This is a genomic window from Mucilaginibacter sp. OK098 (assembly GCF_900142915.1).
Taxonomy (GTDB): domain Bacteria; phylum Bacteroidota; class Bacteroidia; order Sphingobacteriales; family Sphingobacteriaceae; genus Mucilaginibacter.
Genome location: NZ_FRCM01000002.1, coordinates 461,372 through 519,042 on the forward strand (window position 1 = coordinate 461,372; position 57,671 = coordinate 519,042).

Below are 57,671 nucleotides of genomic sequence, written 5' to 3' on the forward strand. Positions count from 1 at the left end.
GCAAAAGTTGGTATTGATAATTTAAACGGTTCCGGATTTTTCTCAGGGAATTATGGAGGGTTCAGCACATCAAATTTTAGCGGAATTGGCGGGTTCAGTTTTGGCAACACCGGCTTAAGGAAATCAACAAACGGAAACCTTGACTTTACAAAAGACATCAGTAAAAAACTGAAGCTGCATATTGAGTACCGGTTTGATAACAGCATTATGGATAACAACTCCAATTCAAAAGTGCAGCAAAACATCAACGATACCATTATTAATTCATTAACGCAGGCTATTAACCATCAAAAAACAAATAACCAAAACCTGCACGCTGAAATGGAATGGAAGCCCGACTCGCTTACAATAATCAAATACAATCCTGATGCTGAATATAGCTATAATAATAGCCGGGATAAAAGCAGCAGCGTACGGTCAAACACTTATGTGCCATTGCTTAATACAACCATCAGCAGCAACCAGGGCAACAGCAACTATTTTCAATATCAGCATAATTTTAGTTACTATCGTAAATTAAGTAAAAAGGGATCATCCTTAACTTTAAGCAACTCTATAAGCATCCACCCGGAACACAGCCTTAATTTTAACGCCAATGATTTAACCTCATATGTTGCAGGGTTTCCGTCTGACACGTTAAGACGATCATCAAAAAATACGAACAGCGCTACCTCTCAAGGTTTAAATGCGGCCTATCATTACCCAATCACAAAAAAGTTAGCAGCAGATATATTATTGGTTACGTTAAATGACCGCAATAGTGGTGAATTACTTACTTACGACGAAGATTTTAAGACCGGTTTATACACCATCTTTTTGCAGGATCAAAGCAGTAACCTTATCCGCAACCTATGGGGCGAAGGTATTAATCCGCAATTAACCTATAATTTTACCGACAATATTTCAATAAAAGCAGGTGTAACGGCCCTTGGGCAGCAAATAGGCAATCATTTTAACAGTTATACCAATGACCTGAACCAGGATTTCTTTTACATACTACCATCTGCCGAGGTGCATGTAAAAGATTTTACTTTAAGTTATGGCGAAAACGTACAACAGCCTTCTATTAACAGTTTGCAACCTATTACAATTGTTTATAGTCCGCTTTATACCTTTACAGGTAACCCTTTGCTAAAACCAACCTATTTTCACAATATTAATTTTAGCTACCGGAAATACAACCGCGCCGCTGATTTAAACCTGAGCGCAAACACGCACATCGTTATTGAAAAAAACACGATAGTAAATGAGCAAACAATAACTGCAGAGGGCGCCAACGTTACCACCCCGATAAATCGTAATGGCCGTTTTACAGCTTATTTAAGCAGCAGCATTAGTAAGCATTTTAAAAAACAGGGTAAGTGGGATTTTACAGCAATAGCCAATGCCAGCGCGAGCGCCGGGCATAATTTCTTTATTGTTAACAGCCAAAACGGCTATCAAAACACGCAAACTGTTTACTTTGAACCGTTTTTTGTTGCCGAGTGGAACGATGTTATTTCACTTGAGCCTAATTACCGAATTGATTATGCCACCACCCAATACCAGCTTGTTAACTACCCAAAAACAAATTATACCACTCAAAGTGCTGGAATGAGGATTGATTTAAGCCTACCTCAAAATTTTAGGTGGAGGGCTGATTACACATACAAATACAACCCCATTGTAGAACCAGGCTTTCAGCGCAGTGCTAATCTGCTGAATTTTTCAGTTACCCGCAGGATCCAGAAGGATGGCAAAGGTGAAATAGGCCTGCTATGTTATGATATTTTAAACCAAAATGTAAGCTCGCGCCATTATGTAGTTGCCAATACTATTAATGACATTCAAAGCCAGGTAGTAAAACGATACTTGTTATTAACCTATACCTATCATTTTAAAAAGTTTAAATAATAACACGATTAAAAATATGTGGATTGGAAAATAGCTGAAAGCTAAAAGACTAAAGCGGAAAGCTAAGAAGAACTTATTTATACTATCTTCTTGTGTTTCTTGCTTTGCGCTTTCTGCTTTAAGCTTACCTAAACAAACCTGTATTGCAAAATAGCGGTAACAAAAGGGGTTACCAGTTTAATATCGTGCTTAATGTGAAGGGGAATCTCAATAAAGTCGCCGGCGCCCAGGGCAAAAAGCTCATTGCCTATGGTACATTCACAACGGCCCTTTAAAACAAAGAGGCTTTCGAAAAAGTCGCCATGCTCTTCTTCCGGAACGTTATTGCAGCTGGTAACAAGCATTTGCTGTACTATTTTATCCTGCCTTATAACGTTCATTGTAAAATCTTCAGTTGGCTCATCAGGTATTAAATGTGCAAAAGCCTTTAACCATGGTTCCGGATTTGCTGAATGGCTGATAACCGGTAGCTCATGAATATTCAATTCTCCAGCAAAACCAAGTGAAGCAAGTATCTTATGTTTAATATGGCTGGCAGGTTCGGCAGCAGCCAATGCTGCAAGGTTCTCAAATGCTAGCTCAACGGCAGTAAGCTCCGCCTTAATTTCAGGATAAAGCATGGTCATTTGAATTAAATACGCCTGGTCTGCCTCATTCAGATGGCCCAGGCAGTATTCTTCCAAAACACCGCTTTCTATATATTGCCGGATATCCATTAATTAAGATCTGTTTTTTGTTTCATCGCTTTACGGATATTAATTTTCACTTCGTCAACAGGCATATTCAATATTTCGGCCACTTCATAAATTTTATATCCCTGGTGGATCATATCAAATATGGCAATTTCATTTATTGCCCCTGTATCGTTTTTTGTATTATTAAACGAATTATTTCCCGGTACGGTTTTTAATTTATTAACATTAAGGTAATTAATACTTTCAGAACGGGCAAGCTGCAGGGCCCAGGTTAAGAATGTGAGCTGACTGAACTTATACTGATCAATATTTTTACAAATCCTTTTAAAAGTTTTTTCGAGCAATTGCTCAGCCGCTTTTGCATCCTTAACTATGCGGATAATATAGCCGTAAAGCATAGCCGAGTAACTTTCACATAAATGCTCACAACCCTTTGGATCGCGGCGCAAAAGCAATTCAACTAAGGCAGGTTGTGTACTATAATTATTATCCAAAATATTGGGTGGTACTACGTTTGCTGTCAATATACGGAAACAAACCTTAACCTATTAAACTTAAATAATTATAAAGTACTCCTTTAAGGAATGTGATAAGAAGAGACAAGAATCAAGATATCAAGAATCAAGAATTGAAGCCGGAGATTTTGTAGCCATAGAAAAAACAATATGTATAGAATCCTTTTTATCTTGATTCCTGACTCTTGAAATCCTGATTCTTTTAACCTGATTCTTTTTCTAATAAGATATGTTTAGCTTTGATAATTAATATCTATGAAGTTCAGAACTGCCAGGCATACCAAAGATTTAAACCGTATTATTGATTTTTACGGTAGGGTTTTAGGGTTAAAAGTTTTAGGTGAATTTAAGGACCATCATAGCTATAACGGTGTATTTTTGGGGATCCCGGGAGCCGACTGGCACCTGGAGTTTACCACATCGGGCATTACCCCTGCTCACTACCCTGATAACGACGACCTGCTGGTATTTTATGCCGAATCTGTTGAGGAATTTAACATCATCAAACAAAAGTTTATTGCCAACCGGGTAAGACCTGTACATCCTAAAAATCCTTATTGGAAAAACAACGGGATAACGTTTGCAGATCCCGATGGCTTCAGGATTGTGATCTCGGTATTGAGGATAGTACCTAAAAATTTGCTGGGTAAATGAAGTTGGTCAGTGGTCAGTAGTCATTGGTTTTGTCTTCAGTTCAAATAGCTATTTAATATAATCCGGGGTTCAAACAATTTCGGGTATTTCATATTGTGTTATAAACAACTATAACTATGAACAGAACTATTGGGATTGTGCTGATTATTGCAGGAGCTGCTATGCTGATATGGACAAGCTTTACCTATACCAAAAAAGAAAAGGTTGTTGATGCCGGTCCGCTTCAAATTTCTGTTGATAAGCAAAAAACAGTTAACTGGCCACCATACCTGGGTGGGTTATTGATAATTGGCGGGATTGTGATTGTGGCAACAGCAAAGAAATCATCGTAGAGACGCGATGCTTCGCGTCTTTAACCACCCTGCTGAACAAATATAATTGAAACGCATAAATCCGGATGTTGCAGAAGACGCGAAGCATCGCGTCTCTACGGATCAGGCTATAATTTCTTATCTTAGCGGAGGCGCCCTAATACACCGGACGCTTCGTCAATAATGATCTTCGATTTTCGGCTAAAAGTATTTTATACGGTTGCACAAAGGCTAAGCTTTACCAAAGCCGCGGCCGAGTTGTTTATTACCCAGCCTGCCGTTACCAAACATATTAAGGAACTTGAACATCAGTTAAATGTGCAGCTGTTCAGGCGCAATGGTAACAGCATTGTTTTAACCACCGCCGGGAAGATAATGCTGCAATATGCCGAAAAGATCTTTCAAACCTATACCGAGCTTGAAACTGAGCTGGCCCAGCTGAATAATATGGAAGCCGGTACCGTTCATATTGGCGCCAGTACTACGGTTGCGCAAACTATTTTGCCCAAGATCCTGGCACTGTTTAAGAAAACTTACCCTGCCGTAAACTTCACCTTTATACAGGGCAATACCGATGTTATAACCCAATTGGTTTTGGCTGAGAAGATAGACATTGCCATAGTTGAAGGCGCAGCTCATTATCCGCAGATCGCCTATTCGCCATTTGCCAAGGATGAGATAGTTTTGGTAACCCGCGCCAATAATCAGTTATCGAAAAAGGCCGAGATCTCGCCCAAACAGTTATTAAATATCCCGCTGATCTTACGCGAGGCCGGCTCAGGAACATTAGATGTTATTTTTAATGCACTGAGCAGTGCCGGGATTAACCCGAAAGACCTGCACATTGAAATTCAGCTGGAGAGCAGTATCGCCATAAAACAATACCTGTTGTATTCGGAAACTGCCACATTCCTGTCTATTCAATCTGTTGTAAGCGAATTAAAATATAACGAGCTAAGCATCATCGAAATTAAAGGACTTGAGATCTTCCGTACATTTCAGTTCATCCAGCTGCATGGTAAAAATTCAAAACTGATAGAACTTTTTAAAAGATTCTGCCTTGCCAGCTATAACTTAAAGTAATTAGCAATTACTATTTATCATTGGTATTAGGTTATAATAACCACGACCTTTAGTTATTATTTCAATGGTACTTTTATGGAACTAATAACTACTGATATTTGCATTATAGGCGCTGGCCCCGTTGGTTTATTTGCCGTTTTTGAAGCGGGTCTGTTAAAAATGCGCTGCCATTTAATTGATGTTTTGCCGCAGGTTGGCGGCCAGCTTTCCGAGATCTATCCGCAAAAACCAATCTACGATATTCCCGGCTTCCCTACTGTTAATGCCCAGCAATTGGTTGATGGCTTAATGGAACAGATAGAGCCTTTTAAACCCACTTTCTCCCTTGGAGAACGCGTTAATGAATTACAGCAACTGGAAGACGGCTCATTCATCACCACCACAAGCGATGGCACCGAAGTGCACAGTAAGGTTGTAGTGATAGCAGGTGGCCTTGGTTGCTTTGAACCGCGTAAACCAGCTATTGATCACCTTGAAGAATTTGAAGGTAAAGGCGTTGCCTACATGATAAAAAATCCGGAAGCTTTCCGCGGGCGCAAAGTGGTGCTGGCTGGAGGTGGTGACTCTGCCCTGGACTGGACCATATTTTTGGCTGATATTGCCGAAGAAGTAACCCTGATCCATCGCGGTGATACTTTCCGTGGCGCACCTGATAGTGCTGAAAAGGTTTTTGAGCTGGCTAAAGAGGGGCGCATCAACCTGGTATTACAGGCACACATAAAAGCTATAAACGGAAACGGGCATTTGCAGGAAGTGGAGATTGTTGACAGGGAGAATCAAACGTCTGTTATTGCAGCTGACAATTTGATCCCGCTGTTTGGCCTTACCCCAAAGCTTGGCCCAATTGCCGAATGGGGGCTAAATGTAGACAAGTCAGCTATTATGGTTGATACGCTTGACTACAGTACTAATGTAAAAGGAGTTTATGCCATAGGCGATATTAACATATATCCCGGTAAACTAAAGCTGATCCTTTGCGGTTTCCACGAAGCTGCACTGATGGCTCAAAGCGCCTTTAAACAGGTTTATCCCGATCAGAAATTAAGCTTTAAGTATACTACGGTGTATGGAGTGAGTGCGTTTTGAAGAAGGTGAAGGTTGAAGGGCGCAAGGTAAAAGGTTTTTGAATGCTGTCATTTTAATGGCGGTGATTACTTTAAATATAACATGATCAATTTAACTATTGAAGACAGGAATGGCAGTCGCCGGCCTGTTGAAATACCTGAAGATATAAGTTTGAGTTTGATGGAGGTTTTAAAGGCCACCGATCATCACATACTGGCCACCTGTGGCGGCATGGCACTTTGCGCCACCTGCCATGTGCAGGTTGTTGAAGGCCCCGAAAAATACTTCCACCCATCAGACCAGGAACTTGACCTGCTGGATACCCTGCCCGATGCTGCACATGATAGCCGCCTGGCCTGCCAGTTAAGGATCAGTGAAGATATGGATGGGATGGTGTTTAGGATTTTGGGGGAAGAGTAACCCCGTCAGACTTACGAAGTTTTTAAAACTTCGTAAGTCTTTGTTTGATCCCCCTACTCCCAATTAGTTGGGAACGGAATATCCTTTATACTTAATGGTTTAAAGTTTTCAATTTTGTAATCCCTGCCGGAATCGTTATACATAAAAAACGGATCGGCTTTAAAATGGGTGTAATCAATTATTAATTGCTCTTGTAACTTTAGCAGCCTGTTTTGGTAAGCGGCATCATACGCTGCCGGATTTTTCAAAAGCTTCGTAATATATTCAAGCAGATTATAGCAGGTGGTAAATTGCCCACAGGCAATAATACAGGCCTGGTCATGTTGCTGCAGACTGTCGGTTTTATCAAACCATAAAGTTGTGCCCATGTTAAAGGCCACCTGGGCCACTATCTGTATATTGCGGCTGGGCGGATAAGGTCCGGGCTCAGGGTTACGGTTCCGGTTTATATCGTTTGAAAATGAAAGATCATAAATGTGATTGCCTTTACCACGGTTCTTCCATTCAGACGAGTTGTAAAAGGTGTTATAAAGCAATTGCCTTATCCGCTTTAAAAAAACGCTCAAATTCAGCATTAGTACAGAATCGGCCCTGGCCAACAGCATTTGTTTAAGCACAGGGAGCGGTGTTTTTGTTAAATATTTTAACAGCAATAAAACAATCCGCTCGGTAAAGCTTTTCAATAAACCCGAAGGGGTGCCAGATTCGGTAACGTTAAAGATCTTTTTCCGGATCCATAAAACACCTATCATAAAAAGTAAAGGCAGGGGTATAAGTATACTACCTATAATAGTTAAAGGGATGCAATGGATCCAAACACCTGCTACGGTCATCGCAATAGCAGCTATAAAGCAGGCTATAATAATTAAATTTAATCCGCTCAGGCTTAGCCCTCCCTTATTTGGTGCTGCAGGCATAACGTAAGGCTTTATAAAATGGCTGCCGACATCGTTAACCAGCATCAGGTTAAATGGCTTAAAGTTTGTTTCGCACTTTATCCTTCTTTTGTCGGCATACATCATACTTTGCAGTCCCTGGTTATCAGTTATGCCGCCATCCATAAAGCCAACCCGTTTTTGGTCAATAAATTTGGTCTCCTGCTTATCGCCGGTTTGCGGCCGCATGGTGAGCGCTTTTTTAAGGGTCAGCTCAGTTAGCCCCTGGTGTGTAAAATCATTTGGGAAAATAATGGGTTCAAATCCTGCCGGAAAACAGGACGATGCTGCCAGCAGGTCGCTAAGCTTCAGCTCATCCGCAACAGAAGGTTCAAGGAATATCGCCTCGTTTCCGAACCTGAAGTACTTGTCGGGCATGCCATCATAAGTCATTTTCCTTTCCTGCCTGAACGACTGGCCGGTATAAAATTCAGTAGTATTAAAACAAACTTCCTGCAGGTGCTTGTTTGGGCCGCTTTTGCCCAGTGCTTTTAGGGTATTCCCCTCAAAAATATATTCGTCATAAGCCATAGCAAAGGCATTAATAACATTGCGGCTTTTATCAGGCCGGTTCCTCCACCTGCGTTTATCTGATAGTATTTCGAGCGCGTTTTTCAGGATCTGTTCACCAAGCAGGGTTTCATACAATTTAACATAAAACTGCCCGAATGTTTTACCTTCGGCATCATACAACGCATACAGTGCTGTAGCTATGGTGCCACCTGATGCTGACGACATATAAGTTACCTGCTGCAATAATGAGGCGCCGCTAAGCGGATCATCAGCGCCATCAAACTTTATATTGTTTAAATACGACAGTACACCCAGCGCAAACGAAGCTGCCCGGAAACCGCCGCCCGAAAAAGCAAGCGCGATGTTTTCAAATGGTTTTATGCAGATTACCTGCAAAGAAAGAGCGTCAGGTTGAGCCGGCAAGGCTTTATTGTCCATATTGTAATGTGTTAAGGTTTTGTACCTATAAATTTATGGAATTAATAATGATAAATAAAAATGAATTGTTAATTGGAATATATATTTATTTGATATACATTTAATACCAAATATCAAAACACATTAAAATGAAGCAGGATATTAGTAAAATTGCAGACAAGATCAGTTATATTCAAAATACCTTATCAGTGGTTAATGGCAAATGGAAACTGCCAATTTTATTGTCCATGTATTCAGGCATTTCACGCTTTAGGGACCTGCAGCGTAATATTCCCAATATAACCACCAGGGTATTATCAAAAGAGTTGAAGGATTTGGAAGGGAACAAGCTGATAGTACGTATAGTGCATGATACCTATCCTGTATCAATAGAATATAAGCTTACCCCGCACAGCCATAGCCTTACCCCCCTTGTTGATGAAATGATAAAATGGGGGAAACAGTATAAGGAAAAGTAGTTGGCAGTTTTGAGTTGGCAGTACTACATTTGTATCAGCAAAAAAGATCAATAATATGCGAATAATACCCAAACCGCTTGAAGGCGAATACCCACCTTATACCATAATGTACATAAAGCTAATACCTGGTGACGGAATGGTTTTACAGCATTTGTGGGATAACTTCATTACAGCAAAAGAGCTCGTTTACAGTATGCCGGAAAAGATGCTGTATCACCGTTATGCCGAAGGTAAATGGAGCATTAAGGAAACACTGGTACATATTATTGATGATGAACGCATATTTGCTTACCGCGCACTTCGCTTTGCCCGTAATGAGCAAATGAACCTGATTGGCTTTGACCAGGATGCATATACCCTCTATTCAAAAGCAGATGAGCGCAACCTGGATAATATTTTTGATGAGTATGAAGCTGTACGCAAATCGACAATTGCCTTGTTTAACGGTTTGCCCGAAGATGCTTTTATGCGAATTGGAAAAGGCACAGGCACCTTTAATAACGCAAGTGTAAGGGCGCTTGCCTATCACATAGCCGGGCATGAGCAGCATCATATCAATTTGATAAAGGAATTGTATATACCCTCATTTAATAAATAAGGTCCCGACAGTTAGTTGCATGGACCAATGCAGTTGTGGCAGATAGACGAATTTACCAAATGGTAAGTGTACTCCATCTTAAACACAGCAACTTTGTCTTATCAAAATAAATAAGACAATGGAAACTTCAATAAAATTCAATCAAACATTACAAGGAAAAAGGGTAATAATATTAGGTGGCAGCTCAGGCCTGGGCCTGGCTACTGCTAAGGCAGCAAGTGCTGAAGGCGCCAATGTGGTAATTGTATCGGGCAATCAACAGCGGATTGATAATGCTTTAAAAGAATTGCCTCATGGCAGCACTGGTTTTGCCGTTGACCTGAGCAAAGAGGAAAAGATAAAAGCATTTTTTGAGCGGGTAGGCAGCTTTGATCATTTGGTTTATACCGCAGGCGAAAACTTAACTTTAAATTTGATTGGCGAAACTAATATTGATGAGGCCCGTACCTTTTTCAACGTGCGTTACTGGGGTGCCTTTACAGCAGTTAAGTATGGCGCACCCCATATTAATGCAGGCGGGGCAATTTCATTAATCAGCGGCACCGCCAGTGCAAGGCCGGGGGCTGGCTGGTCAATAGCGTCAAGTATTTGCGGGGCTATGGAAGGTTTTGTAAGGGCCATGGCAGTTGAGCTGGCGCCTATTCGTGTAAACGCTGTTGTACCGGGCGTTATTAAAACTAATTTGTGGGGGGCTTTGAGTGATGCGGACCGTGAAGGCTTGTACAAATCACAAGCTGATGCCTTATTATTAAAACGCGTTGGCGAAGCCGAGGATGTTGCGCTGGCCTTCCTATACCTGATGAAGCAGCAGTTTGGCACCGGACAAAACATCACTATTGATGGCGGGGCAGTGCTGGTATAGAATTAGATGAGTGGGCAGTGAGCAGTTTGCAGTGGGCAATAGATAGCAGGCAGTTAACAGTTGGCGGTGAGCAGTAAAAAAATGTAAACAATCAGCTTTCCACCTATTTATACAGCCTTACCTATGCTTATTAATTCATTAACTAATTCAGCTAAGCTTACACTGGCGCAGGCTATTAGCTCATCAGCTGCACCATAATAAATGTACAGCTTATCGCCAAACAAAGCGGTTCCTGTAGGGAAACAAACATCATCCACATCGCCCGCCAGCTCATAGTCCAGTTCAGGTTTGAATAATGGGTATGAAAGGCGGGCGATCTCTTTCTTCGGATCGTCCAGGTCAAGCAATGCCGCACAGCAGGAATACTCATACCCTTTAACCATATCTTTAACGCCATGATAGATCAGCAGCCAGCCATGTTCTGTTTCTATCGGCGGGCAACCGGCACCAACATAACTTACCTCGTGCGGGTATTTGGGAGCCAGCATAATATGCTGATCGAAATGACTAAAATAATCTTCCCAAAATATGTTATTAAGCTCCGTTAAGCTTTCAATGGATACAATTTGGATATCGGGCTTAATGCGGTGCAAAAAGGTTAGTTTCCCATTTATCCTGCGCGGAAAGAAAACAAGATCCTTATCAGCCAAAATATTTGCATCACGATTATAGCGCAGGTACTTTTCATTTAATGCGGGCTTATGTTTAGTAAGCCTGTCAAAATCGTTATAACTTATTTGGGGGACAACTATTCCCTGCCTTTCAAAATGCTGTAAATTTGTTGAGGTAGCCAATGCCCCTAATGCATTATCCCCGTCGAAAGCAATATATGTAAGATAATAGGTGTCATCTATTTTTACTATCCGCGGGTCTTCCATCCCGTGCTTTTCGTAATCAAATTTTGGCGATAAAAATGGAGCAGTATCCCGTTCAGTAACATTTAAAGGCCCGTCAAGCCGGCAATAGCCTATGGTGGAGTAATTGCCTTTATGAACCGCCCGGTAAAAAAGATGAACTATATCACCCTCTTTGATTACAGCGGGATTAAGAACCCCTTCATTTTCAAAATCCAGCTCAGATTGTCTTATTATTACACCCTCTTTTTTTACCTCTGCCATAAGTTTTGCAGGATGTTAAAATCCTTTTTTAAAGCGCCCATCATCCAGGCAGCCTATAATACCCTCAACCACACGTTTTGTTTCGTTTGGGTCGCTAACGCGGATGGAAAAAGCGCCCGCTTGTTTAGCAGGATAATCATTACCACCCGGAAATATAGCATCGCCAATAAATATCATATCTTTTATTTCAATGTTCAACACATCGCGCAGCTTATGAATACCATATTTTTTGTCGATCCCTTTTTTGGTAACATCCACGGAAGTTGCACCACCAAGGTTTACGGCAAACTCCGGGATCAGCTTATCAAGGTGTTTCTTTATTGTATCACGCTTTTTAAAATCGGGATCATACTTTTTCTTTTCATCAAGTGGCGCCGCCTGGCCCAAAGCCGAATAGGTTACCTGGCTGCCCCTGTCTTCAATGGTTTCGCCCCAGGTTTTTGTTGCTTTATAGCCTGATGCTTCAACTGCCTTATTCAACGAATCAATGATCTTCTTTTTTTGCGTATCGGTAAAATTTTCGGCGTAAAGCAGTTTCCAGCCCGATTTATACTGATAAAACTTAGTGCCGCAGGTTGGCAGTATAGATAGGTTTTGCAACCTTTTCCCTTTGGGCAAATGAGCCAGCACCTGTTTCTGAAACTGGGGCCAATCACCACCGGATATAATGGCCATTTTTGCAACTGTTAGCAGTGCGGCAAGGCGCTCAGCCATATCCTTATCAATAGCGGCTTTGCTCTCTGCAAGCGTACCATCAAGGTCAAAAACAATTAGTTTTTTCATTTCTTTTGGTCATTGGTCATTGGGCATTAGTCATTTGTCATTGGTACTTATCGCATTGATCAAATAAATATAAAATAGGAAGATAAAAGGTGAATGATTGTTTGCAACAGGGTAAATTATCCTTGATTTTTTACAATAGAACTACTGATTGAAATTTCATTAATGACAAATGACCACTGACTAATGACCAACAGCCTCTTCCGGCAAAGCCAGTTCAAGTAATATCACCTCTCCTTTTGGTACAAAGGGGCAGGCTCCACTGATGGCAGGTAACAACATTACTTCGCCTTTGGTTAGGTGATAAAACTCGTTGCCGTATTCCACTTCTCCCTCGCCTTCAATGCATACCAATACCCGCGGCATTGCTTCCTTGCCTACCATAAAAGGGTATTCGCCGGTTATCCTGCACAGGTTAAAATGTTCGTTTTCAATAACTGTTTCACGCAGTACAGGTTCATTGGTTTTTACGGTGGTTATAACCGGCCCGATATTCGTTTTATCAAAATTGATACAGGCAAGGGCTTCTTTAACCTGTAAGTCGCGGGGTTTTCCGGTTTTTTGGTCGATACGGTCCCAATCATATAGGCGATAAGTAACGTCGCTGTTTTGCTGTACTTCAAAAACCACTACATCGCCTAGGGTATGTACCGTTCCGGCTTCTATCAGCACACTGTCGCCAACTTTTGGTTTAAAGCTGGCCAGGTCATCAGCAACCTTGTGTTTATCCAGGTCGGCTTTTATTTTTTGTTTGGTAGTACCTGTCTTTAAGCCCGCGTAAATGGTTGCATCCTTACCGGTTTCCAATACTACCCATGCTTCGGTTTTTCCGTTTTCGCCTTCCGGGATATATTTTTTCAGCTTATCAGATGGGTGTACCTGTACCGATAGCACCTGCTGACAATCTAAAAACTTTAACAACAGCGGGAACCTGTCAAATTTACCCGCAAGCTTTCCCATTAACTTTTTGGGAGCCTGTTCAAATAGCTGACTAATGGTTTTCCCTTTTAGCCTGCCATTGGTTACTTTGCTTGGATGATCGTCCCTGTCACTCAAAATCCAGGCTTCTCCAATTGGCTCATTTTTGGGGAGCGGCTTTTCTAATAAACTATTAAGCCGCCGCCCGCCCCAAATGCGGTATTGATAGATAGGTTCAAATTTCAGGGGATAAAGTTGTTCCTGCTCCATGTTTTAGTTCCGGTTTACTTTTCAGTAAGGATCAATGGCTTATTGGCTTGTTCCATATCAGGCGTGTATTCACCCCTGCGTGCCGCATTGTCCAAACTGGCCCTTTCATAAAGTAATTTTTGAGCAGCTTTTACATTTTTATCCAACCCTTTCCATGTTTCCATGGCAGGCTGCTGAATAGCCCGGGCAAATGAGAAAGTTAGCGCCCATGGAAGTTTGCCCTTATATTTTACATGCATGGCGTTTAAATGGGCAGTAGCCAATTCTGCCGGTTGTCCGCCAGATAAAAAGGCAATACCGGGTACAGTTGGCGGCACACATTTTAACAATGTGCTTACGGTAGCCTTTGCTACTTTATCAATGCTTGCTTGCTTTGGGCTTTTTAAGCCGGGCAATACCATGTTTGGTTTCAGGATGATGCCACGCAGATCAACTTTTTGCTTTTCAAGCTGTTTAAAAAGCATTTTCAATACTTTTTCGGTAACCTTCTGGCATTTTTTTATGCTATGGTCGCCATCCATTAATACCTCGGGTTCAACAATGGGTACAATACCATTTTCCTGGCAAAGAGCGGCGTAGCGTGCAAGTTCATGCATATTGGCTTCGATACTTCCTTTTGTGGGGGTTTCTTCACCAATAGTTATAACGGCGCGCCACTTGGCAAAACGAGCGCCCTGGTCGTAGTATTTTTCAAGGCGTTGCCTTAAACCATCTAAACCCTCGGTGATCTTTTCACCGGGAAAATTAGCCATATTAACAGTGCCTTCATCAACTTTGATCCCCGGAATAATGCCTGCTTTTTTTAAAACATCAATAAACAAATCTCCTTTTTTTGTAGATTGATAAATGGTTTCATCGTACAAAATAGCGCCGCTTAAACAAGTGCCCAAATCAGGGGTTGTTACTATAAGCTCGCGATAGGCACGACGATATTCAACAGTTTGGGGAATTCCTACTTCTTCAAAACGTTTATTGCAGGTGCCTGTACTCTCGTCCATAGCCAGCAAACCTTTGTCGCCAGCCATAAGGGCGGTGGCTGTATTGATCAGTTCTTCTGTTTTCATTTTGTGTGATTTCTTTAGTGGATCAGCTAATTTAAAATAGAAACACACTTATGAGATAATTGTTGGATGTAAAGCGGATTGTTTTACACTTGGATGATTGATTTTTTGACTATGATTAAAGGATTTAAAGATGAAAGGATTCATTTTTGGTGGTAATTAGCCGGCATTAATCAATCAGGAATCACAAAATCCTTTAATCATAGTTCAAAACTAATAAACAAGCTCCGATGCCGCGTCTTCATCCAGCATTACATAGGCTGATGACAGCGTTTGAAAAATGGAGGCCGGTACCGTATTTGTTACTTCGCCCTGTAAGGCCATAGCTATTATATCAGCTTTTTTAGTGCCCGATGCCAGCAGCATAGGTATTTTAGCTTCCTGCAAATGTTTGAGGCCAAGGGTTATACCTTCAGTTAGTTGTGTTTTTTGGGCGAAATATTTTTGCCCGATGCTAACCGTTAATGGGTCGAGCGGGGAATGATGAGCGTATAAATTAAAATCAACACCGGGTTCGTTAAGGCCGATGTGACCATTCATTCCCACACCAACCAGCATAATTGCAAGCGGGCCTTTTTCTTTTATAAAATTATCCATTGCTGCGCATGACGCATCCAGATCAGCCGCTTTGGCATCGAAAATCATCATTTTAGCAGCTTTTATTTTTGCAGGGGTAAAAAAGGTTTTATACAAGAAATTTGTGCAGCTGCCTGCATCGTTTTTATCCATCCCTACCCATTCATCCAATCCAACAAAATAACATTCGCTAAAATCAACCCTTCCCTCTTTTGCATATTGCACCAACAGCTTATAGATGCCGGCAGGTGTATCGCCCGATGTTAGACAAAACAAGGAATCGGGCTTAAGCTTTACCTGGTTTACAATCATCTCGGCTGCGGCACGGCACATTTCATTATAACCGGCATAGGTACGTATCTTCATAACATTAAATGGATTTATTCAAGAATAAGGAATTTTATTTTAAGCATGAAATTTATGGAAATGAACAGATCTTATAACATGTTCAGTTTTTTGATAAAAACTGAACATGTTTCTTTTTTAAGAAATTCTCTGTAATAACCCTCCCGGCATCATCATCAATGGGAGTTACATACTCTATGTAGATAGTATAGAATATTAAAACAAAACGCCTCTGACCAGCATTTGGCAGAGGCGTTATTAATACCTAATTAGCATGACTTTTTAATCTGTCGTGCTGAACTTCTTCTAAAAAGCCATGCTCATTAATAGCGTAATTGGCTTCGGATGTGTCGTTGTAATTTTTTGGTATTTTGATAGCTTTAACCTTCTTTTTATACGGAAAAAAGAAAGGCAAAATAAGCACTGTAAGTAAAGCGCCAATTTCAAGTAGTTCGATAAGCATATAATTTATACTAAGTAAATAAAACAGCAAATACACCTTTAAATAGCCTAAACTCAGGAATTTACCCATGCCTTGAATTTTAGGTGGAATGCTAATTATAATAACAAAGCTAAATCAATGCCAAATATTTTCATAGCGCTTTAATATTACTTCCAAATTATTAAAAAAGCACAATTTAGCGCCTATTATTTATTTCTATAGGGGTTAAAGGCTATCAAATTGATAAGGTTTTATCAGTTTAAAAGCATTTTTAGTATTTAAATATTTCGTTGCCTGAAGTGCTTTTGAGCTGAATTGAGATACAATTCTGCGTAAAAAAGCACACACCATATTCTACAAAAAACCACTTTACAATTACTTAACATTAAAGTAACATTACAGATAAGATTAAACCTTCTCTTTGTAATCAATATTAAATTATTATTATGAAATTAAAAATGATGAAGATTAACCAGTTTGCCTTATTAGGAGTAATGGTGGCAACATCGGCTTTATTTAGCTGTGGTGGCAATAATACAAAATCAGGGAGCGACAGCTCAGCAAAACCTGCTGAAGCTACCGCCTCAACAACTGATGCAAATACATTGCTGGGTGCAGGAAGCACCTTTGTTTACCCTCTTTTTTCAAAACTATTTTCTGAATATGATAAAGTAGCCGGGATAAAAGTAAATTACCAGTCTATTGGTTCTGGCGGTGGCATTTTACAGCTTACCAATAAAACGATTGACTTTGGCGATTCGGATGCGCCATTAAATGATGACCAGGCTAAGAAAATGGGTGCCGATGTATTGCATATCCCGATGTGTTCAGGCGCTGTTGTTATCAGCTATAACCTGCCTGAATTAAAAGGCGCTTTGAAATTAGATCCAGAAGTGCTGGCTAATATATTTTTAGGAAAGATAACCAAGTGGGATGATGCAGCAATTGCAAAAATAAACCCTGGCGTTAAATTACCATCAACCGGAATTTTCATTGCCCACAGAAGTGACGGCAGCGGAACTACCAATATTTTCACCACGTATTTATCAAAAGTAAGTACAGACTGGAACACTAAACCAGGAAAAGGATCAGCCATTAACTGGCCTGTTGGTTTAGGTGGCAAAGGTAATGAAGGCGTTGCCGGTTTAATAAAACAAACTCCGGGTGCAATAGGCTATATCGAGCTTTCATACGCTATCCAGAATAAAATGACCTTTGCCGATCTGAAAAACAAAAGCGGCAATTATATTACGCCAACAGTTGCGTCAACCAGTGCAGCAGGTAATATTACTATCCCTGATGATGCAAAAGTTTCACTAAGCAATACTGATGCTAAAGACGGTTACCCTATCAGCGGGTTTACCTGGGCCATGATCTACAAAGAGCAAAACTATAACGGTCGTACTAAAGACCGTGCCGAAAAAGTGGTAAAATTGCTTTGGTGGAACATTCATGATGGCCAGAAATATTGTAATGATCTGAACTATGCTCCACTATCACCAGCAGCGGTAGCGGTTGCCGAAAAGATCCTGAAATCAGCAACGTTTGACGGAAAAGCAATCCAACAATAATATTAATACGATTTAATGTGAGAGCCCTGCGCAGATGTTTATCTGCCGGGGCTTTTTTGTTGGGGGTAGGTCGAAGGTAAGAAACGCCCTCGTTATTATTACGAGAGTAAAAAATGGCATTTTTTACTCTCGTTTATTTTTTGGATAAGATTGGATACAAATTGGATATATCCATTTAATTTTACCAACCATCATATTATCATCATACCATGACCTTCGCCGAAAAAGTAATTCAATTTAACAAGCAACTTGATTTTAAAGGAACGCTGCCTGACGGGATCAACATTATGAACCCGTTTAAGGAAAACCCGCAAGCCAATAGCTTAACAGAACAATTTTACGGCAAATATTACAATGACGATAATAAGCGGCATTTGATACTGGGTATTAACCCCGGCAGGTTTGGCGGAGGTGTAACCGGGATCCCTTTTACTGATTCGAAGCGATTAAAGGCTGTTTGTAATATAAACTATGAAGGTAAAGAAACACACGAGCCATCATCGGTATTTGTTTACGAGGTGATTGCCGCTTTTGGCGGAGCTGAGGAGTTTTATAAGCACATTTATATTAATTCCATGTGTCCGCTGGGTTTTACGGCCACAACAAAAGACGGAAAGGAAATAAATTATAACTATTACGACAGCAAAGAGCTAACTTCAGCCGTGTATGATTTTATGGTGGAGAATATCCAAAAACAAATAGAGTTGGGTTGTTATACCGATACCTGCTTTTGCTTTGGTACCGGCAAAAACGAAAAATTTCTAAAAAAGTTAAATGATGAAAAAGGTTTTTTTAAAAACATAATTGCTTTGGAGCATCCCCGGTTTATTATGCAGTACAAAACAAAAACAAAGCAGCAATACATTGATAAATATATTGCCGCTTTCAGGAGTGCCATTAATTCTGTTTAAATGATTGTTTATCCAAACCAGGCAGTTGAATAAACTTGGATATATTGTTTCTATTTAATTTATTTGAATATAAATCTTCAGCAAGCTATAACAATGGAAAATGAGATCAGCAAGCACACTTTAAAAATTATAAAAACGATGCACGACCCTAAAATTACGCTGAAGAAAAAAATAGGTGAGGTGGCATTGGAAATTTTTATAATAGTTTTTGCAGTGTCTCTTGCGCAATTCCTTGAAAGGCAAAAAGAACAAAGCGTAAAGCAAAAAGATGTAAAAGAGTTTTTGATTGGAATTAAGGAAGATATACAAAGAGATATTCAGGATACGCGCGACAATATAGAAGCATATAAGCATTATAGTAAAGTATATACTTATCTCAGCGAATTAAAACCATCATCGAACCCGATACCCGATACATTGAATAAATATTTCCATGAAGCATCCAGTAACAGTTTTTTGCGGCCAAATACCAGCAGGTACGAAGGGTTTAAGAGCAGCGGTAAACTGGAAGATATTGAAGATAAAAAATTACTTCATCAGATATTGGACTATTACCAGGAAACCCTGGCCCGAATCCATACTTCAGAACTGAGCTATATTGACAAAGGAAATAAATTACTGGACGTTTTTATAGACCAGGTGATTGAGAATGATGACGGCACAAATAATTATGAAAAAATAATACTGGAACCTAAATGTAAAAACCTGTGCAAAACATTAATTCCGCGAGCCCAATTGTTTGAAAGATATAACAATGTAATAGCTGCAGGCAATAGCATTATTAGACGGATCAATGATTTATACCCTAAAAACAAATAAGAATTAGAGGGAATAGGAATGTACATTTCTACCCCGTCTAATCCGTAAATATCGAATGATAAAACTTTATTTGTAATTAACCAAAACCTGTTTTGCCTCTCCTAACCCGTCAATTCCCAATTCAATAACATCCCCTGCTTTAAGGTAAACAGGCGGCTTCATGCCTAAGCCAACTCCGGCAGGTGTACCTGTAGAGATGATGTCACCCGGCAACAGGGTCATGAACTGGCTGGTATATGATATCAAATGAGGAATGTTAAAGATGAAGTTTGCGGTTGTACCATTCTGCATGGTTGTGCCGTTAACTTTTAACCATAGGCGCAGGTTGTGCGGGTCGGCTATTTCATCTTTTGTTGCAAAAAACGGGCCCATAGGCGCAAAAGTATCGCAGCCTTTACCTTTATCCCAGGTACCGCCGCGCTCTATCTGGAACTCGCGTTCAGATACATCGTTGTGCAATACGTAACCCGCCACATAATCCATTGCATCGGCTTCGCTCACGTAGCTTGCCTTTTTGCCGATCACAATGGCCAGCTCAACTTCCCAATCCGTTTTTACAGAGTTTTTGGGGATAATGATATTATCAAACGGACCAACAAGCGCGGTGGTTGATTTCATAAATATTACCGGCTCGGTTGGTGGGGTAGCATTGGTTTCTTTGGCATGGTCAACATAGTTTAATCCAATGCAAACTATTTTTGAAGGCCTTGCCAGCGGACTGCCCAGACGTACATCCTCCGTAATTTCAGGCAGCAAGCTATCCTCTAAAAAATAACCCAAGCGGGTTAGTCCATCGTTTTCAAAAAATGCTTCGCCATAATCTTCGCCAAAGGCTGATGTGTCGTATTTTTTATCGTTAATGATCACTCCGGTCTTTTCTTTTCCGGCTTCGCCAAATCGTATTAGTTTCATGTTCTTTATTTTATTTAGGAATTCGGATGTTCGATTTCACTTTTATTTCGGATATCGGATGTTCGATTTTGGATTTGTTTTTTTCCTGGTCGTCGGGCAATTTTCGAATTTTTTCAATTCCGAAATCGAACATCCGATATCCGAAATTCATATTAATTGTTCAAAGTAATAAAGCCACCATCAATCGGATAGTCCGTACCTGTTATAAACCCGGCTTCGTCCGAGCATAGGTATAAAGCCAATGCAGCAACTTCTTCAGGCTGGCCCATGCGGCCAATCGGTTGCGATTTGGAAAGTTTTTCGAAGATGTCCGCTTCCTGTCCGGCATAATTTTTAGCGATAAAGCCATCCACAAACGGGGTATGTACCCTTGCCGGTGAGATGCTGTTACAGCGGATGTTGTCGGCTATATAATCCCGTGCTACGGATAAGGTCATGGCGTGGATAGCGCCTTTGCTGGTTGAGTAAGCAAACCTGTCAGTTATCCCTACATGAGCAGCTACAGACGATGTATTCAATATTATGCCCCCATTATTGGCCTTCATTAATGGCAAAGCAGCAAATAAACAATTGTAAACGCCTTTTATATTCACATTATAAATCCTGTCGAAGTCTGCTTCGCTGGTATTGTCGGCCTTCCCAATGTGGGCAATGCCGGCATTGTTTATTAAGATGTCGATTTTTCCTATCGCATTAAATACAGCTATAACCTGCTGTTGGCTGCTTACATCACATTTATGGACCGTGGCGTTACCACCGACGGCCTTGATTTCGGTAACGGTATCATTTGCCGCTTCTTCATTCAGTTCGATGATGTGCACGGTTGCGCCCTGCTTTGCAAACAGTACAGACATTGCTTTACCTATTCCGCTGCCGCCACCGGTTATTATTACTTGTTTGTTGGTTAGTTTAAACATGTTGATTATTTATCTATTAAAGATCCCTTCCGGGCATTAGCGTCAATATCGCTCGCATATTTACTCACCCGGTCATTGCTTCGCTCGACCAGCCCTCTCTTCCGCAAGTGGTAAAGAGGGCCGAAGAATTTTTATTTTTTCTTTTCCTTACCTCTTTCCGCCGCAGGCGAAGAGAGGTCGACAAGCGTAGCGTCGTCGGGTGAGTCAACTCTGCACCAAGCTTTTACGCTTTTTATTCTTACAACGAAATCCCCCGTTTCCACGGGATCCAGTCATCCTGGCCTAATTGTACCGATTTTGGTTCAAGCTCGCCACTGGCAACTTTTATCACATAATCCAATATTCTTTCGCCGGCTTGCTGGATGGTTTCATCGCCTTCTATAATTGTTCCGCAGTTAATGTCGATAATATCGGGCATTTTAGTTGCGGTAGCAGTATTGGTTGAGAGTTTGATAACAGGCGTTACAGGATTACCTGTTGGCGTACCCAGGCCGGTTGTAAATAATACAATGTTAGCCCCTGCCCCTACTTCGGCTGTGGTGCTTTCCACATCGCTGCCGGGGGTGCATAATAAATTCAGACCGGGTTTGGATACTTTTGCGGGATAGTCCAACACATCGGCAACAGGCGAAGTCCCACCTTTTTTTGCTGCTCCTGCAGATTTTATGGCATCCGTTATCAAACCATCCCTGATATTGCCGGGCGAAGGGTTGGCATAAAAGCCCGAGCCATCCGCTTCTGCACGTTTGTTGTAGGTGGTCATCAGCTGCATAAAGTAGTTGGCTTTGTCTTCATCCACACAACGGTCGCTTAGCTCCTGCTCAACGCCGCAAAGCTCCGGGAATTCGGACAGGATAACCGAACCGCCCATGGTAACCAGCAAATCAGACACGTATCCTAATGCCGGATTTGCCGAAATGCCTGAAAACCCATCAGACCCACCACACTCCAACCCGATGCATAATTTTGACAGTGGTGCAGGTGTACGTTCTGTTTGATTAGCCTGCATTAATCCTGCAAAGGTTTGTTTCAATGCCTGCTTTAGCAGATCGCTTTCGGTACCTACTTTTTGCTGTTCCAGTATCACCAACGGTTTGCTGAAATTGGCATCGCGTACTTTTATTTCCTGCTGCAAAATACTTACCTGCGCGTTCTGACAGCCAAGACTTAATATAGTTGCACCCGCCACATTTGGATGGGTAACATAGCCGGCTATCAATCCGCACAGGGTTTGCGCATCGCTCCGATTGCAACCGCAACCCATTTCGTGGGTAAGGAATTTTATCCCGTCGATATTTTTAAAGAACCGGTTTGATTTAGCTTTGTCGGCAGTAACCTCTATATCTGCATTCAGAATCTCCTCAACAGATTTACCCGCCTGGTATAGATCTATCAGCTGGTCAACATCCCCTTCATAGCTTTTTGCTTTTTTGTAGCCAAGCTTATCAACCAGGGCTTCTTTCAGCACATCAACGTTACGATTCTCACAAAAAACCATCGGCACAACAATCCAGTAATTGCCTGTACCAACAGAACCATCTGCACGGTGGTAGCCATTAAAAGTTTTGCCTGTATACTTTGCGGTATCAGGCTGATGCCAGTCGAGCTTGCGTTTGCCCAGATGGAATTCGCCTGATGCATGGTGAACAGTTTGTGTGCTTATAGGCCCGCCTTGCAGGATTGGCTGCGTTGCCTTGCCTACCAGTACCCCGTACATAAAGATCTCCCCGCCGGGTTGCAGCGCATTGATGCTGAACTTATGCTTGGCATCAACCTTATCCGTTAACTTAAAGGTTTGGCCTTCAAAGTTAATTTCTGCACCTTGTGGCAGGTTTTGCAAAGCCACCAATACGTTATCTTTCGGGTGGATGCGGATATAGCTATGTTTCTCTGTCGACATTATTATTAGTTAAGGGTAAGTTCCACTACCGGGATCTCATACAACGGCTTTTTAGCAGGAAGCGTTAAGATCAAATCATCAGGGTTTGTGGCCGATGGCTTGTATAACAGCTCCGAAGCATCGTTTAAAAACGCCGCATATTTAATTTTGCCCGCGTAACCCGGCAAAGTTATTGTTCCACCTGCCGGGTAATCATACAAATGTACGTACAGACGTTTGGTTTTTGCATTATAAGTTAGCTTATCATTTTCAGGTACCTTATAGGTATCGGGTGCAAAAGTACAATTATAGATAGCACGGTTGTTGGCATGCATCCAGGTAGCCAGGCTATCTAATGCGCGGGTTGCACGGTAATCAAACTCGCCTCTGGCGGTTGGGCCCACATTCAAGATCAGGTTACCACCATTGCTAACTGAGGTAATCAATAAGTCCAATAACTGGCGGTGGGTTTTCCATGTATTTTCATCGCGGTAGTAACCCCATGATCCGCTAAAGGTTTGGCAGGTTTCCCAGGTTTTGCCATGATATTTTGCCAGTTCGGCTGTACTTACCTGTTCAGGTGTTTCAAAATCGGCGCCGTCTTTATATTCATTCAGGTCGAGCCTGTTATTTACTATTATACCTGGCTGCAATTTTCTTACTAGTTTCAACAGCTCTACCGATCCCCAATCTTTAGCGCCTTTTCCGCGCCCGCGCCGCTGCCCTTTTTTATCCCACGACCAATCCAGCCACAGCACATCAATTTTACCATAATTGGTTAACAATTCGGTAAGCTGGTTGCGCATATACTGCCTGTATTTAGCCATATCACGCCCTTTATTTAAACGATCATAATTCGCCTGGCTGGTATCCACCTGCACAAGGGGATGAGCGTCGTCCATTGTATAATCCGGGTGGTGCCAGTCCAGCAATGAATAATAGAAGCCAACCTTCAATCCCTGTGCCCTTACAGCATTTACATATTCGCGCACCAGGTCGCGTTTTGCCCCGGTATTGGTAGATTTATAGTCGGTATATTTTGAATCGAACAAACAAAAGCCTTCATGGTGTTTGGTTGTCATCACCATATATTTCATCCCGGCAGCTTTAGCCTCTTTAGCCCATTTTGTTGGGTCGAAATAATCGGGGTTAAACTGGTCGAAATATTTCTGATACTGTTCATTGCTCAGATGCTCATTGTGTTTTACCCACTCGTGCCTTGCGGCACCCGAGTAAAGGCCAAAGTGGATGAACATGCCGAAACGGCTATCCGTCCACCATTCCATTCGTTTTTGCTTTTGGGCATCAGTTTCCGTGCCGCTCTGTTTTTGGGCAAACACCGGCGAGCCGCTTATTAAAGCCAGCAAGAAGATTAGTTTTAGTTTTTTAAGCATAGGTTTATTGTATAGTTGGTTAGTGGATTTAAGAAGTCAAGAATCAGGAGTCAAGATAGAAAATGTAAATTGCTTTAATATCTTGATTCTTAACTCTTGATTTCCTGACTCTTTTCTCTATAGTTCAAAAATCTTATTCATCAGCACCCATTTCTCCCCTTTCAGTGCGCCTTTTACCGGTTGCTGGTATTTCCACATCAGGTCTTCCCACTCCTGCACTTTGACGTTGCCCGCGTCCATTTCGCCCTTGCGCTCAAAGCTAAAGGTATCATTAACTTCCATTATCATAAACAGGCGGGTATCAAAACGGCAGATCTCCATACCGGTTATACCTGAATTTACAATACTTTCCCTTATCTCAGGCCAAATAGACTCATGATGTTTTTCGTACTCCGCTATTAAGGCAGCGTCGTCTTTCAGATCGAGGGTTAAATAATACTTAGGCATGGTGCAGAATTCAGGCGATTTGGTACAACTGTCAATTGTACAAAAATTAATGATAAAAAGGAGAAAAAATGGTTAAAATATTATCAAGAAGCTTATAAGTTTCTAACGCGGGTTGCTTCGAATGATGTTTTATTTTAGAACTTAATGACCCTCCCGCTCAATTGCCGCGGAGGCTGCTACTTTTTTCTTGATAAAAAAGTAACCAAAAACTAAGCGTAGCGATTTCATGAACGCCTTAAAAAACGAACAACTGGTGAATAAATCAAGTCAGCAGAAATGCTTCTTTGCGCTCCGGGCCTTTCACGCACAAATCCGAAAAAACCACGGGCTGGAATCTTTTTGCCGGGCTACCCTATCCCGTGCAGACCTTGTATGCAAAAACTTCCTATGCCCCTTGCCCCCGCTTTGGGCCAGCAGTTTTTTCGGATTTTTGCCGAAGCTTGTCTGCTGACGGGAAGAAAATATTACAAACCAAAACTGCATCGACCCACTATCAATAAAATTAACATAGGATTATATTATCCAATACACTAATTTTAACCACGTTCACCGTAAGCCCTACCGGCATGAAAATATTAAGACATCACCTTCACTTTATTCCTGTTTTATGTATTATGATCTGCCTTTTGATGCCTTCGGGCGGAAAAGGGCAAAGGGTTGCAGCACATCGTAATACCGCCCGGTGCCTGATTGTTTCGGATATTCATTTTAGCCCCTTTTATGATACAAGTTTGGTAAGCAGGTTGAAGGCGTTGCCTTACGACCAATGGGACTGGATCTTTAAAGCGTCAAAAGTATCTTATGATTTCGCTACCATGCGCGGGCACGATTCAAACTACGGCCTGTTAATATCGGCAATTAAGAGCATGAAATCACAATTTGATGCAAAGCACCCTCCGGCTTTTATTGTGCTGGCCGGTGATTTTATCTGGCACGGGAATGCCGAACCAGCGTCGTTTTCTAAACTGCCCGACAGTATAAAAAATCCTTTTAAAATAAATGCCATTAAGTTTTTGGCACAACTGTTCAGGGCTAATTTTCCGTATACCCGGATCATTCCGGCGTTGGGGAACAATGATACGGATATGGGTAACTATCATAAGCAAAGCCCGGCTTTCCTCAACGGGTTTGCGGATGCATGGGAAAAGGATGGCCCGGATAGATATGGCAATTCATTAAGAAGCGAAGGGTATTATTCTTATCATCCTGCAACTGCACCCAATTTGAAATTCATCGTTATTAACAGCAGTATGGTGGGCTTTAATCCTTATTTAGTAAAGCCATTTCCCGATGCTGATGCCCAAAAGATGTTTGCCTGGCTGGGCAGCGAATTGCATGCGGCCCGGAAAAATCATAATGATGTGTGGATAATTTCGCACATTCCACCCGGTAAAAATATTCATGACAGTAATGAAATGTGGCGCGACGACTATTCGCAAATGTTTGTTGATACTGTTGCCAAATATGCGCGTACCGGCAATAAAATAACAATCAGGACAATAATTGCCAGCCATATTCACCGGAATGATCTCAGGGTGATAACCAATGGCGCTGGCCCTGTTGCGTACATCCGCACAGTGCCGTCTGTGAGCCCTGTTTACGGTAACAACCCATCTTATGAGATAGCGGAGTTCGATAAAAACACGAACACGCTTGTTAATGAAAAGACGTATTACTTTGACCTGGCCAACAGTGCTAAGCAATGGAACAACACGTTTGATTTACGAGAGCAGCTTAGTTTGCCTGCAATTAATCCGCATGCTATTGCCGGGTTTATCAATAAGTTTAAAACAGATACTACGGGGTTAGGCGCATATATCAAGTATTTTAATGTAGGGGCGATTGTACCGGTTACTGCTGATCCAAAAAATTTAAATACGGTTAATTATATGAATTATTTAGGGGCCGATGTTTTGAAAGCGGGGAAGTAGGTTGGCGGTTGCTTAGCACATTTATAGCCTATTTTTGACATGCCCAAATACTCAAGATCTAAACGCCACGATTTTCATTATAATACCCTTTGTATCGGAAGCAAACAGCCGGTGTCCGATATCGAACGAACAACCGCTCATTTAATATTTAATTAAGTTAATATCAATTACTTACAACTTGGCATTGTATTTATTGCACCTTTGTTATAATTGGTCGTATGCTTAAAAATTATCTTAAAATCGCCTGGCGAAACCTGTGGAAACACAAAACCTTTTCTTTTATCAATATTTTAGGCCTTTCAGCAGGTATTACGTTTACTTTGTTGATCGGCACTTACATATGGGGCACCCTGCAGGTGAACCAGGAACTTAAGGACATAGATAATCAATATGTTATCCTGAGCAAATGGAAAGATCCAAACATGGGTAACGAAGCCAGCGGGATCCCTGAATTATCAAAAACGTTAAAAGTAAATTATCCGGGCCTGGTAGCGAATTATTATAATGCTGCCGTGGCTATTACCAATGTATCCAAAGGCGATAAGCATTTCCGCGAAGGCATTCTTGTAGGCGACAGTACCCTACTGTCTATGTATGGATTCAAATTGCTGGGCGGCGATGTAAAAACAGCCTTACAGGGCACGTTTTCTGTAGTGATCACATCCAAAATGGCTATTAAGTATTTTGGCAAAACAGATGTTGTGGGGCAAACCCTCAATTTTCAGGATTTTGCCGGCGGCAATCATGATTATATAATTACAGGGGTGCTCAAGGGATTACCTGCAAACACCATTACAGGTTTAAGCGGCAATGATAAATTCCAGTTTTTTATTAATGGCAACCTTAACAAATCGCTGCGTACCATCGAAGGCTGGGACAATACCGGCACTGTGGATCATATCGAATTGAAAAATGGCGCAGACCCTAAAGCTGTTGAAAATGCGATGCTTGACCTGTTGCGAAAAAATGAAACCGACGATGAGATAAAAAACAATCTTAAACCATACCTGGCACCGCTAAAAGATTACTACCTGCAAGCCAACAACGGCCTGGTAAAAAAGATGACCTGGACACTATCTTGTATAGCTTTTTTCATCCTGCTAATGGCAGTGATCAATTTTGTGAATATATGTATTGGCCGTTCATCAGGCAGAATGAAAGAAATGGGCATCCGTAAGGTGATGGGCGGATTGCGAAATCAATTGATCTCGCAGTTCCTTACTGAGTCGGTTATCATGGTATTGCTCGCTACGCTGCTTGCGCTCTTTATTTATCCATACGCCGGCAAGTATTTCAGCGCAGCAATGGGGTATGAAGTTACCGGGCTATTGCTGTTCCCTGCTTATTTTATCCTGATCCCTTTGCTGTTCGTGTTTTTTGTGGGTCTCCTGGCAGGTATTTATCCTGCTTTGGTATTATCGGCCCTTGGAACGATCGATTCGCTAAAGGGCAAGCTACATTCAGTGAGAGAAAGTGTGTGGTTACGAAAAACGCTGGTTGCTTTCCAGTTTGTAACGGCAGCCATTGTTTTTATCGGCGCCATCATCATTTCGCAGCAAGTAGACCTTTTTTTTAAGGGCAATCTTGGCTATAATAAGGATTACGTTATCTATGCGCAGGTTCCGCGGGACTGGTCGCCCAAAGGCGTAAAAAAAATGGAAGCTATCCGCTACCGGCTGGCCCAAATGCCGCAGGTGCGCAATATTTCGCTTTCATGGGAAATTCCCGGTGGTATGGATTGGCAAATGCGCAAAACTTTGGTTTCCCGGCAGGGCGCTAACCCAATACAAGGTTTTAATACGCAACATTTAATTGCAGATAATCAATACGCCGCCACTTTTAATATTCCTTTAAAGGCCGGAAATTTTTTTAGCCCGGTGGAACGGCCCGATGACTCCACAGAGGCAGTGATCAATCAAACCGAGTTGAAGGCACTCGGCTGGAATACCCCGGATGAGGCTATTGGCCAAAAAATTGTATTCCAGGGAAGTTCGTTTACTATCTGCGGTGTAACTGCAGATTTTCATTTCGGATCGATGCAGCAACGGATCCAGCCAATCACTTTTACCAATGTTAACGACGTTAATATTTACCGCTATCTTTCTATAAAATTGAAGCCCGGTAATATGCAGGGAAACATTGAGGCTTTGCAAAAGAAATGGAGCGAGGTGATGCCGGGTGCCCCCTTTGAGTATAGTTTTATGGACGACGCCCTTAAAAAATTGTATGCAACAGAAATACAATTAAAAGAAGCAGCATACATTGCTACTGCATTAGCTTTTGTTATTGTGTTGCTGGGGGTTTTAGGGCTGATATCCCTGAGCATTCAAAAACGCACCAGGGAAATCGGCATCCGCAAAGTACTTGGATCGTCGGTAGCTGGTATAACGGCGCTTTTTTTGAAAGATTTTTTGAGCGTGATCCTACTGGCTGGCATAATTGCCTGTCCGCTGGCTTATGTAATTATGCACCAATGGCTAAGTGATTACGCCTACAGGATTAATATATCGCTAACACCTTTTATTATTTCGATAGGCTTATTAACCATTATAACCGCTATAATTATAGTGTTGCAAACCATTAGGGCCGCTTTTGTAAACCCGGTAAAAAGTTTAAAGAGCGAATAAGTGCATCTGCTGTCGCTAGCGAAGTACCATAAGTTAAGCTCATTTTTTACCCGCTGCCGCGGAGCAGGGTCGCCGATCCGCTGGCTAGCGGAGTCGGCGGGGTGAGTCAAACCGTCAGTGCTTTTGCGTCAATATCGCGCGCAGATTTACCCACCCGGTCATTGCTTCGCTCGACCTCCCTCCCTTCCGTAAACGGGAAGGAGGGAAGGAAAATTCCTTGACTTAATAACATTGACCCCAGGCAGAGGCTTATTCTTAAACTCAAAAGCTTCATCCAGCCTGAACAGACAATGCAAAACACATCATGGCAGGCAGGCTGCTGCAAAATCTACCACGCCGTACCCTGAACTTGTACGACAGCAGAAGCCTACTAACGTGCCGGAAATAACATGATGGGCAAGGTTAGGGTCCTTAATATCGGTTATTTTTTCAAAAGAATCAGGGGCGAGCCATTTACCCCATCCATTACCTGTCTGGATTCGCATATTTACCACACCATACCCGGGTACATTTACCAATTGGATGCCTTTTATTATGATTTGTGCCCCGGTTGTTACGGGCTTAATTTTTATAATGCCTTGTCCCTGGCCTATTTCCACCTGGAAATCATTGATCCTTTTATCAGAAATGAAAACATCAACATCATCAAAGGAATTTTGCACTTTGTTTTTTCCAGCCCATTTAAAAGGCGTAACCTTCAGGTCCGGTTGCGACTGCAGCAGTTTGGCAGCTTCTATAGGGCCAGGGTTCTCTGTGTTCCAGTTGATATAATCGAGCGATAAAAAGTTCGGGTAACGACCTCCAAAGTTGAAAAGGAAATCCCGGGCGTGTTTACAGATCAGGTCGGGATTGTTCCGGTTCCATTCGCTTCCGGTTGGGTTATTTCCAAAATGGTTTAAAAAAGTGAGGGGGTTTGTACGTGACGAATCTCCCCGCAACTCAGTCCAGCTGCCCGGCTTTAGGGATCCATCACCGTATCCGTTTTCGGCGAAGTTTTTTCTCATCACCGGGAACAGGTACTGTACACCTTCGTCCGGCTCTTTTTCAATAAAGGCAAACAGGCGCTGCGGGGTAGTAACTACGTTCCCTTGCTCATCCGTTCCGTTAATTAAATACGAAAAATTGCGTTTTAATATAGCATCTTCCTGAACAGCCTTTCCTGATTTATAACAACCAATGCCCCTCAATGAAGTATCCAATGCTGCCAGCGGTGAAGGTTGTGTTTGACCTGGTTTAGGTCCGGTTAGATAGCTCTCGAAAAACAGCGTCACAATTTCTGTGGTGTGAGTGTCGAGCCAGGTTTTCAGTTCATCCCGTACTTTCTTCCACGGGGTTGATGATACCGGATTTTTTGGCCCGTGCTGCAAGTAGAGCGAAGTTTCATCGCTGCCCCAAATATCAAGGGCAAAACCTCTTACGCCATAGTCAAGCAGTTGGGTAATGGTGAAGCATTGGTTGTTGAGCGGCGGGGTGGTGTTCCATCCGTTGTGGGCCGCAAGCCAGCGTTGTTGTTTGTAGTAACGATTGTCTGTGTTTTGATTTGATGACATGGTAATAGGATTTGAGTGATAAAGTTAATGGTTGTTTTGTTTTGAGCAAGACACCAGGTTTAAAAAATGTTAATTTTTGAGTTTTTTTTTGATGTAGTAGTGATGGCAATGCTAACAAGGGGAAAGAGCATGGTACGCTGACAGCAGCGGGGAGGAACACGGGCTGCTTCGAATTGTATATAATACATGAACTTAATGACTCTCCCGCTCAATTGCCGCGGGGGCTGTTACTTTTTTCGTGGTTGTTTGTTTCTTTAAAGGCACTCAAGAAGGCTATACCGTTTGGCTTGATCCAAAAGTAACCAAAAACTAAGCGCAGCGATCTCATGAACGCCTTAAAAATAAACAGCCAGTGAATAAATCAAGTCGGTAGAAACGCTTCTTTGCGTACGAGCCTTTCACACACAAATAAGTCAAAACCACGGGCTGGAATCGTTTTGCCGGATGCCCTTTGCCACCGGTTTGGGCCGTCAGTTTTTCCGGATTTTTGCCGAAGCTTGTCTGCTGACGGGAGGAAAAAAGCCCCGACCAGCATTCCCGCACTTCTATCATTTTACCTCATAAACATTATTTTCTTTATTTACATCCGGGTAAACCTGCTCAGGGTCGATGATTACTTTGGCTATGGCTTCGGTTTTATTGGCTGCAAATGTGTATGAGCTGCTGTACTCCCAGATCTCTACCGGGAAAGTCCGCAGCTCTTTTTCGCCGTTTTTATAGGTTATTTCAACTATCAGCGGCATAGCGGCTCTTTCCATATTTTCAATGGTGATCAGGGTTTTGTTATCCCGGGCCTCCACTTTTGCAATCTTTTGGTCGAGCCTGAAATTTTCAAGGAACATTGATTTCCAAAACCAGGTCAGGTCCTCGCCAGTAGAACTATCAATGCTTCTGAAAAAATCCCAGGGGGTGGGGTGTTTGAATGCCCAGTCGCTGATATATTTTCTGAAGGCCGGGTCAAACCGGTCGGGGCCGAGGACCTGAGTGCGCAGCAAGGTTAACAAATAAGCCACTTTCTGGTATTGGATGGTATACACCTGGTTACCGGGGATAGCATCCGGCCGGCTGACAATAGGCAGTAATTTCTCTGCAAACAGCGCCATCCTCGGACTATCAATTTCTGCATAGCCAATAAACTCGCCTTTATTAAACGCTTTGGTAGCCATCATATCTATAAAAAGATTAAACCCTTCATCCATCCATGCATATTTGCGTTCGTTACTGCCAACCATCATCGGGAACCAGGTGTGGCCCAGTTCGTGGTTAACTACTGCCCAGTACATATTGCCGGTGTCTTTTGCCGCGCAAAAAACCATGCCGGGGTATTCCATGCCATCCAGGTTTGACGCAACGTTAACCGCTTTATTAAATGGATACTCGTGCCATTTTTCGGAGAAATATTGCAGGGTGAATTTTACATATTCCGACGATCGCAACCAGCTGCTCTTTTTGGCAGATTCAATTGGGTACAGCGAACTGCCCATTACGCGTTTGCCGCTGGAGAGTTTAAAACTCAAAGCTTCCCAAATGAATGATTTGGAGGCTGTCCATGCGAAATCCCTGGTATTATCCATCCTGAACTTCCAGGTGCAGGTTGGGACTGATGGCCTTGAGGCTGCTTCGCCAACCTCTTTTGCCGACCTGATGAACACCGGCTCCTCCCTTTCTTTTGCCGCCTGCCAGCGCTTCAGCTGAACCGGGGTTAAAACTTCTTCAGGATTCAGCAGATCGCCGGAGCCCTCAACAATATAGGCTGAAGGGAGCTTAATATTCACGCGGAAATTCCCAAAGTCGAGGTAAAACTCACCGTTGCCCAGGTAGGGCAGCGTGTTCCATCCTTCCACATCGTCAAGCACATACATCCTTGGGTACCATTGCGCCACTGCATAAATATTACCATTTTTTGTGGGCAATATATCTGTCCTGTTCACCTGGAAATCGGCATTCTTGTAATTTTCAGGAAAGCGGTATTGGTATTGGATTTTGAAGCTTAATTTTTGCCCGCTCTTCAATGGTTCCGGTAAATGCAGCTCCATGCGGGTATCATAAATATTATATTTTATTTCACCGGCCTGCGCATCGGCAAGCTTGATCCCCTGAATTTCAAAACCGCCATCCGTTGTTTTTTCAGCCGGGTTTTTATAGAGGAATAGGCCTGCCTGAATGCCCTTTGAATCTTTTTTATAAACATTCTGATCCAGCTGCATCCATAAGGAAGAAAGCGCTTTAGGACTATTGTTGGTATAGGTTACGGTTGCAATTCCTTTTATCACATTTTGCTTGTCATCCAAAGTTACATCTATCACATAATCCGACTGGTTTTGCCAGTATGCGGGTCCCGGTTCGCCGGTGGCGGTGCGGTATTCATTGCCGGGAGGTAAAAGCGGAAGGGCCGGGAATAGTTCAGTCGGCTTATACCGCGACTGGCCAAATGATATATTACAGGTAATAACCATTATAACAATGGTAGTAAATTTTATCAAACTCCTGGTAAAAAGGGGTGTATGCATGTTGTTTATCGGGCTTGTTTTGTTTAATTATTGAGTGGCTTTAGCATATATGTCAAATATACAGGAATAATGGGATTGGAGAAGGTGTGGGAGGAGGAAATTATGATGGTTGCTGGGGTAACGCGGGTTGCTATCAGATCACCAACCTTTTAAGTGCTGTAATCGTTCCTGAATGTAGTTTCTCATGAAATGATAAGAATTCCAGGCCATCATCTATATTGACGATCGTGGTGCCCAATCGGGTAGACCAACCTGTATAATTGCCAAAGATCTTATTTTCATAATCACTTTCTAATTGATCCAATGTGGTGATCAACAATTGTTTGATATTTACTATTTCAACTTCGCCAATAATTCTTTCCGGCCTGGAACCCGGCTTAAACTGTAGCCAAAAATCATCGTGTATTAATAATGGCAAGCCGGCTTTCTGGTAGCATATTCCCTGCTGAACGACTATCAGGTGCCCCATATTCCAGCTGATGTTGTTGACAACCCCCTGGGGAATTTGATTAAGCTGATCGATACTGAGATCATTTAACTGTTCAAGCAACGAAGCTCTTGTATTCCTTATTGTTTCTATTTGCTTATTCATGGTTATCAACTTTACAACAACTACAATAACATCAATAGGTTAGCGGCCTGACTGAAGCAAGTTCATCATTCTAAAGGGTAATTAAACTTTAATTTTCTTCATTTGGACTAATTTCCTAAAAATCATGGTGTGCAGAAACAATATTGTCGCGGGGGCAAAAGCCGGGAACCATACAAATGGGAATATCGTCACTTCCCGCATCCCCAGCTCACCAGTGATGATGGAATTTTTCCCTACAATTGTCGCAATAACAAGCAGTGTTAAAATGTCCAGTATTCCAAAAATATTCCACGCATATACTACCGGGATACTCCATGACTTTCCTTTTGAAACCATTCCCGCTACCGGTAAGGCCAAAAGTGCGGTAATGAGATCTCCCATTCCTGCCGAAAAAGCAAATACAGCCGGAAGCAGGTGATAGAAGTATAGAAAAATGAAGGATGCACCCAGGATCCGAAACACATGAATTGTGATCAGGGATTCCAATGTAATTGCCCCAAGTAATTTTTTGAATAATTTGATGTTTCCGATAAACCCAAATAACACAATCATTAATGGCAGGGCAGCTAAAACCATTACCGTAGGTGGTATCGACTTGTTGTCAAATACTCCTTTTAACGAAAGGATTGAAACGTATGCGAGGTAGGCGATGTAAAAACCCAAAATGCCAAATTGAATATTTCTTGATTTACCCGCACTCATACCCGCATTAATGGCAGCCTGTTTTGCACGACTTGCAATAAGACCAAGAGACCAGAAAAAACCAAAGATGAATAGAACGATAGCCCATAAAGGCACACTTGATATGTAATTTTCCATTTTTTTTGTTGATTAAATTAACAAGACAAATAGAAATTAAATATGCCGGCATGCACTTTCCAAATGGCAAGAAATGAGGCGTGCATTTTTTTGTTTCTGTCCCCGCAGATCCCCAATGTCATTAAGTTAATCCGATTAACTGGTTTTCACCCGCTGCCGCGGAGCAGAGAGGGTCGCCCATCCGCTGGCTAGCGGAGTCGGTGGGGTGAGTCGAACCGCCGTGCATTGGCGCCAATGCAATTGCGTGAACATCGCGCGCAGATTTACCCACCCAGTCGACGCTTCGCTGGACCTGCCCTCCCTTTGCTGCGCACAAGGAGGGCTAAAAAGCTTAACTTAATAACAGCCGTCCCCGAAGGGTCTCTCATAGAGGACCCTGCGATCTGGTTAGCAGAAATTTATGACATAGGATAATTTCTGGATGAATACTTAGCAGGCGGCGCAGGGTCCCTTTCAGGAGACCCTGCGAAGACACAAAAGCTTAACTTAATAACATTGAGGAGAATCTGCTGAGACGGAAGAGATCTGGCTGGAAAATCAAAAAGTTTTTTTCGAAAATTCGCTTCTTATGCGGCTCAATGAGGTGTCGGTGACGCCCAGGTAGGAGGCAATATGTTTCAATTGCGCGTGCTTGAAGATCTCTTTGTTATTATTCAGCAATTCGCGGTAGCGTTCCTCGGCACTTTTATTGATCATGGCTAAAGTGCGCTGTTTATAAGCCACAAATTCTTTCACCAACATCATCCGCGCAAATTCCCTGAACTCAGGCACCGCATGAAAAAGCAGGTTAATTGACTCAAACGAAGCCAGGTAACCCTGGCAATTAGTGATCGCCTGGATATATTCAGTTGAAGGGGTATGCAAAAAAAAGGAGGCGATCTCGAACACAACACGATCCTTCGGATAAAAATAAGTTGTCACCTCATCGCCATTAGTATCATAGGTGAAGGCTCTCATAAACCCATCGGCCAAATAAAAATAACCGCTGTTCATACCACCTTTAAGCAGGAAATCATTTTTCGCAAATGTTCGTTCTTCAAAATGTTCAGCAATCTTTTCTAATGCCTGGTTACTCACCATTATGTTCGGCGTGTTGGCTTTTATAAACTCAATCAGGATCTGCTTGTTCATTGTTGAAACCCGCTTTTTGGTGCTGAAATGTATTTTTAACTTTCAAAGTAAAATTACAAAAGTATTTTATATTGAACCCTCTGCCTGCTGAAAGGGATAAGTCAAGAGCAGGTGTATGCTATCTTTATCCCCCACAGACTTTTTGATACTTTAGGCATAAAATAGTTACTCACTTTACTCAAATTTCAATGCGTTTGTTCTGGCTTCATCCAAAATATCCAACTGTTACAACTAAATAAACCTTATTATTGCAATGCTTTATCATCACGTTAATACTCCCAATGAAATCGGCTAAGATTTTAAAATATCCTTCTTTTCTAATTGCTAAAATATTTTTATTCGGGATTATTTTATTTATGCCGCACCTGGTTTCAGCGCAAGTAGACAGGACGTTTTGGTTTGTGGCGCCCTATGTTTATGATGCGGGGCGTGACTTTGACAAACCTATAGTCCTTCGGATCACAACATTGTCTTCACCCGCTACAGTAGTGATTTCGATGCCGGCAGACCCTTCATTTACCCCCATTACAACAAATATAGGCGCAAATTCAACCGTGAGTGTAGACCTAACCACCTGGATAAATAAGCTTGAAAATATCCCGGCAAATACCACATTGAATAAGGGCCTTTTAATTAAATCAACGGCAGACATAACAGCCTATTATGAGGTGGTGAGTAGTTTTTGTAATTGCGATCCTGAAGTATTTTCGTTAAAAGGAAAAAATGCGCTGGGCACTGAGTTTTTTATTTCCTCGCAATATACCTATGATGAATCGTCTGCGTATTCGGGGGCCAGTACCTCATTTGATATTGTGGCAACTCAAAATAACACGCATGTTACCATTACACCTACAAAGGATATCATTGGCCACAAGGCAAATGTTCCTTTCACTATTACCTTGAATGCAGGCCAAACATATTCGGCCGTTGCAGTGAGTGGAACTGCCGCCGGGCATTTGCAGGGGTCATATATCAGTTCGGACAACGCTATTGCAGTAACTTTAAAGGATGATTTAGTGCAGGTTTCCAGTTGTGCCGACCTAATTGGTGACCAAACCGTGCCTACAAGTGTGCTGGGTACGGAATACATTGTCACGAAGGGTTTTTTGCAGCTAAACGATAATATTTATGTTTTAGCTGTGGCCGACGGGACCTCTGTTTACGTGGACGGAAATGCTACCCCCACAGCGATATTGGCAAAAGGAGAATCAATTACGCTTAATTTATCCAACCCAAGCACTTACATACGTTCAGACAAAAACATATATGTTTACCATTTAACAGGAAACGGTTGTGAGGTGGGTTCGGCAATTATTCCGAAAATAAACTGTACCGGATCGCAATCTGTAAGTATCGTGAGGAGCAACAGCGACCTGTTTGCCGTTATGATCACAACAAAAGATGGTAATCAAAACAATTTTACTGTTAATGGCGACAAAACATTAATTACAAGCAGTGATTTTTCGCCTGTGCCGGGTACCGGCGGTGCTTATGTTACATCAAGAGTTGACCTGAGCAGCGCAGTTACAGTGGGAGCGGCATTAAACTTTTCAAATTCGACGGGGAAATTTTCATTAGGTTTTATAAACGGCGGAACAAATGACGGAACAGTTTATGGATTTTTTTCGGATTTTAAATCAAGTAATGTTCAAAGCAGTTCGGTAGAAATTTGTCAGTCGGCATCAGCGCAATTATCTGCTTTTGGAGGGGTAAAGTATCAATGGAGTCCGGCAGCCGGGCTTAGTGACCCTAATATTGCTAACCCTAAGGCATCGCCTGCGGCTACAACAGATTACACGGTTATTATTACAACTACTGACGGATGTGTGGATTCGGCCAAGGTTCACGTAAAAGTATACAACGTAAAAAAAGTTGATACCACGGTTTCAATTTGTGCAGGCAGCAGTTACAAATTGCCATCAGGAACGTCTGTAAGTACTGCTGGTGTTTATAACGATGTAGTGCCTTATAAAAGTGGTTGTGACAGCCTGGTAACAACCCTTCACTTAAAAGTAAGCGGAACAACACCCTCTGTGACCATTGCAGCTTCTGGAAATAATATTTGTGCAGGCACCTCTGTTACGTTTACTGCTACACCTGTTAATGAGGGGCCCTCCCCTGTTTACCAATGGAAGCTTAACGGCGCCAATACTGGCACCAACAGTGTAACTTTCAGCAATAGCACACTTGTTAACGGCGATAAGGTAAGCTGTGTTATGACGAGTAGTGCCGCATGCGGTACGCCCACCGGTGTAACTAGCAATAGCATTACCATGAGTATTAATCCTAACCTGGCCGCGTCAGTTAACATTGCAGCCCCGGTAAATAATATTTGTGCGGGTACTATGGTTATGTTCACTGCCACGCCGGCCAATGGCGGCGCCACCCCTGTTTATCAATGGCTGGTAAATGGCGTAAACGCGGGCACTAACAGCGCAACTTTTAGTAGCAGCAACTTTGCTAACGGCGATAATGTAAGCTGCATAATGACGAGCAATGCCGGATGTGCCACCCCAGCTGGTGCAACAAGTAACATTGTTATCATGAGTGTAAATCCCTACGTAGCCCCATCAGTCAGTATCGCGGCATCAAACAACAATATTTGCCCGGGCACTCAGGTCATATTTACCGCTACTCCTGTAAACGGCGGCGTTGCCCCTGCTTATCAATGGCTGCTAAACGGTAATAACACAGGAACCAACAGCGATACTTTTACGAGCAGCACCTTTGCAAACGGCGATATAGTAAGCTGTGTAATAACCAGCAATGCAGCCTGTATTACAACGGCCACAGCTACAAGCAATAGTATCAGCGTAAATGTAAACCTTCCGGTTGCCCCATTGGTAACTATTACAGCTTCTGCAAATAATATTTGCGCAGGTATACCGGTCACTTTCACGGCAACACCAACTAATGGTGGCGCTACCCCCATTTACCAGTGGCTGCTAAACGATAATAACACAGGGACCAACAGTGATACCTTCACAAGTGATGCCCTTGCCGATGGAGATATTGTAAGTTGCAGGTTAACCAGCAATGCCAATTGCGCAGTACCTGTAACTGTAATCAGCAACGGTATTACCATGAATATCCACCCGCTTCCTGTTGTTAATATCGGCGGAGATAAAACCATTGAACAAGGGAATAGCGTCCGATTAAATGCAACAGCATTAGGAAATATCGCTGATATAACCTGGAGCCCTGCTACAGGATTAGATAATATTAAGACATTGACCCCCACGGCCACTCCGCTTTCAACTACTCTATACACCTTAACTGTACAATCAACAGACGGTTGCGTGGGTGTGGCTTTAGTAAAGGTGACGGTACTGGAAGATATAACCATCCCAAACACTTTTACACCAAATGATGACGGGGTTAACGATAAGTGGGAAATTAAAAACTTAAAGGATTATCCCAATTGTACGGTAAAGATATTTAATCGCTGGGGGCAGGAAGTGTATAGTTCAAGAGGTTATTATAATGCCTGGGACGGGACAAGAAAAGGCAAACGTTTGCCCATTGGCACCTATTATTACGTTATAAACCTTAACAACAATACGCGGCCACTAGGTGGTTTTGTGGCATTATTAAGGTAATGTGATGCGTAAAAAGTTGGCTGTTGTGAATAGATAGTTGGCAGGGGAGGAATTAGTAGTTGTTGGCCGTTGATATTATATAAACCCGTCATGCTGTCCGCTAACTGGTCGGATCAGCACCTCACAGAACAAGTCTGCGCCATGCAAGCGCTGGCCCCGTGCTATCATGAATATGGTGTTTTGTTTTTTAAGGTATTCATGAGCTCCTAAAGTCAGGTCCCGCCTAAGGGTGGGGTTTCTGCACATTGCTTAATCTGCAAGCAGCTTGCTTCGAATTCACTGAATGACAGCATAGATAACGTCAGGATGGTAACTTCTGCTTCCGTAATTTCCTGGCTCTTGAGATCAGCAGCACAAGTATAATCACATCAAAAGCCAGGTAGGCATATTGGGTTCTTGATACGCCGACGCCATATGGGAACCAAATACCCGGAATATGCAATTCTGATAATTCCTGTGCAAATAACCCTGTTGAGATTAACAATACAGCTGGCAGGGCTAGCCATCCTTCACGCCTGTTTTGCTGGATCCCGCTATAGATAATATAGAGCATCATAGCAACAAAAATCAATCTTATATAGTTGGAAAGATCCCGGAACAAGGTATGCGGAATTGCACCAGGCAGCCATGTAAGCCGCAGCAATTGTGAGCACATATAGGGCAAGGTAAGGATCAGGATGGCTTTAGGCATCCAGATAGGCCGGCTTAATTTAAACCAGGTTCGCCAAGCCATCAACCAGCTGCCAATTACCAGCGGCATCAGGATAACGGTTGTAACGAGGTCAAATTCATGTGCGCTTTCTATTTGAAACCAATAGAAAAAGGGTTGGTTCGCCCGGACAAGGGCGGTAAAAAGAAAGGCTGTAATGATCCATAGATAAGCTGTATTTTTCGGGTCGGAGCGGTATAAAATGAAACTTATAACCGCCAGCAGGATAAATATTGCAGGCTCAACCGCATCAACAATATAGCCTTTTATGGTTTGCCGCCACTGAAAATTATATTTTGATTGGATAGCGCTTTTTTCTCCCAGCATTGGGGCGATACGGATCCCGCCTGCCTGGGGGTCTCCGCTTAATGTGGCGGCGCTCATCCATACGCGGAAAGCAATCGTAACCGCCCCTTTATGTTTTATGGAATCGGGCAAGATAAAAATCCGTGGTTGTATGCTATAGATCACAGGTTCCGGCTTTGAAAAATCGCCTGCGCTTCCCCACAACTTTCCGTTGATAAATATTTGGTACGCGTCGTCCACAGCAGGTGGTCCTGCTAATGCCAGGGTATTTCCGCTTAAACTATCTAAAGAAATATGGATGCGGTACCAGGCATAACCAGCATAAGTACCATGCCCTTTTGCGGCCCAGCCGGGTACGTAACCCGTGAGCCCTACATCTCCGTCGTGCGCTCCCGCGGGTGCGGTGAGGTCGACTGTTTCCCAATGTGAATCATCAAAATTTGGGTTCGCCCATTGTTGATTGTCGCCGGTTTTGAATTTCCACGGGCCATTAAGCGTAATAAGAGAATGGTCAATAGTTAGCGGAGCTGCATTAGCTGCTGCACAAAATATAAACGTTATGACTAATGTCAGCCATTTCACTTTTTCCTGTTTAGATTGATCTTTAGTTGTTCTGCCGGTTTTATCTCAGATGAGGGTGGCCAAAACCGAATTTAGTATTTGCAAATATATTTAAAGCCTGTGACCAATCAAATATACGCTTTCGCGCAACTTTGGGGATATCATTTATAAATAATACACTTAGCAGGTGGCTGATTCATAAATGGAAATTTATCCAATTACTTAGCATGTGGGTTACTTAGCAGGCGGGGCACTAGCCCACCTCTTTTGGCCACTATCAATATTAGCGCCAAGTAAGGTATAGCCGAGATAGTATTAATTATTTGAATATTTATAGATTAAATCTTTTATATAATCTGAAGAATAAATTAAACTTAGTCCAGTATTATTATAAACCGCCGAAACTATACCAATTACATAATTAAATTGACCCTGGGTGGTTTTTGGATCCGAAATATTTTTATCCCTTGGAGTAAACACAGGTCCACCACTATTGCCACCTACAATATATCCGTCTATAAGTATTAATTTTGCGCTAATATTATAACTAACAAATTTGTGATTTCGATTTTCCATTATCATGTTAACATCGATAGGTGATGTTAATGGAGAGGATATGATTGCAGATTTTACCATTGGTTTGCTTTGCGATACAATTTGTACGCCTGATGGATAACCTGTAGCTAATACCTGATTTCCCGTAAAAATTTGATATGAAAACAAGTTATTTATAGATATCAAATTATTGATGTCTATCGCGTATATAGCAAGGTCGTTTGAACTATTAGTCATTATAAAACCTGTAACATCGATAACCACAACATCTACGCTTTGATTAGGATACGGATGTACATTATCCATAATTTTTCCCCTTACATCTTTTAATGGGATATCTATCACTCTGAATAAATTCGATTTAGTATAGAAACTTACTGAAAGATTTTTATTTACAATCAAACTATCACCTAATGACCAATCTCCTATCATATGTTTATTGGTCACTAAAAAAACCTTGTATCCTAAATTGGGAACTGTTCTATACACAAAAAAGCCAGTCCCTGTAGCAGACATTGTGGTATCTTTGGCAATGGTTCTTTTTTTTATACGCATAGTAATTTTTTCAGTTACCGATTTTGTAAGTTTTACAGTACTTAAATAAGTATCATCAGCAATTGGACCCTGGTAGGTTATTTGAGCGAGCGAGGATTTGACTAATAAAACGATTATAAATATTAGTAAGGTTTTAGGTGCAACTTTCATAGTATAAATATACTTTATTACAGTAGCGTTTATAAAGTTTATTTTACCTAAAGATTTACAAAATATATATTTATCTTTTTGAAAATTACTTAATTTCCTGAAAGACTTATTTTCACTTTTACCTCCGCTACCTCAAGGTACTGCTTTTTGGCTTACGCCTTTGTTAGTATTGTTACCAACAAAACACGAGGCTTGTGATGTGACATCTGTTGTATTTAGCATGCGGGGCACTAGTAGCCCAACCTCTTTTGGCCTGCCCGGATACTAGCGCCAGGATGGAGCTCTTTCTATATCTTAAAGATATTTTTTTTGATTCTTCCATTTATGTTTTTTTTAATCTCATTTTTTACTTCTTTTTGTAGAAATCGCTGCTCACTAGTTTTTCTAATTTCGTTTTCAATAATTCTAAAGTGATGAGATAGCTGACGTTTGATATGTATGGAATCTAAACCTTCTCTAACAATCCCTGAAGATTTTTTATAGGTCTTTTGTGCTGCGTCGCGGACATAACTTAAAAAATTCCGTTTCCCTAGATGTGAGTATTTATCATATAATTGTTTTTTGTGAATAAAATCAGCTTTAGACTTATTACTGTAGGACATTAAAATAGTTTTAACTATTCTTCCTTTCATTTTCTGAAAATAGCGCGATAAACTCCCCGGTCTTACGTAGCTGTTTTGTCCATTAAATTCGAATCCTAGATACTGTAATGATTTGTAGTATTTGCTTTCATTTTTATACACTAAATTAATTTTGTCCTTAACCTTTTTTTTGTAGTTAAAGCCTCTTACAATACCTTTGCTATTTACATGGAAATCTATCCGTTCAGTTTTCTTTGGCTGTATAACCAATTTATATTTTTCAATTTCCAAAAGAACAAGGGCATTTATTTCTTTTGCATCAGAAGTATTACAGACAATTAATAAATCGTCACAATACCTTCGATAAGTGAATCCGTATTTCTTTCCAATTCTGACTATATACTCGTCGAAATCAATCAAATAAATATTTGACAATACTGCACTCATCGACGATCCCTGGGGAATACCTTTAAATTCTAATTCGTTAGTCTCTCTGTTTAATTTTGGTAAATTGGTAACAATTAATTTCTTTTCTCTTAGATAGTTTAACTTTTCAAGAAAACTAGGTCCGGCAATTTTATCATCCATTAAATCAAGTAACGATTGCCATTTTAAACCTTGTTTTTTTATGTGGTTAAGATTGATATTAAAATGATTTAAAAAACTAGAGAAGTTTAAATAAGAATATTTAGTGAGTGACCTAAAAACTTTATATTGGTCTATGGGTAGTTCGGAGAAATCAAGAATTTTGCACCATTTTTCTTTCAGTAAAAAATGATCAATATTATCAAAGTAGCCTGTAATGTCTAATGCAATAGCTGAACATGTTTGTGTTTTAGATATCCGCTCTTGAACCCTATTAAATGCTTCTTTAGCAAATTGGATATTACACTGTCCGTTTAAATCTGTTCTATAGGCTATAACACTTTCATGAAAATCTTTACTTCTTATGTATTCTTGATATTTTTCGGTAAGAGCAAAAGCGTAGAATGCATAAATGTAAGAGTCAAAATGTGAAGCAAATGAAATAGGCCTAATTTTAGTATCCAGCGAATAACAAGCCTTATCTTCCTGATACCGATACCTGGGAGTTTTTGTGAGAATTTTAACGAAAGGTGTGAATGAGTGTGTTTGAATTGACTTTAAAGAGCTGTCTTCAATTTTTTCTTTAACTAGTTCACTATAGTTAAGAAAATCAAAATAAGGATCGAGTTGAGGATATTTCTTTAGTTTGAAGGAGGAGGGAGTTTGCCCAAACTTATCTTTAAATCGAAGCCATATTTCGTCGGTGTATAAGGAGTCTTTTGCCATCTTTTAATGGGACATTAGCCAAGAAGCAATATCAGCCTTAACTTCCTGACTAATGCACAATGTTACCCACTGCTTAGTTAATGACCGCCTCAATCATCCAAGGATTTTCACCTATGCAAACCTTAATCCACTCATAGCCAATCAAGAGCCGACTTACATCGGAATGTGGCACTTTAGACTTTGCTAAAAGCTCAGCAAACCCCTTCTGAGATTACCGGCAACGTGACTGGCGCTGCTTTTGTTTACTCAAAACTTTACAGAATATGTTTCACTTCCGCTCAGACATAACGATTTTCACCGCGAGGACTTTTTAAACAATAATAATGTTATGATAGCTCTTAAACACATATTCCATATCTCAATTGTAGTAGTAATATTATTACTTGAGATATATTCGGAAACGCTGGCAGGTAAACTGACAGATTTGGCAGCCCATTTGCAGGTGTACCAAAGATTTAGTAACTTAAACATCATACCCTCCAGACTTTTCTGAAGGCACTTATTAGCGTCAAATTACAATCCAAAAAACATTAATGCCATATTGACATGCTTTTGTATTTAGGTAATCAGCACGACGGTAAAATGCTTTATTTTACACCCAAAATCCTTAATTTGCTTACCTAATGAAAAAGCCACGACAAGAAGACATCCCCAGATCAATTTTAAAATACAACACAGTTGCAGTTGATCCAAGTTTTTATGAACAGGGGTTCAAAATGTTATTCCTAAATCCGGAATGTGTAGTTGTTGGATTGGGGGACGTACCTAGCAGGTTGTTTATAACCCCAGCATTTACGACAGACCTTTTGCCGCCAAATGTTGCAGAAGGCATTCATGAAGTAGTGGAAATTGTTTTACAATCTACTTTCACCGCAGAACCGGAATTAAAGAAAAGCTATCCGCTTCCCAAATGGCTTACCGATTTTAAAAAAGTTAAACACTTGAAGCTCGTTGATGCGAACCTGGACAACCTTATTGATTTAAAAGACCTACCCGTTCAGCATTTAGTTATTGAAGATATAAGGTTCAATGATACCGATAATTTAGTAACTGCTATTCAGCAATTCAAACATTTAAAATATCTTGCCTACGATGAAACATTTCCGACAAACGTGGTGGAGGCTATCAGGCAATTAAATTTGAGCGTAACGCTGCTGACAGCAGAAGACTATTATAAGAACCGGCTTTTCGATGATTTTTAAAGAGTATATGAAAATAAACACCCGGTATCCTCTCCCAAAATAACCCTACTTATTCCCAACATTAATATTTAGCTTTGATATAACAACGGGCAAAACCAAAACCCCGCATACCTAAACCAAATTACAAACAGCTTAAAAAAACCTAAATACTTACCTAACCCTTACCCCATATGAAAACTCCAATTAAAGTTGCCGTGCTGATTTATAACGGTGTTGAACTGGTTGATATGAATGGCCCTATTGATGTGTTTTTGCACGCAAACCGATACAATAACAACAGGTACCAGGTGTATACCGTGGCCGCAACCATGGATGCTATCCTGAGCGAAAATAGAGTGGTTACCATTACGCCGCAATATGATCTCCACAATTGCCCGGAACCGGACCTGGTTGTGATCCCGGGGATCATCGATCTGGAGGTTGATCCTTCGGTAATTGACTGGATCAAAAAAATTGCCAGTAAAAAGGATAAGGTAATTATGTCGGTTTGCATTGGGTTACAGATCCTGGCTAAAACGGGACTGCTTTCGGGCAAACGCGTTACCACGCATTACCTGGCTATAAACGACATGCACAAACAATATCCTGATATCACCTTTATAAAAAACGTAAGATTTGTTCAGGATGGCCACATTGTATCTACCGGGGGCATAACTTCGGGCATTGATGGCGCATTGCACCTTGTCGAAAAAAATGACGGCCCCGTAATAGCCCAGCAAACCGCCGATGTGATGGTGTACAACCGCGATGCTCCCCTACCACCCTATACTATTTTACCGCCTTATTTTGAGATCTGAGCATTCATGAGAAATTGTTAATATTGAATAACGAATGTCGAATATTGAACACCGGAGTTTACTTCATTATTCAACATACTCTGTCACCGCAGGGTCTCTCATAGAGGACCCTGCGAGGTGGTTAACAGAAATTTATGACATGGATAATTTCTGGACGAATACTCAGCACGCGGCGCAGGGTCCCTTTCAGGAGACCCTGCGGAGACAGAGGGTTGCGGAGACAGAGGGTTGTTAATATTGAATAACGAATATCGAACACCGAAGTTTACTCAACCGTGCTACTGTGTATCCGCATCTTTTATTTCAATTAATTATAAAGAAAAGCAGCTCCTTTAGGAGCAAAATATTGGTAGAAAAATCGAAAACAATGAATTTTCGCTCCATAGGTGCGAAACCTATTGAACTATTTAACGGCGACTTCTTTGCGGCGGGGTTGTGTACCTACGGCACACGAATTATTGGGTTGTTGTTTTTCTACCAATATTGAACCCCTCTGGGGTTAGGAAAAGATGTGGGTACACGGTAGCCAACCGATCCCAAGGACTCCTTCGGAGGGACGATTATTCACAGGTGTTTGTTTTTAATGGGTGTTCATGAGGGCTATGCCGTTTAGGCGGGGCTACCGGATTCAATCAACTCAAAAACCGGAACACGCTGATTCTGTCCCCGCAGGGTCTCTCACAGAGGACCCTGCGATGTGGTTAGCAGAAATTTCTGACATAGGATAATTTCTGGACGAATACTTAGCGCGCGGCGCAGGGTCCCTTTCAGGAGACCCTGCGGAGACCGGAACACGCTGATTATAAATAAATTACAGTGATCCATTCAAAATCATTAATTTTGTATCTACTGATTATCAGATACTTGCATTTTGACAAAAATGAAACACACTGATAATGAGCGTGTTTCACAGCGTTCCACCCGTTCGTGTGCAAAAATGGAACGCTGGAACAGCCTGGGTATCAGTGCCTATTACACAGGCAGGCTTTTGCCGTTATAATTTTAATAAATCAAACAAAATTCCGGGTTTATTCCTTTGTGTGTTATGGGGGTGTTACGTTATTACTATTAATGCCGTAACTCCAGAAACTATTCAGAATCAAAGTTTATATTTACAGCTATCTAAAAATCACTTTTTTAATACTTATGGCTGCATAAATACGTTTCTTTAATTCTTTTTTACTATTAATTCTACCATACTTTGTTACTGAATTTTTGGAGTCGTATAGTCGTATTATCTTTTCAACGGAGGGGTATTTCCCAATTTTTAATGTTTTTAAACAGTAACCTGTTAAAAACATTAAGCTGTTTTGGCCTGATCCTGTTCTCGTTAAACGTTGCGGCACAGCAAACGGATACCCTTAAAACCCATACCCTTACCCAGGTGAGCGGCCAAGTTGTGGATGCACTTACCGGTAAGCCGCTTCCTTATATCAGCGTAACCTTTGGTGGCAGCAGTTACGGCGCCTATACCGACAAACTGGGGAAATTTACGCTAAAGGCCCCGGGTTTATTCAGCCAAATCACGTTTTCGTACGTTGGCTACCAAAGCATTACAAAAACTGTTAAATCAGGGGAGATAAATGAGTTAGCGATCCGCCTGCGCAGCAGTCAGACCCAGTTAAAAGAGGTTTCGGTTACCACCGGGAAAAAGCAACGGTACCGCAACAAGGGGAATCCGGCGGTATCGCTGATCCAGCAGATCATTAACCATAAGGATGAAAACCGGATGGAAAGCTCGGATTACCTTCAATATGACCAGTATGAGCGGATAGGCTTATCCTTTTTTCACCTGTCGCAAAAGTTTATTAACGGCCGTTTTTTTAGCAAATATAAATTCCTGCTGGATACTACACAGAAGATAAACGGGCAGACGCAAACCGCGCTCCCGGTTTATTTCAGCGAAAAGCTATCTCAAAATTACTATAGGAAAAATCCGGAAAAGTCTATCCAGGTATTGAATGCGCAAAAACAGATCAATATCATCAAATTTGTGGATACGGCAGGTTTGGATATTTATCTGAACCGGCTTTATGGGAATAACCTGGATCTTTATTCGAACAATATTTTTATCATCACCAACCAGTTCCTGAGCCCGATTGCTAACCATGCCCCTGACTTTTATAAGTTTTTTATTACCGATACCATAAAAACTGCAAAGGGAAAATTGGTTGAAGTTAGTTTTACGCCCCGCAATAAAGGCGACCTGCTGTTTGAAGGAAAGCTGCTGGTTACCCTTGACGGCCATTATGCGGTTGCAGGGTGTGAGCTGAACGTAAATAAACAGATCAACATTAACTTTATGCGCAGCCTGAAGATCCGCCTTGATTTCGTACAGGATGCCGGTGGCCGCTATTATCTCAGCAAAAGTGATGTAACAGCCGATTTCGGCATCTCGAGAACCAAAGGCCTGGGGGTTATTGGCGAGCGTACGGTTGTGTATACTAACTATAAGCTAAACGCGCCGCAACCGGAAGCGTTTTACCAAGGTAAAGACCTGCAAATTGCCGAAAATGCTAACCGGGAAGATACCAGCTATTGGGCCGGTCACCGAACGGATACGCTTAGCGGGCAGCAGGCACAGATCTATGGCAAGATCAGCAAACTGGAAAAAATGCCATCCTTTAAACGAACCATGTGGATAGCGTCAACCCTCACAGGTGGCTTTGCTGATTTTGGGGCTGTACAAATTGGCCCTATCAATTCGTTCTTCGCGTTTAGCAGCCAGGAAGGCCTCCGGTTCCAGGGCGGGGGAAGGACCACACCAAAATTCAACAAATCTATTTACCTGGAAGGATATGGCGGGATAGGAACCAAGGATAAGCAATTAAAGTATGACCTGATCACCTATCTTTCATTAAATAAAACTGCCCCTTACCGTTTCCCTAATGATTATTTTAAAGCAAGTTACCTGTATGATGTTGATGTGCCGGGGCATAGCTTTTCTATAAACAACAGGCAGGCTGCGCTGTCGTCATTCCAAACAGGTGCAACAAATTACTGGCTTTATAGCACAATTTTCAGGCTTGATTATGTAAAGGATTTTGAAAATCATTTTTCATACGACGTTATCTTCAAAAACTGGAATCAGCAACCCGCCGCCAAATTGGTTTATGGGCTTAATGATGCCAATAATACCATAGTACATAATTTAACCACCAGCGAATTAGGCGTGCGTTTAAGATATGCCCCTCACGAGCAAATTTTACAGGGAACCCAGGACAGGCACACCATTTACAGTAAATACCCCATCATGGAGCTGATGGTAAACCATGGCTTTAAAGGCTTCATAAACGGATCATACGCTTATACCAATTTTGGTGTAAATATTTTTAAGCGTTTTTATTTTTCGCAATTAGGGTATTCGGATGTTACGCTGATGGGTGGTTATTTAACCGGGAAGGTCCCGTTCCCGCTGCTGAATATAAGCTCGGCTAATCAGTCGTTAGCATATGATCTGAATGCTTATAACAGGATGACCTACCTGGAGTTTGTGAGCGATCATTATGTGGGCTTAAACTTTACCCAAAGCTTTAACGGCTTTTTCCTGAATAAGATCCCGCTGATAGAACATCTTAAATGGAGAGAGTATCTTACGTTTAAAATTTTATACGGCGGCCTGCGAAATGAAAACAATCCTTTGTACTCAAACAATTTGTATAAATTCCCAACGGGTACAAACGGGGGCAACGGCACTTACGCCTTAGGGAATGTGCCCTATACTGAAGCAGGCGTCGGCGTAGGCAATATCTTTAAAATTTTACGGATAGATGTGATCAAAAGGTTTAGCTATCTTGATCATCCGGGCATTGCGCCTTATGCCGTTAAGTTTAGCTTTAATCCGGATTTTTAATTTGGGCAGTGAGTACGCGGCAAAATATACGCTCAGCGGATCACTTCAATTCGGTTAACACTTTCATAAGCAGGCAGCCTAATACTCCAACTCGCGGCAATCATACCCTGCCGTTTGCAGCAACGATTCGATATACCGGGGCGAAATATTGCTGGCCTCTATCCGCAGGATGTTATCACAATCCTCCAGGTCAAAGTTCCAGCCTGTAATTGCCGGAACTGCGGTTAGCAAAGGTTTTACCTCCATAACGTGCTCGGGTTTTTCAACGCTTGTTATAAATATCAATATATCCATCATTGGTTTATGGTTATTGGTCATTGGGTTGGTGGCTTTCATCAAACTAAAACAATAACTATTGAGAATTGAAAAACTGGACAAAAGGCCGCAGTTTTATTTTAGCCAATAGTCTTAAGTCCATAGTCCTAAGTCAACTATTTCCTGACTCAGAACTATGGACTCCGGACTTAAGACTCCTTCTCCTCATTTTTGGCATCATCCCAATATTTTGAATAAGGATGCCCGCCATGCCTGCCCCAGCGGCCGTGACCGCAGTTTTGCAGTTTCTCTTTAAATTTTTCGCGTTCTTCGGGCGTCATGTTCTTAAACTTTTCTTCCATCCGGTGGCGCATCCAGTGGCCCCTGCCCGGGCCGCCGCCTTTACCAAAGCCAAAAAGAATTTTGCATAAAATAAAGATGCCCATGGCCTGCCAGAAGGTAATTACACCAACGTGTAATATGCCCGGCAATAAACAGTTCCACAAACTCATCACCACAAAGCTGACGAGCGACAGGATGGCGGCAACTGCCAGTGGTATAAATAAAAACCGCCCTCTATAAAAAAATGATCTCATGTTAATGTTTTTTAATATTGTGTAATTTCCTCGTACAATTGTTTTAACCGTTTGCGCAGGTGCACTACCGCATACCGCTTACGCGATACCAGGGTTTGCACATTTATACCGGTATTTTCGGCAATCTCGCTAAAGGGAATATCATCCAGCTCATGCCACATAAACACCTCGCGCTGCTCCGTTGGCAGCTCATCAAGCGCAAAAAATAACTGCTCCCAAAAAAGGTTGCGCACATATTCGGTTTCGGGTGTGGTAGCTTCCGTCATCAGGATGGCTTTAAAGTCCGGCGCATCATCGTCATCCTCATCCCCGGCAAGCATATCATCCATCAAAACCTCGGTATGCTTTTTATGCTTATCAAGTATTTTATTGCGGGCAACCCTGTAAAGCCAGGCCCCGGTTTGCTCAATAGGCTCCGAATTAATAACCGAGCTGAACTGGTACCAAACATCCTGCAGAATGTCTTCGGCATCGGCATCGTTCTTTACCCTGCGCCTGATAAAGCCCAGCAAGTTTTTACCATACTCGCCTATGGCTTGTATGATAGTCTTGTGTTTTTCCTCGGGCGCTATGGCGGTTATCAATTTCTTCAATGTTATTTAATATAGAAGACGATTGTGTTTTGGAAACATTTTAATATTTGTAAAAAAAGTCCGGAAGTCGGAAAAGACCGAAAGTCCGGAAGACTTTAGTGTTGGAGTATTCAAAGATAAAAATGTTTCAGGTGGGTTCGTTTTTTTACAAAAGTTGGTTTGTTGAGCATTGGCGTTAATGTCGCGCGCAGAGTTTACTCACCCGGTCATTGCTTCGCTCGACCTGCCCTCTCTTCCGCGAGCGGTAAAGAGGGCTGAAGAATCTTATTTTTTCTTTTCCTTACCTCTTTCCGCCGCAGGTGAAGAGAGAGGTCGGCCAGCGAAGCGTCGCCGGGTGAGTAAACTATACGCCATGCATTGCCGCTTACCCAATTTATTATTAATTTAGATGGATAAAATACCAGGTAACCAGCTACCTCCTAATGACCAATGACACAATGACTAAATAAAATGGCCTACAATACCAAACTTGCCGACAGAATAAGAGAAGCTCTTGTGCACCTGCCCGATGTGGAAGAAAAAGAAATGTTTCGCGGTGTATGTTTTATGGTTGATGGGAAGATGTGTGTTTGCGTAAGCGGCGATGAAATGATGTGCCGCATTGGTGCAGCTGCAACAGAAAAAGTATTAGAGCAAAACGGCGTTCGCCAAATGATAATGCGGGAAAAAGTGATGAACGATTATGTTTATGTAAGTGAAGAGGCTTTTCACAACCAAAAAGACTTTAACCAGTGGATAAAGCTGGCCCTGGATTTTAATCCGCAAGCAAAGGCATCGAAGAAGAAGAAATAGCTTGTAAGGAGGTTGAAGTTGTTGTAAGAGTTGTAATTAAGTTCATCATTATTATTTAAATAAAAATTACTGTTATGAATAAAGCTATTTTTAAGCAAGCGGCATTGGTATTATGCTTTTTGATGATTGCCTTTGGCACAAATGCTCAAGCGCAGCAAAAAGGTTCTGCTGCTAAAAACATTACTGATGCTATGAACAAAGCAGCTGATGAATGGAACAAAGGGCAATTAGATGCATTTATGAGCCTGTATGATCAATCGGCTACCATGATGATGCCTGCCGGACCTGTCGGTATGGGTGGGATAAAAGATTTGTACCAAACAAAGTATTTTAAAGACGGCATGCCCAAACAAAATTTGAAGTATACCGATATGCAGGTGCGGATGCTTGGTAATGAATATGCACTCTTAACAGGCGGATTCACCTTATACGGCAACAATTTACCCGAACGTTCCGGCAGGTATTCGCTGGTGATGCAGCATACCAGGGATGGTTGGAAGATTTTGCACGATCATTCGAGCTGAAGAAATATCACCTTATGTCATGTTGAACTTGTTTCGGCATGACGTTTTATATTAGTCCCAATTACTGCAAACCGCTTACTACAAACTGCAAACTTTCTTCAACCTACTCCAATCCCAAATACTCTTTCTGCTTAATTTCAACCAGGCCTGATGTTTGGTCGCGGCGCAGGTAAATACTTACATGGTAAAAGCTGCTGTCGAACAGGTAAATGTTATTGGCTTCATCGGCGCCGTGAAATTTCATTTCGAGGCCAAAGCGTTTGGCCTGGCTAATCATATTTAAGATATGCTGCGGATCGGTAGAGGTATAGTTAACTGTACGCAATACCGAGCCATCGTATAATTTGGTATAATCGCCCACCATAATTTTTTCGGTATTGGGCTTGCCAGTTATGTTTTTAAAATATTCAAGCTCACGGCCGTTAACATTTACACTGTAATCTTGTCTGAAAGTGGTCCCCTGCAATAAATTATTGTACACTTCGCCATTACTTAATCCGGTAAAATAGATCAGATCGCTAAACTTTGTACTTTGCCCGTACATACTTAAGCTTACTAAAAGCATTACCGGCAACATGAACAGGTATTTTTTCATAACAACAGTAATTGTTTGTTCAATACGTTAATTTTTTGAAAGCACCATAACCTGTGCAATTATCAAATATACTTCTTTTAGAATCAAGATAACAAGAGGTGAGAATCAAGATGACAAGAGTCAGGAATCAAGACGAATGGAACATAAACCAGGCATTCTGCTTTTTGATCTTGACTCTTGATTCTTAAAATCTTGCTTCTCTTGCCTCCCTACTCTCCCGGATGATAGGTTTTTTCGGCATGTTTAAGCACATCTGCTTTATAAAACAAAACATCCTTAAACTTACCTTCAATATACATGCCAGCCTGATCTGTATAGTGTTTTGAAGCGGGATTGAACGATTGACCACCGGTTATAACACTTTTTGCCTTAATACGGGAACCAAATTCCACAGCGGCAATAAAGCTATTGCCCGAATATCCGTATCGTTTTTTAGTATCCATAGTCCTGCTCTGAAACGATGGCAACTGTCCAAATGCCGATGCAACCCCGCCAACCGGCAGGCTCGGCGCATCATCATTAAACGTAACCCCATCAGCCGGGCGCTGGTAACGATTAATATCGCCCCACTTAATTTCCCAGCTGCCATAACGGGTTTTAAGGTTATTTATCGCTTCAGTAAAGATCTCCAATTGTTGTTTGGCAGTAAGCGTTTGCATTAACGTGTTTATGCGTTCGGTTTGATAAATGCTTTCTTCATCCGTTTTAGCCCGGGGCAGCGCACGCATTATTAAAGTTCCCCACTCAACAGCCAGAGTGGTAGCTGTCGAATTAGCAGCCGAATATTTATCCCATTGCTTCATAATTTGCAAAGGCCCTGCAAGCATTTGTTTTACCGAATCAGGTGCAACATCATAAGCTTTAAATAGCGGCGGCAGCAATACATCAAAAGCTGCCAGGTAATGGTTATAGCCTTTATCAATCAGTTCGTCAAGGGTAATATTCTTTGCATCGCTCAAAAGTTTAATGGCATTTATCGCCCTGAAGTTTTGCCCGTCGGGCGCCATGTATGCCGGGTATTTATTTTTATCCGGACTGTAATTACCTGATGAAGCAAACGGCGTTGAATTACAGTTCTGGATCCATCCGTTCGCAGGGTTGTAAACATGTACAATTTCATCCACCGTGTGCAGGCCCTGCCATTCGGTTGCAGGGGTGCCGCCGTCAACAGGTAAACGCCAGTCAAATGCCGGGTTGCGTTTTGGCATAAAGTTGCCATACCAAAAAGCAATATTGCCCTGGTCATCAGCATAAACAGTATTGTTAGTGGCGTTTGAGAGCAGGTCCATCGCCTTCTTATATTCGGCAAAAGTATTAGCCTTGGTTATCAGCCACGATTCAAGCAGCGCATTGTACGACCGGTTATTAGCTTTTAACGCCAGCCATTTACCATCCCTGCTACCCAATACAGGTCCGTGCTGTGTGTAATAACCTGTAATGGTTTTATGCTCCGCTCCTGTTTCATTTTTAATATTCATAACCAGCTTACGGCTTATTACAGGCTTAAGCTTGCCATCGTATTCATAATACCATTGTCCGTCTTTTTTTGTCACCTTTTCGGCATACAGATCGGCAACATCAGCATTGCTGCTGGTATGCATCCAGCCGCAGTGCGGGTTAAAACCCTGGTAAACAAAAAACTGCCCCCAGGTGACCGCGCCGTAAACATTCAGCCCTTCCTCACTTACCAGTTGAACCTCGCTACGGAAATAGAACGGCACATGCGGATTAATATATAGCATAGCATGCCCCGATGCTGACCTGGAAGGCGCAATAGCAAATCCATTTGAACCGGTTTCCCTGTCATCAATCTTAGGATTATAAACAACCCCCAATTTTTCAGAAGCATCGCCATAAAATGTCTTCGTTTCATTTAAGTTAATACCACCTGTAACCGTTGCCGATACGCTACCATCGGTAAACATTAATGCATACCATGGTTCAAAGCGCTGAAAAACAGCAGGTTTAACATCCGGATGTTTGTATAAATAATAGTTCACACCGTCGGCAAAAGCATCCATTAATTTCCTGAACCAGGGAGCGGCGTTTTTATAATCTTTAATAGCATCGGCAGTATCTGCAATTAATTGCAGCTGTACATCGGTATAAAGTTCCTTTTCGCCTTCAACCTCGCTTTGCCTGCCTAACTGGTATAAGTAATTCCTTTCAATCCCCTTAAAATTATCCTCGCATTGCGTGTACATCATCCCAAAAACAACGTCAGCATCGGTTTTACCATAAATATGCGGCACACCCCAGTTATCCCGTATTATGGTTACCCGGGGGGCTTCGTGTTCAAATCGTTTAATTTCTACTGATGAATATTTTTGTGCGATAGTAAATAATGGTGATAGTATTAATGCGATAAATACTTGTTTTTTCATTATAACAATAGTTTTTCTAAACAATATTTAAGAAATCCGCCATTTTTATGCAGCTTTATAAATTAATGTTACTTTTACAGTTATTAAATTGCAATAATACTTCGTGTATAACGTTGGCATATTGCAATTATCTAATATAGCCTTAAGTTTTATAATTAGGTATAGGATTTGATATAGTTACATAATAATTGAATTTTCATTTTACTGATTTAACAACCAGTTACATAAAGAGCTTGGATTTTCATTTAACATGATATCTGGGATTTAGTTGATCAACATTATTTGAGAAAAATGTTGTGTGCGTTCGGGGGTGAGATACCGAACGCATTTTTTTTAGAAAATTTCCTAAAATCTTTTTTATCTCTTTTCGCCGCAGGCGAAGTGAGATCGCCCAACGTAGCGTCGGCGGGTCAGTCAACTATACGCCATGCACCGATGTTAATTGTCGTGCGCAGGGTTTACTCACCCGGTCATTGCTTCGCTCGACCTGCCCTCTCTTCCGCAAGCGGTAAAGAGGGCGGGGGAATTTTATTTTTTCTTTTCTTCACCTCTTTCCGCCGCAGGCGAAGAGAGGTCGCCCAGCGTAGCGTCGGCGGGTGAGTCAACTATACGCCATGCACCGGCGTTAATATCGCGCGCAGAGTTTACTCATCTCCAAAGGACTCCTTCGGACCGGTTATTACCGCGCCCGACCTGCCCCATCTTTGCTGCTGTAAAGAGGACGAAAGATTTTCCTAAACGTTTCCATTGTCAAACTTTCATCATCCTAAAAATAACAGAAACATTTTTGGCGTTTATGCTATTACTATATTATAAACCCCCACAACGATGAAACACGCATTTGTAATTGGTTCGAACGCATTTATTGTACCAGGCAAAACCATAAGCTACGGCGAAGAAGGAAACTGGAAACATTTTTTAAGGATCAACAATATTTATCACGATACATCGGCCCCGGCAGAAAATAGTTTCCTGGATATTGACCTTGATATTAAAGATACAGATGGAACATCAGTTACAGTATTATCAAATACGCCTGTAACCGGGGCTCCCTACACCATTAAAACAAAACGCGACAGCATAATGATATCCCGGCTCGACGGCACAACAATTATTCATGTACACCAGCTTGATGATGAATCGGCAATGAGCCTGGAGCATAATATAGTGGCCGAATTTGAAGTTCATTCACCCATTGTAGTTATCCGGATTACAGGGGAGTTTTTTGTTGACAGCCTGCATATCCGTGCCGAAAACGAGAAACTACTGATCAATGACACAGGCTACGCAACTTCGGCAATGGTTGGCCATAACGACTTGAAGTTTACAGCCGCGGGAGTGGTGTTGTAGGAGGGGTTCATAGTTGATGGTTCATAGTTCATAGCCGGAAGGCTACAAGAAAGTCCATAGCTAAAATATTAACGCCCAATAGTGCCAAACTTTTTTCTTACCATGAACCCTTCTAACTATGAACTTTCTCCCTATAAAGCGCCATCACCAGCAACACTATCCGGTTATAAGTGCCAAGGCCCTGGGGTTGGTTGTTTACTTTCAAAAAACGATCGTAAAAAATGCTGGTCAGTATTTCGGCTTTGTTTTGGTACGACATCCAGTAAACCCTCTCCGTTACAAAATCCTGGTGAACGGCTCTTGATACCCGGGGTTTTAGTTGCTTGTTAGCTAAGCTATCGCGATAATACAGGGCATGCATAAATTCATCAACAGCCAGGTGATAGGCAGAGTAACGCAGCAATCTATCGTGCGAGCCGATCCCTGCCAGGAAACCTGTAAAA

Annotated in this window: 49 protein-coding genes (2 of these 49 running past the window's edge); 21 read left to right on the forward strand and 28 right to left on the reverse strand. The window is 41.8% G+C overall.

What is annotated here, in order from left to right; all coding sequences use genetic code 11:
• A protein-coding gene (locus tag BUE31_RS09155) for an outer membrane beta-barrel protein (protein WP_073402606.1) crosses the window boundary here: on the forward strand, positions 1–1,893 show its 3' portion. 795 nt of this gene lie to the left of the window's left edge; the window shows 1,893 of its 2,688 coding nt (coding positions 796–2,688); its start codon lies off the left edge, out of view; the stop codon is at positions 1,891–1,893.
• Positions 1,894–2,021: 128 nt separating this feature from the next.
• On the opposite strand, the gene BUE31_RS09160 is transcribed toward BUE31_RS09155, so the two are convergent.
• Both BUE31_RS09160 and BUE31_RS09165 read right to left on the reverse strand, forming a co-directional pair.
• Entirely contained in the window at positions 2,022–2,609 is a 588-nt protein-coding gene (locus BUE31_RS09160; protein ID WP_073402608.1) for a cupin domain-containing protein, read from the reverse strand.
• Entirely contained in the window at positions 2,609–3,112 is a 504-nt protein-coding gene (locus BUE31_RS09165) for an RNA polymerase sigma factor (protein WP_073402610.1), read from the reverse strand. The genes BUE31_RS09160 and BUE31_RS09165 overlap by 1 nt, the downstream gene beginning before the upstream one ends.
• Positions 3,113–3,358: 246 nt before the next feature.
• Here BUE31_RS09165 and BUE31_RS09170 point away from each other — a divergent pair, with 246 nt between their 5' ends.
• The 5 genes from BUE31_RS09170 (at position 3,359) to BUE31_RS09190 (ending at position 6,636) form a co-directional block, all read left to right on the forward strand.
• Positions 3,359–3,757 carry a VOC family protein gene (locus tag BUE31_RS09170; protein ID WP_073402611.1) on the forward strand — a complete coding sequence of 133 codons (399 nt, stop codon included), beginning with the start codon at positions 3,359–3,361 and terminating at the stop codon, positions 3,755–3,757.
• Positions 3,758–3,873: 116 nt separating this feature from the next.
• The gene (locus BUE31_RS09175; protein ID WP_073402613.1) at positions 3,874–4,089 is read left to right on the forward strand and encodes a hypothetical protein; all 216 of its coding nucleotides are present in this window, start codon (positions 3,874–3,876) and stop codon (positions 4,087–4,089) included.
• Between the two features lie 162 nt (positions 4,090–4,251).
• Positions 4,252–5,151, forward strand: a complete 900-nt coding sequence (locus tag BUE31_RS09180; RefSeq protein WP_234997779.1) for a LysR substrate-binding domain-containing protein — start codon at positions 4,252–4,254, stop codon at positions 5,149–5,151.
• A 75-nt stretch (positions 5,152–5,226) separates the two neighbouring features.
• Entirely contained in the window at positions 5,227–6,237 is a 1,011-nt protein-coding gene (locus tag BUE31_RS09185) for an NAD(P)/FAD-dependent oxidoreductase (protein WP_073402616.1), read from the forward strand.
• An 81-nt stretch (positions 6,238–6,318) separates the two neighbouring features.
• Entirely contained in the window at positions 6,319–6,636 is a 318-nt protein-coding gene (locus tag BUE31_RS09190) for a 2Fe-2S iron-sulfur cluster-binding protein (protein WP_073402618.1), read from the forward strand.
• Positions 6,637–6,689: 53 nt separating this feature from the next.
• Here BUE31_RS09190 and BUE31_RS09195 read toward each other — a convergent pair whose 3' ends face one another.
• Positions 6,690–8,522, reverse strand: a complete 1,833-nt coding sequence (locus BUE31_RS09195; RefSeq protein WP_073402620.1) for a patatin-like phospholipase family protein — start codon at positions 8,520–8,522, stop codon at positions 6,690–6,692.
• A gap of 128 nt (positions 8,523–8,650) precedes the next feature.
• On the opposite strand from BUE31_RS09195, the gene BUE31_RS09200 reads away from it, so the two are divergent.
• The 3 genes from BUE31_RS09200 (at position 8,651) to BUE31_RS09210 (ending at position 10,440) form a co-directional block, all read left to right on the forward strand.
• A complete protein-coding gene (locus tag BUE31_RS09200) occupies positions 8,651–8,980 on the forward strand; it encodes a winged helix-turn-helix transcriptional regulator (RefSeq protein WP_073402622.1) in 330 nt (109 codons plus the stop codon).
• A gap of 55 nt (positions 8,981–9,035) precedes the next feature.
• The gene (locus tag BUE31_RS09205) at positions 9,036–9,578 is read left to right on the forward strand and encodes a DinB family protein (protein ID WP_073402624.1); all 543 of its coding nucleotides are present in this window, start codon (positions 9,036–9,038) and stop codon (positions 9,576–9,578) included.
• 118 nt (positions 9,579–9,696) lie between these two features.
• Positions 9,697–10,440, forward strand: a complete 744-nt coding sequence (locus tag BUE31_RS09210) for an SDR family oxidoreductase (RefSeq protein WP_073402626.1) — start codon at positions 9,697–9,699, stop codon at positions 10,438–10,440.
• Positions 10,441–10,547: 107 nt separating this feature from the next.
• Here BUE31_RS09210 and BUE31_RS09215 read toward each other — a convergent pair whose 3' ends face one another.
• From BUE31_RS09215 to BUE31_RS09240, 6 genes are all read right to left on the reverse strand, one after another.
• On the reverse strand, positions 10,548–11,558 hold the full coding sequence (locus tag BUE31_RS09215) for a glycoside hydrolase family 130 protein (RefSeq protein WP_073402628.1): 1,011 nt from the start codon (positions 11,556–11,558) through the stop codon (positions 10,548–10,550).
• Positions 11,559–11,573: 15 nt separating this feature from the next.
• The gene (locus tag BUE31_RS09220; protein WP_073402630.1) at positions 11,574–12,341 is read right to left on the reverse strand and encodes an HAD-IIB family hydrolase; all 768 of its coding nucleotides are present in this window, start codon (positions 12,339–12,341) and stop codon (positions 11,574–11,576) included.
• 180 nt (positions 12,342–12,521) lie between these two features.
• Positions 12,522–13,526, reverse strand: a complete 1,005-nt coding sequence (locus BUE31_RS09225) for a type I phosphomannose isomerase catalytic subunit (RefSeq protein WP_073402632.1) — start codon at positions 13,524–13,526, stop codon at positions 12,522–12,524.
• 14 nt (positions 13,527–13,540) lie between these two features.
• A complete protein-coding gene (locus BUE31_RS09230) occupies positions 13,541–14,590 on the reverse strand; it encodes a class I fructose-bisphosphate aldolase (RefSeq protein WP_073402634.1) in 1,050 nt (349 codons plus the stop codon).
• A gap of 210 nt (positions 14,591–14,800) precedes the next feature.
• On the reverse strand, positions 14,801–15,529 hold the full coding sequence (locus BUE31_RS09235) for a glucosamine-6-phosphate deaminase (protein WP_073402636.1): 729 nt from the start codon (positions 15,527–15,529) through the stop codon (positions 14,801–14,803).
• Positions 15,530–15,773: 244 nt separating this feature from the next.
• Complete coding sequence (locus tag BUE31_RS09240) at positions 15,774–16,040, reverse strand: hypothetical protein (protein WP_073402638.1); 267 nt, start codon at positions 16,038–16,040, stop codon at positions 15,774–15,776.
• A 368-nt stretch (positions 16,041–16,408) separates the two neighbouring features.
• On the opposite strand from BUE31_RS09240, the gene pstS reads away from it, so the two are divergent.
• The 3 genes from pstS to BUE31_RS09255 all read left to right on the forward strand — a co-directional run bounded on the left by pstS (position 16,409) and on the right by BUE31_RS09255 (position 19,251).
• Positions 16,409–17,521 carry a phosphate ABC transporter substrate-binding protein PstS gene (gene pstS / locus BUE31_RS09245; protein WP_234997780.1) on the forward strand — a complete coding sequence of 371 codons (1,113 nt, stop codon included), beginning with the start codon at positions 16,409–16,411 and terminating at the stop codon, positions 17,519–17,521.
• 209 nt (positions 17,522–17,730) lie between these two features.
• On the forward strand, positions 17,731–18,432 hold the full coding sequence (locus tag BUE31_RS09250) for a uracil-DNA glycosylase family protein (RefSeq protein WP_073402640.1): 702 nt from the start codon (positions 17,731–17,733) through the stop codon (positions 18,430–18,432).
• 93 nt (positions 18,433–18,525) lie between these two features.
• Positions 18,526–19,251 carry a hypothetical protein gene (locus BUE31_RS09255; RefSeq protein ID WP_073402642.1) on the forward strand — a complete coding sequence of 242 codons (726 nt, stop codon included), beginning with the start codon at positions 18,526–18,528 and terminating at the stop codon, positions 19,249–19,251.
• Between the two features lie 66 nt (positions 19,252–19,317).
• Here the strand turns inward: BUE31_RS09255 and BUE31_RS09260 are convergent, their stop codons facing one another.
• The 5 genes from BUE31_RS09260 to BUE31_RS09280 all read right to left on the reverse strand — a co-directional run bounded on the left by BUE31_RS09260 (position 19,318) and on the right by BUE31_RS09280 (position 24,800).
• A complete protein-coding gene (locus BUE31_RS09260) occupies positions 19,318–20,163 on the reverse strand; it encodes a fumarylacetoacetate hydrolase family protein (RefSeq protein WP_073402644.1) in 846 nt (281 codons plus the stop codon).
• 152 nt (positions 20,164–20,315) lie between these two features.
• Positions 20,316–21,080 (reverse strand): SDR family NAD(P)-dependent oxidoreductase, encoded by a 765-nt coding sequence (locus BUE31_RS09265; RefSeq protein WP_073402646.1) that lies wholly within the window; start codon positions 21,078–21,080, stop codon positions 20,316–20,318.
• Between the two features lie 238 nt (positions 21,081–21,318).
• On the reverse strand, positions 21,319–22,980 hold the full coding sequence (locus tag BUE31_RS09270; protein WP_073402648.1) for a UxaA family hydrolase: 1,662 nt from the start codon (positions 22,978–22,980) through the stop codon (positions 21,319–21,321).
• A 5-nt stretch (positions 22,981–22,985) separates the two neighbouring features.
• Positions 22,986–24,353, reverse strand: coding sequence for an alpha-L-fucosidase (locus BUE31_RS09275; RefSeq protein WP_073402650.1), 1,368 nt, complete (start codon positions 24,351–24,353; stop codon positions 22,986–22,988).
• 117 nt (positions 24,354–24,470) lie between these two features.
• Positions 24,471–24,800: an L-rhamnose mutarotase gene (locus tag BUE31_RS09280; RefSeq protein ID WP_073402652.1), complete on the reverse strand. Its 330-nt coding sequence runs from the start codon at positions 24,798–24,800 to the stop codon at positions 24,471–24,473.
• A 566-nt stretch (positions 24,801–25,366) separates the two neighbouring features.
• Between BUE31_RS09280 and BUE31_RS09290 the strand changes: the two genes are divergently transcribed.
• Both BUE31_RS09290 and BUE31_RS09295 read left to right on the forward strand, forming a co-directional pair.
• Positions 25,367–26,731, forward strand: a complete 1,365-nt coding sequence (locus BUE31_RS09290) for a metallophosphoesterase (protein ID WP_083619571.1) — start codon at positions 25,367–25,369, stop codon at positions 26,729–26,731.
• A 218-nt stretch (positions 26,732–26,949) separates the two neighbouring features.
• Positions 26,950–29,358: an ABC transporter permease gene (locus BUE31_RS09295; protein WP_073402658.1), complete on the forward strand. Its 2,409-nt coding sequence runs from the start codon at positions 26,950–26,952 to the stop codon at positions 29,356–29,358.
• A gap of 302 nt (positions 29,359–29,660) precedes the next feature.
• Here the strand turns inward: BUE31_RS09295 and BUE31_RS09300 are convergent, their stop codons facing one another.
• From BUE31_RS09300 to BUE31_RS09325, 5 genes are all read right to left on the reverse strand, one after another.
• Complete coding sequence (locus tag BUE31_RS09300; RefSeq protein WP_073402660.1) at positions 29,661–30,908, reverse strand: PI-PLC domain-containing protein; 1,248 nt, start codon at positions 30,906–30,908, stop codon at positions 29,661–29,663.
• 548 nt (positions 30,909–31,456) lie between these two features.
• Positions 31,457–33,418 carry a M1 family metallopeptidase gene (locus tag BUE31_RS09310; RefSeq protein WP_083619574.1) on the reverse strand — a complete coding sequence of 654 codons (1,962 nt, stop codon included), beginning with the start codon at positions 33,416–33,418 and terminating at the stop codon, positions 31,457–31,459.
• Between the two features lie 133 nt (positions 33,419–33,551).
• Entirely contained in the window at positions 33,552–34,010 is a 459-nt protein-coding gene (locus BUE31_RS09315; protein WP_073402664.1) for a DinB family protein, read from the reverse strand.
• Positions 34,011–34,091: 81 nt separating this feature from the next.
• Positions 34,092–34,829 (reverse strand): hypothetical protein, encoded by a 738-nt coding sequence (locus BUE31_RS09320; protein ID WP_073402666.1) that lies wholly within the window; start codon positions 34,827–34,829, stop codon positions 34,092–34,094.
• Between the two features lie 537 nt (positions 34,830–35,366).
• Positions 35,367–35,960 carry a Crp/Fnr family transcriptional regulator gene (locus BUE31_RS09325; protein WP_073402668.1) on the reverse strand — a complete coding sequence of 198 codons (594 nt, stop codon included), beginning with the start codon at positions 35,958–35,960 and terminating at the stop codon, positions 35,367–35,369.
• Positions 35,961–36,241: 281 nt separating this feature from the next.
• On the opposite strand from BUE31_RS09325, the gene BUE31_RS09330 reads away from it, so the two are divergent.
• The gene (locus tag BUE31_RS09330) at positions 36,242–39,559 is read left to right on the forward strand and encodes a gliding motility-associated C-terminal domain-containing protein (protein ID WP_073402670.1); all 3,318 of its coding nucleotides are present in this window, start codon (positions 36,242–36,244) and stop codon (positions 39,557–39,559) included.
• A gap of 301 nt (positions 39,560–39,860) precedes the next feature.
• Here BUE31_RS09330 and BUE31_RS09335 read toward each other — a convergent pair whose 3' ends face one another.
• The 3 genes from BUE31_RS09335 to BUE31_RS09345 all read right to left on the reverse strand — a co-directional run bounded on the left by BUE31_RS09335 (position 39,861) and on the right by BUE31_RS09345 (position 44,287).
• Positions 39,861–41,156: a glycoside hydrolase gene (locus BUE31_RS09335; RefSeq protein WP_073402672.1), complete on the reverse strand. Its 1,296-nt coding sequence runs from the start codon at positions 41,154–41,156 to the stop codon at positions 39,861–39,863.
• A gap of 294 nt (positions 41,157–41,450) precedes the next feature.
• Positions 41,451–42,395, reverse strand: coding sequence for a trypsin-like peptidase domain-containing protein (locus BUE31_RS09340; RefSeq protein WP_073402674.1), 945 nt, complete (start codon positions 42,393–42,395; stop codon positions 41,451–41,453).
• A gap of 287 nt (positions 42,396–42,682) precedes the next feature.
• Positions 42,683–44,287: a reverse transcriptase domain-containing protein gene (locus BUE31_RS09345; protein ID WP_073402676.1), complete on the reverse strand. Its 1,605-nt coding sequence runs from the start codon at positions 44,285–44,287 to the stop codon at positions 42,683–42,685.
• Between the two features lie 623 nt (positions 44,288–44,910).
• On the opposite strand from BUE31_RS09345, the gene BUE31_RS09350 reads away from it, so the two are divergent.
• The 3 genes from BUE31_RS09350 (at position 44,911) to BUE31_RS09365 (ending at position 50,139) form a co-directional block, all read left to right on the forward strand.
• A complete protein-coding gene (locus BUE31_RS09350) occupies positions 44,911–45,489 on the forward strand; it encodes a hypothetical protein (protein ID WP_073402678.1) in 579 nt (192 codons plus the stop codon).
• A 170-nt stretch (positions 45,490–45,659) separates the two neighbouring features.
• Complete coding sequence (locus BUE31_RS09355; protein WP_073402680.1) at positions 45,660–46,286, forward strand: DJ-1/PfpI family protein; 627 nt, start codon at positions 45,660–45,662, stop codon at positions 46,284–46,286.
• A 1,270-nt stretch (positions 46,287–47,556) separates the two neighbouring features.
• Positions 47,557–50,139 (forward strand): DUF5686 and carboxypeptidase-like regulatory domain-containing protein, encoded by a 2,583-nt coding sequence (locus BUE31_RS09365; RefSeq protein ID WP_073402684.1) that lies wholly within the window; start codon positions 47,557–47,559, stop codon positions 50,137–50,139.
• A 78-nt stretch (positions 50,140–50,217) separates the two neighbouring features.
• On the opposite strand, the gene BUE31_RS09370 is transcribed toward BUE31_RS09365, so the two are convergent.
• The 3 genes from BUE31_RS09370 to BUE31_RS09380 all read right to left on the reverse strand — a co-directional run bounded on the left by BUE31_RS09370 (position 50,218) and on the right by BUE31_RS09380 (position 51,583).
• Positions 50,218–50,475 (reverse strand): hypothetical protein, encoded by a 258-nt coding sequence (locus tag BUE31_RS09370; protein ID WP_083619577.1) that lies wholly within the window; start codon positions 50,473–50,475, stop codon positions 50,218–50,220.
• Between the two features lie 128 nt (positions 50,476–50,603).
• Positions 50,604–50,990 (reverse strand): hypothetical protein, encoded by a 387-nt coding sequence (locus tag BUE31_RS09375; protein WP_073402686.1) that lies wholly within the window; start codon positions 50,988–50,990, stop codon positions 50,604–50,606.
• Between the two features lie 11 nt (positions 50,991–51,001).
• The gene (locus BUE31_RS09380) at positions 51,002–51,583 is read right to left on the reverse strand and encodes an RNA polymerase sigma factor (protein WP_073402688.1); all 582 of its coding nucleotides are present in this window, start codon (positions 51,581–51,583) and stop codon (positions 51,002–51,004) included.
• Positions 51,584–52,033: 450 nt separating this feature from the next.
• Here BUE31_RS09380 and BUE31_RS09385 point away from each other — a divergent pair, with 450 nt between their 5' ends.
• Positions 52,034–52,375, forward strand: a complete 342-nt coding sequence (locus tag BUE31_RS09385) for a TfoX/Sxy family protein (RefSeq protein ID WP_073402690.1) — start codon at positions 52,034–52,036, stop codon at positions 52,373–52,375.
• Between the two features lie 74 nt (positions 52,376–52,449).
• Positions 52,450–52,899, forward strand: coding sequence for a YybH family protein (locus BUE31_RS09390; protein WP_073402693.1), 450 nt, complete (start codon positions 52,450–52,452; stop codon positions 52,897–52,899).
• 103 nt (positions 52,900–53,002) lie between these two features.
• Here the strand turns inward: BUE31_RS09390 and BUE31_RS09395 are convergent, their stop codons facing one another.
• On the reverse strand, positions 53,003–53,494 hold the full coding sequence (locus BUE31_RS09395; protein ID WP_073402696.1) for a hypothetical protein: 492 nt from the start codon (positions 53,492–53,494) through the stop codon (positions 53,003–53,005).
• A gap of 209 nt (positions 53,495–53,703) precedes the next feature.
• On the reverse strand, positions 53,704–55,878 hold the full coding sequence (locus tag BUE31_RS09400) for a penicillin acylase family protein (RefSeq protein ID WP_073402698.1): 2,175 nt from the start codon (positions 55,876–55,878) through the stop codon (positions 53,704–53,706).
• A gap of 828 nt (positions 55,879–56,706) precedes the next feature.
• Here BUE31_RS09400 and BUE31_RS09405 point away from each other — a divergent pair.
• On the forward strand, positions 56,707–57,228 hold the full coding sequence (locus BUE31_RS09405; RefSeq protein WP_073402699.1) for a hypothetical protein: 522 nt from the start codon (positions 56,707–56,709) through the stop codon (positions 57,226–57,228).
• 112 nt (positions 57,229–57,340) lie between these two features.
• On the opposite strand, the gene BUE31_RS09410 is transcribed toward BUE31_RS09405, so the two are convergent.
• Positions 57,341–57,671, reverse strand: partial view of a DUF3810 domain-containing protein gene (locus tag BUE31_RS09410; protein ID WP_073402700.1) — the 3' portion only. 761 nt of this gene lie beyond the right edge of the window; 331 of the gene's 1,092 nt are visible here — the last part of the coding sequence; the start codon falls outside the window, past its right edge; the stop codon is at positions 57,341–57,343.

Excerpts from the sequence above, each read along its gene's own strand:
- BUE31_RS09160 (WP_073402608.1), bottom strand. The coding sequence starts at position 2,609 with ATGGATATCCGGCAATATATAGAAAGCGGTGTTTTGGAAGAATACTGC.
- BUE31_RS09170 (WP_073402611.1), top strand. The coding sequence starts at position 3,359 with ATGAAGTTCAGAACTGCCAGGCATACCAAAGATTTAAACCGTATTATT.
- BUE31_RS09175 (WP_073402613.1), top strand. The coding sequence starts at position 3,874 with ATGAACAGAACTATTGGGATTGTGCTGATTATTGCAGGAGCTGCTATG.
- BUE31_RS09180 (WP_234997779.1), top strand. The coding sequence starts at position 4,252 with ATGATCTTCGATTTTCGGCTAAAAGTATTTTATACGGTTGCACAAAGG.
- BUE31_RS09185 (WP_073402616.1), top strand. The coding sequence starts at position 5,227 with ATGGAACTAATAACTACTGATATTTGCATTATAGGCGCTGGCCCCGTT.
- BUE31_RS09190 (WP_073402618.1), top strand. The coding sequence starts at position 6,319 with ATGATCAATTTAACTATTGAAGACAGGAATGGCAGTCGCCGGCCTGTT.
- BUE31_RS09195 (WP_073402620.1), bottom strand. The coding sequence starts at position 8,522 with ATGGACAATAAAGCCTTGCCGGCTCAACCTGACGCTCTTTCTTTGCAG.
- BUE31_RS09200 (WP_073402622.1), top strand. The coding sequence starts at position 8,651 with ATGAAGCAGGATATTAGTAAAATTGCAGACAAGATCAGTTATATTCAA.
- BUE31_RS09205 (WP_073402624.1), top strand. The coding sequence starts at position 9,036 with ATGCGAATAATACCCAAACCGCTTGAAGGCGAATACCCACCTTATACC.
- BUE31_RS09210 (WP_073402626.1), top strand. The coding sequence starts at position 9,697 with ATGGAAACTTCAATAAAATTCAATCAAACATTACAAGGAAAAAGGGTA.
- BUE31_RS09215 (WP_073402628.1), bottom strand. The coding sequence starts at position 11,558 with ATGGCAGAGGTAAAAAAAGAGGGTGTAATAATAAGACAATCTGAGCTG.
- BUE31_RS09220 (WP_073402630.1), bottom strand. The coding sequence starts at position 12,341 with ATGAAAAAACTAATTGTTTTTGACCTTGATGGTACGCTTGCAGAGAGC.
- BUE31_RS09225 (WP_073402632.1), bottom strand. The coding sequence starts at position 13,526 with ATGGAGCAGGAACAACTTTATCCCCTGAAATTTGAACCTATCTATCAA.
- BUE31_RS09230 (WP_073402634.1), bottom strand. The coding sequence starts at position 14,590 with ATGAAAACAGAAGAACTGATCAATACAGCCACCGCCCTTATGGCTGGC.
- BUE31_RS09235 (WP_073402636.1), bottom strand. The coding sequence starts at position 15,529 with ATGAAGATACGTACCTATGCCGGTTATAATGAAATGTGCCGTGCCGCA.
- BUE31_RS09240 (WP_073402638.1), bottom strand. The coding sequence starts at position 16,040 with ATGGGTAAATTCCTGAGTTTAGGCTATTTAAAGGTGTATTTGCTGTTT.
- pstS (WP_234997780.1), top strand. The coding sequence starts at position 16,409 with ATGATGAAGATTAACCAGTTTGCCTTATTAGGAGTAATGGTGGCAACA.
- BUE31_RS09250 (WP_073402640.1), top strand. The coding sequence starts at position 17,731 with ATGACCTTCGCCGAAAAAGTAATTCAATTTAACAAGCAACTTGATTTT.
- BUE31_RS09255 (WP_073402642.1), top strand. The coding sequence starts at position 18,526 with ATGGAAAATGAGATCAGCAAGCACACTTTAAAAATTATAAAAACGATG.
- BUE31_RS09260 (WP_073402644.1), bottom strand. The coding sequence starts at position 20,163 with ATGAAACTAATACGATTTGGCGAAGCCGGAAAAGAAAAGACCGGAGTG.
- BUE31_RS09265 (WP_073402646.1), bottom strand. The coding sequence starts at position 21,080 with ATGTTTAAACTAACCAACAAACAAGTAATAATAACCGGTGGCGGCAGC.
- BUE31_RS09270 (WP_073402648.1), bottom strand. The coding sequence starts at position 22,980 with ATGTCGACAGAGAAACATAGCTATATCCGCATCCACCCGAAAGATAAC.
- BUE31_RS09275 (WP_073402650.1), bottom strand. The coding sequence starts at position 24,353 with ATGCTTAAAAAACTAAAACTAATCTTCTTGCTGGCTTTAATAAGCGGC.
- BUE31_RS09280 (WP_073402652.1), bottom strand. The coding sequence starts at position 24,800 with ATGCCTAAGTATTATTTAACCCTCGATCTGAAAGACGACGCTGCCTTA.
- BUE31_RS09290 (WP_083619571.1), top strand. The coding sequence starts at position 25,367 with ATGAAAATATTAAGACATCACCTTCACTTTATTCCTGTTTTATGTATT.
- BUE31_RS09295 (WP_073402658.1), top strand. The coding sequence starts at position 26,950 with ATGCTTAAAAATTATCTTAAAATCGCCTGGCGAAACCTGTGGAAACAC.
- BUE31_RS09300 (WP_073402660.1), bottom strand. The coding sequence starts at position 30,908 with ATGTCATCAAATCAAAACACAGACAATCGTTACTACAAACAACAACGC.
- BUE31_RS09310 (WP_083619574.1), bottom strand. The coding sequence starts at position 33,418 with ATGCATACACCCCTTTTTACCAGGAGTTTGATAAAATTTACTACCATT.
- BUE31_RS09315 (WP_073402664.1), bottom strand. The coding sequence starts at position 34,010 with ATGAATAAGCAAATAGAAACAATAAGGAATACAAGAGCTTCGTTGCTT.
- BUE31_RS09320 (WP_073402666.1), bottom strand. The coding sequence starts at position 34,829 with ATGGAAAATTACATATCAAGTGTGCCTTTATGGGCTATCGTTCTATTC.
- BUE31_RS09325 (WP_073402668.1), bottom strand. The coding sequence starts at position 35,960 with ATGAACAAGCAGATCCTGATTGAGTTTATAAAAGCCAACACGCCGAAC.
- BUE31_RS09330 (WP_073402670.1), top strand. The coding sequence starts at position 36,242 with ATGAAATCGGCTAAGATTTTAAAATATCCTTCTTTTCTAATTGCTAAA.
- BUE31_RS09340 (WP_073402674.1), bottom strand. The coding sequence starts at position 42,395 with ATGAAAGTTGCACCTAAAACCTTACTAATATTTATAATCGTTTTATTA.
- BUE31_RS09345 (WP_073402676.1), bottom strand. The coding sequence starts at position 44,287 with ATGGCAAAAGACTCCTTATACACCGACGAAATATGGCTTCGATTTAAA.
- BUE31_RS09350 (WP_073402678.1), top strand. The coding sequence starts at position 44,911 with ATGAAAAAGCCACGACAAGAAGACATCCCCAGATCAATTTTAAAATAC.
- BUE31_RS09355 (WP_073402680.1), top strand. The coding sequence starts at position 45,660 with ATGAAAACTCCAATTAAAGTTGCCGTGCTGATTTATAACGGTGTTGAA.
- BUE31_RS09365 (WP_073402684.1), top strand. The coding sequence starts at position 47,557 with ATGTTTTTAAACAGTAACCTGTTAAAAACATTAAGCTGTTTTGGCCTG.
- BUE31_RS09370 (WP_083619577.1), bottom strand. The coding sequence starts at position 50,475 with ATGAAAGCCACCAACCCAATGACCAATAACCATAAACCAATGATGGAT.
- BUE31_RS09375 (WP_073402686.1), bottom strand. The coding sequence starts at position 50,990 with ATGAGATCATTTTTTTATAGAGGGCGGTTTTTATTTATACCACTGGCA.
- BUE31_RS09385 (WP_073402690.1), top strand. The coding sequence starts at position 52,034 with ATGGCCTACAATACCAAACTTGCCGACAGAATAAGAGAAGCTCTTGTG.
- BUE31_RS09390 (WP_073402693.1), top strand. The coding sequence starts at position 52,450 with ATGAATAAAGCTATTTTTAAGCAAGCGGCATTGGTATTATGCTTTTTG.
- BUE31_RS09395 (WP_073402696.1), bottom strand. The coding sequence starts at position 53,494 with ATGAAAAAATACCTGTTCATGTTGCCGGTAATGCTTTTAGTAAGCTTA.
- BUE31_RS09400 (WP_073402698.1), bottom strand. The coding sequence starts at position 55,878 with ATGAAAAAACAAGTATTTATCGCATTAATACTATCACCATTATTTACT.
- BUE31_RS09405 (WP_073402699.1), top strand. The coding sequence starts at position 56,707 with ATGAAACACGCATTTGTAATTGGTTCGAACGCATTTATTGTACCAGGC.